Below are 57,671 nucleotides of genomic sequence, written 5' to 3'. Positions count from 1 at the left end.
TGATCCATCACCAGCTCCTGCTTAAAGCCCAGCTTCGCAAGATTATCAAACAGATAGCATCGCTGATCGGCGGGTTTATACAGATCGCTGTGCGAGGTCTGCCCGCAGCTGGCACGCAACAGGCGAATCCCTGCCGGGCCACTGTAACCGGTGGCCGAATTGTAGTTATCCAGCATGATATCGAAGTGGTGCCACAACGGATGATTCCGCAGCTGCGCCACATCCAGATCCGACCAGGACAGCGAACAAATATTCAGCACCAGAATATCGAACGGCTGCGAATCGCCGGGCAGGCTATCCGGGAAATGGGTTACGCGCTGCCGCTCGCTGTCATAAAAACGGTTAAGCCACGCGGTGAGGTTGGCACTGGTGGGTGCAGCAGATTGATCGAGCGCATCGGGCGTTTTACCGGCCACAGCCGGTTGATCATTCAACACCACTTCCGGCGTCGCAGCTTTGCCCGGCAGCAAATTAAAGGATGGCCCGGCAATGGTAACGATGTTCAGCCAAATCAACAGCAGCGACACCAGCACCGTAATGCGAATCCATTGCGCGACAAACAGATACAGCACCAACAGCACAAAGGCGGCGCCGATCATCTCCCAGTTGATAAAGCGATCGAGCAGGTCCAACAGGTAAGCGGTCGAAAACCCCGCAACCTGGTCGCCCTGACTGAGAATCGAGCTAAGGCCAGGCAGCCAGGTGTCGTGCCAGAACAGACCAAAGCCAATCGGCAGTGACACCCAGTTACGCAGCCGATGCCAGCGCTGCGAGGGTAGCGGGAACAGCAGCCAGGCAAGAAACACCAGATTGCTCAGGGCGTGAAAGTTCAGGTAGCCATACCACAGCAACCCAAACTTCAGCAGAAAATAGAAGTTCCAGCCGCCAAGGCCACGCCACCAGGAGCCGTGCAGCGACCAGCCGCTTGCCGAAGATTTTTTATCGCTCATTACGGTTTTCTATCCGTTTTCGTCGTATTCCGTTGCCAGACTCCCTCGGACTTCAGCGCACGAGCCGGAAGCAGGCGCATCAGCAGGCTATTGCTACTACGCGGCAGCCAGCGCACCAACAGGGATTTGAGAAATAGCAGAATCAGTAGCAGCAGGATGATGACCTGCACCCAATCCATTAGTGTCATCAGGACTACGCTCCATCAATATTCAGGGTAATCGGCTGAGGAAGCGGTGCCGCGCGTTCATGCGATACCGGGTCTGGCGCAGTTGCGGACAGGGTCACCGGCTCCACCGGCAGATCCTGGTGCGTCACCGGTGTCAGCTGACTGATTTTATTCACTTCCGATACGATTTGGTTGTCTTCGAACCACACCATGCGATTGCTGAACAACTCGTCATGCGGCAGCGAGAAAATGGATTTCAACGCAATGTCCAAATCGTTAAAACGGCATGAGGAGAGGAACAGGTAGAGACGATCATCCAACTGCGTCACCAGGTCACCGAAACGGCGCGGTTTACACAACGTCAGCACCTGTTCCGGCTTCAGCTGCGGCACCGGGCGCAGCGCGACCATCAAACCTTTATCGTTTTCCGGTAACAGCGTGTTTTTCATCAGCTTCTGTACCGCGCCACAAAACGCATTCAATGGCAGAAAACCGCGCTGCTGCAACGGCTGCAAAGCCTGCATCAACGCAGGCAAGTCAGCGGGCACATGACGGGTAAACTGCTGCCCCTGAATCCCTTCCAGCGTGGTAAGGAAGCGCGATAAAGTTGCCGCCGTGGGCACAATCGCATTAATGCCGCAGGCCAGCAGCAGGCGCTCATCGCTGTATCGCAAGCTGGTATTCATCTCGCGTACGACAATCTTCAGCGCGTTACCACGCGAGCGTCGCAGACTATGGACCATTTTTGCCAGGGCGTTGATATCATGGTTATTTGCCAGGCTAAAGATCACCGTCGCGGCGTTGGCCTGTTGCGCGCGCGAGTAAACCCCATCATTGTCGCTAAACAATTGCCACTGCGCGGAAAAAGGTGGAGCGCCTTCCAGCACGCCCTGCTCGGCAAGAAATTGATTCTCATCGTTCAGGCTGAGCGGAATATTTTGTTCCTCTTCGCTGGCAGCAATAAACTGATTTTCGATGTAATTCAGGCGAATCGCGCGATCCGCCAACAGTTGGTCAGCGGAATACCACCAGTTAATGCGATATTGCCAGCTATCCTGTTGATAATCTAAATGAGCGACACCATCAATCTGGCGAAAATAACGCTGGAGATAATTCCGCAGGTTAATTATTGATGTACCAGAAGTTATCATCAGCAGCGTCATGTTTTTTTCAATTAACTGACGACGCATGCGCTTCAGCCAAATCGCCAGTTCTTCCTGCGATAATTTAACCCAATGTGCGGCGTTGCTATAAAATAACACCAGTCCACTTCGCTTATTCATTACGCGCGCAAAATCCCCTTGCAACTGTTGCAAGGAAAGTTTATTGGCCGGCAACGAAAATAAAGGAATACGCGCCGGGCCACCGGGCGGATCGGGCGTCAGCAATGCCTGCGGTTTTTCGTCTGAGCTGATCAGCGTGGCTGCCTGTTGCTGGCTTATCACCTGACGCAGAAACGATCGCGCATCCTCCTGCCGCTGGCAGGTGATCCAGTAAAGTCCGGGCGTTTGCAGTGTAATTAATTCCTGTTGAACCTGTTGCAGGCCGAGCGCATAGTGATTTTTCATATTAGATTCGCGATCTGTACAATCCAGGCTAGTTTATTATAGACGGCGACGATTGGAACTGCTGAAATAAAAAAACGTTGAACTAACTCAAAACGCATTGATCTGTGCGGGTGTTTATCGTTTTCGCCAACGTTAAACTTATATCAATAAATATAATCGTAACTCTTCGATTGTCGTTTTTAGCTGGCAAAAAAGTAATGAAAACAGAAAATGCCTTTTCGCTGGTATCGCGAACCCGTGAAGAACAGGATGACATTAATACCTTAAGTGAGGCCTTTTCATTGCAGGCGTTTCACTACATTGATATTGCCCGGGAAGAGCGCCTGAATACCCTTTTGTCGCACTGGCCGCTTTTGCAGGAATTATCCGCCACTCAGGAGTCTGAACACTAATGCCGGTGATTGCTCTTCAGGGACTGCGCGGCGGCTGTGGCGCCACTGCGCTCTGCGCGGCGCTTGGCTGGGCGCTGAACGCGCTACAGGAATCGGTGCTGGTGCTCGATCTTTCTCCTGCGAATCAACTGGCTACCCACTTCAACTTGCCAGTGAATCATGACGCCGGATGGATGCCCGCTCTGCTCAATCAGCAGCCCTGGCAACAGACTGCACAGCGCTACCGCCCGGGGTTAGATTTCTTACCTTTTGGCGCAACAACCCATCAGCAGGCATTAAGTATTCGCAGCTTCGACGAAAAATTTGCTGAACCGTTGCTTAATGCTTTCGCTACGCTCAAATCTCAGTACCGCTGGTTGTTGTTGGATTTACCGGCAGACGTGTCTCCCTGGCACCTGCCGTTCCTGCACAGCGCAGACCAGGTTCTTCAGATACTCACCCCTGATGCCAACTGTCAGCTGCGTCTGCATCACCCGCGTTTTCTGCCGCACACGTTGTTTTTGATCAACCAGTTCAATGCTAACAGCAAGCTACAGCAGGATTTGCATCAACTGTGGATTAGCTCACTGCGCAACCTGATTCCGCAGGTCATTCATCGCGATGAAGCGCTGGCGGAAGCGCTGATGATGAAACAACCGCTGGCTGAATATCGCCCGCACGCGCTTGCCAGTGAAGAGGTCAACACCCTGGCAAACTGGCTGTTGCTCAATGTGGCCGGGGCAGGCAAATGAATCCGCTACGCTGGCTGCTCATTCCGCAGGCATGGCAGGCGTTGCAACAACGCGCACGCCAGGCGCGTCGCCATGGCACACCCTGGCCGACCATCATCCTGCATTTGATGTGGTGCATCCTTGCCTGGTCACTGCTGCGACTGGAGACGCCGGGTTGGCAGCGCATCCTGCAACAACGTCATCGCTACTTCCCGCAAATCTCCCTGCAACGCCCGCGTCCGCTCGATGTGCTGCGCTATGCGCTGCAAAGCCTGTGGCTGTTGCTGGTCTTGCCGCTCGACGATAGCGAACGCAGCGAGCGTAAACGCTTCAATAACGCCTTTAAGCCGCTGTTCCGTTGGCGTCAACAACTCTATCAATGGTTGGGCGCGCTGCCATTGCAGTTGAAAAAACGTGGCGTCATCCGACGCAGCGAACAGCGTCTGCAACGGTTGCCACCACGCGCACGCCAGTTGTTGTTTATCACCGTCGCCATTGCTGCCAGCCTGCTGGCGTTGCTGTGTATCTCACAACCCTTCGGCATCATGACGCAGTTTGTCTTCGTGCTACTGCTGTGGGGGCTGGCGATGCTGGTTCGCCGCGTACCGGGGCGGCTCTCTACCATCATGCTGATCGTGCTGTCGCTCACCGTCTCCTGCCGCTATTTGTGGTGGCGCTACACCGAAACCCTCAACTGGGACGATCCGATTAGCCTCGCCTTCGGCTTGCTGCTGATTGGCGCGGAAACCTATTCGTGGACGGTGCTGGTGCTGGGCTATTTCCAGACGCTGTGGCCGCTCAACCGCCATCCACTGTCGATGCCAGAGGAGATCACCGTCTGGCCGAGTGTGGATATTCTGGTGCCCACTTATAACGAACCGCTCAGCGTGGTGAAACCGACCATCTACGCCGCAATGGGTATCGACTGGCCGCGCGATAAGCTGAATATCTATATTCTCGATGACGGCACACGCGACGAGTTCCGCGAGTTTGCCGCCAGTGTCGGGGTGCAGTATGTGGTACGTCCCACGCATGAACACGCCAAAGCGGGCAATATCAACCATGCGCTGAAAACCCGTTGCCAGAGCGAATATGTGGCGATTTTCGACTGCGACCATGTGCCGACGCGTTCGTTTCTGCAAATGACGATGGGCTGGTTCCTGAAAGATAAACAGCTGGCGATGTTGCAGACGCCGCATCACTTCTTCTCGCCAGATCCCTTCGAGCGCAACCTCGGCCGCTTCCGCCAGACGCCAAATGAAGGCTCACTGTTTTACGGCCTGGTACAGGATGGCAATGACACCTGGGATGCGGCGTTTTTCTGCGGCTCCTGTGCCGTTCTGCGCCGCAATGCGCTGGATGAGATTGGCGGCATTGCGGTCGAAACCGTGACGGAAGATGCGCACACCTCATTGCGTCTGCATCGTCGCGGCTATACCTCGGCCTATATCCGCATTCCACAGGCGGCCGGTCTGGCTACTGAAAGTCTGTCGGCGCATATCGGTCAGCGCATCCGCTGGGCGCGCGGCATGGTACAGATTTTCCGACTGGATAACCCGCTGTTTGGCAAAGGCTTAAAACTGGTGCAGCGCCTGTGTTATGCCAACGCCATGCTGCATTTCCTCGCGGGGATTCCACGGCTGATTTTCCTGCTGGCACCGCTGGCATTCCTGCTGTGCCACGCCTACATCATCTATGCCCCGGCACTGGCGATCGCCATTTATGTGTTACCCCATATGCTGCACACCAGCCTGACCAACTCACGCATTCAGGGCCGCTGGCGTCACTCCTTCTGGAGTGAAGTGTATGAAACGGTGCTGGCCTGGTACATCGCCCGCCCGACTACGGTAGCGCTGTTCAATCCGCACAAAGGCAAATTCAACGTGACCGCTAAGGGTGGCCTGGTCGAGAAACGCCATCTCGACTGGGTGATCACCAAACCCTATATGTTCCTGGTGCTGCTGAATCTGGCGGGGATTGTGATGGCCTTCTGGCGCATGGCTTACGGCCCATCCAATGAAATCCTGACCATCTGGGTCAGTCTGATTTGGGTGATCTACAACATGGTCATCCTCGGTGGTGCCGTGGCGGTGTCGGTAGAGGCCCGGCAGATTCGCGAAGCGCACCGTGTCGAGATCGCCATGCCTGCCGCCATTGCACGCGAAGATGGTCATATGGTGCCCTGCACGCTGCGCGACTACTCGGACGGTGGCGTCGGTGTTGAGCTGCGCGAAGCAGATGCGTTGCAAGAGGATGAACCGGTGTGGCTGCTGCTGCGCCGTGGTCAGCAGGAGTTCAGTTTCCCCTGCCAGGTACAACGCGTCTTTGGCCGCCGCGCCGGTATCCGCCTGCATCAGCTATCCACTGAACAACACATTGAATTTATTCAGTGTACCTTTGCCCGCGCCGATACCTGGGCGCTGTGGCAGGACGGTTTCCCGGAAGACAAACCGGTACAAAGCCTCGCCGACATTATGGTACTGGGCTTTAAAGGCTACCTGCGTCTGGCGGAGTACGGCCCAACGCCGCTGCGTCGTTTATTCAGCCTGCTCACCACGCTGGTGCACTGGCTGGCCTCACTGCTGCCACAACAACCTGGCCGCGTGAAAATAGAAAACACTCATTAAGTTGATGATATGACCATGACGAAAAAACTGAGTTGGTTCACCGCCCTGCTCCTGAGCACCGCCACACTGGCTCAGGCTGCCCCGCAACCAGCTGCTCCGATTGCGCCCCAGGCGGCGGCACAAAGCCCTCTGCCAGTGGTGAGCGACCAGACACTGCCTGGTGCACCGCTGCGCGACAGCCAACTGCTGTTCAACCTGTTCGCGCCGCCACCGGGTAGCATGACGTTGCGCGGCACCGGGCCGACCGGTCAGATTGAGTTTGGCGTGCGCAGTGATGAGGTGGTGACGCGTGCGCTGCTCACTCTCAACTATCGTCCGTCACCAGCGTTAATCCCGACGCTGTCGCAACTCAAGGTGTATCTCAACGATGAACTGGTCAGCCTGATCACCATCACCGCCGATCAGCTCGGCAAAGAGAATCAGACCCAACTGGCGATTGATCCGCGCTTTATCACTGACTTCAACCGCGTGCGGCTGGAGCTGGTTGGCCATTACGCCAACGTGTGTGAAAACCCGGCCAACAGCACCATCTGGCTGGATATCGGCAAGGAGAGCAAGCTCGACCTGACGCTGCAAAAACTGCCGCTGAAAAACGATCTGTCACACTTCCCGGAGCCTTTCTTCGACAGCCGCGACAGCCGACCGCTGCAACTGCCAATGGTGTTCAGCGCCGCACCTGACCTGCAACAACAACGTGCCGCCGCGATTCTCGCCTCGTATTTTGGCAGCAAGGCGCAGTGGCGCGGCCAGACCTTCCCGGTGCTGTATAACCAACTGCCAAAAGAACAACACGCGGTGGTATTCGCCACTAACGATCAGCGTCCTGATTTCCTGAAGGAGATGCCGCCGGTGCAAAAGCCGACGGTAATGATGGTCAGCCAGCCGGAGAATCCGTATGAGAAGATGCTGCTGATTCTCGGTCGCGACGACAAAGATTTGCTGACCGCCGTCGAAGGCATTGCCCAGGGCGAGCTGCTGCTGCGCGGTGATACCTCAACGGTGGATGACGTCAAATTACTGGCTCCGCGTAAAGCCTATGACGCGCCGAACTGGGTACGCACCGACCGCCGCACCACCTTTGCCGAGCTGACTCAGTACCAAAACCAACTGCAATCCGACGGCCTGCAACCCAACCCGATCGCGCTGACGCTCAACCTGCCGCCGGATCTGTTCCTGGTACGTGCTCGCGGCATCGATATGGACCTGATTTATCGCTACACCTCGCCGATGCAGCAGGATGGATCGCGCCTGGCGGTACACCTGAATAACCAGTTTATGCAGGACTATCCGTTGATGCCGAAGGACACCGGTGGCAAGCAACTGCTGCATATCCCGCTGATTCAGGGCTTGCAGGACAGCAGCCGCCAGCTGACCATTCCGGCGCTGCGCCTCGGCGTGGTCAACCAACTGCGTTTTGACTTTGATTACGCCAACACCTTTATTGGCGGTACTGCCGATGGCCGTTGCGAAACCGTCACCGCCGTCGGCCATCATGTGGTGATTGACGATCACTCCAGCATCGATTTCTCCGGCTATCGCCACTACATCGAAATGCCATCGCTGGCCGCGTACGCCAACGCCGGTTTCCCTTATAGCCGCTACGCCGACATGGCGCAGTCGCTGGTGCTGGTACAACCAAAACCAGGCAGTAACGAAGTGACCACCTTGCTGAATGCGCTGGGCAGCATCGGTGCGCAAACTGGCTATCCGGCGTTGCGTGTGCAAATGAGCGACGACTGGAGCAAAGCCAAAAGCAGCGACGCCGATCTGCTGATGATCGGCAGCATCCCGGCCGATCTCCAGGATGACCGCAAGATCAATGCGCTGGTTGAGGCGGCCCGTAGCTGGATCAACATGCCAGCACGCCCCATCGCCGCACCTAACGTCCCGGTTTCTGCCAGCGATCGCGCTGTCGAAAGCCAGACCACCATCAGTTCACGCGGCCCGCTGGGCGTGATTGTCGGCTTCCAGTCGCCGTTCTTTGATCAACGTAGCGTGGTCGCCCTGCTGGCCGACAGCCCGCGTGGTTGGGATCTGCTCAACAACGCGATGCAGGATAGCGGCAAACGCGCGGCGATTTTCGGTTCGGCTTCGATCATCCGCGAGTCTGGTGTCTACAGCCTGCGGGTTGGCGATACCTATTTCGTCGGTCATCTGCCGTGGTGGGAGCGTCTGTGGAATATGCTGGCAACGCATCCGGTCTGGCTGGCGCTGTGCGCTGTGGTGGTAGTGCTGCTGTTTGCCCTGATGGCATGGCGTCTGATGCGTATGGTGAGCCGCCGTCGTCTGGCAGAAGAATACGACGATGAATAAATCGCGCGCGCTGCGGTTCGGGCTGCTGCTCAGCACCACGCTGGGGATGCTGGCGGGCGCGGTCGCCGCGCCCGCCGGTCCACAGGTTTCGCCGGTCGAATGGCTACTGATGCAGATCCGCACCGGCGAATCGACCAACAAGTATGACCTGGTGCAGCAATCGCTCTACCGGCTGGAAAAAATCGATCCTGACAACCCGCAGGTGCTGGCGGCGCAAATCCGCATGGCGCTGCGTCAGGGCAATCTGGCGAAGGCACAAACGTTACTGGATGAACTGAAACGTGTGGCACCGCAATCCGCCGCCGCCCATGAATCCGAAGCCGGTATGAAGCTGATGTCAGCCGAAGGCCGTCAGCAGTTGCAACAAGCCCGACTGCTGGCGGCAGCGGGTCACATAGCGGAAGCGAAAGACGCGTGGGACGCGCTGTTTCACGGCGTGTTCCCGGATGTGAACACCGAACTGGAATACTGGCAACTGGTGGCGCGTCTGCCCGGTCAGCAGCAGACGGCCTGGCGCCAATTACAGGCGCTGGAACAACGCTACCCCGGTAATATCGGCGTGGAGCTACAACTGGCGCGCATGGCCTTTGATAACAATCAGCCAGCCGCAGCGCTAACGCAACTGCGCAACCTCGCCAGGCGCGATGGTGGCCGCGATGCCGCTTCAGAACTCTGGCTACAGCAGATCCAGAATCAGCTAGTCAGCGACCAGAGTGTCGCCAGCCTGCAACAATATCTCACCGTATTTACCTCTGGCGATGCACAACAGCGTGGACAGGAGGAGCTGGCGCGGCAGCAAAAACTGCTGGCCGATCCAGCCTGGCGTCAGCGCATGCGCGGTCTGGCGCTGGTTGATGCCGGGGGCGGCGCAGGGGCGATTGCCTCCCTCAGCGCGGCGCTAAAAGCCACGCCTGATGATGCCGAACTGATGGGGGCGATGGGCCAGGCCCAGGCGCGCGCCAACAACCGTGCTGCGGCCATTATGTGGTTAGAAAAAGCCATCAAACACGGTCAGGCCAGCACCCAGGTGGGGAAATGGCAGTCGTTGCTGCAAACCAACCGTTACTGGCTGGCCATCAACAACGGTGATAACGCGCTGAAAAAAGGCGATCTCAATGGGGCGGAACGTCAGTATCGCAACGCCCAGGTGATTGATAACAGCGACAGCTGGGCGCTGATCGGACTCGGCGATGTGGCGCAGGCGCGCCATAACGAAGCCCAGGCCGAACGCTACTGGCAACTGGCGCTGCGCATTGATCGTGGTAACACCACGGCGGTGCGCCGCCTGGCAGGTTTATACCAGCAACAATCCCCGGCGCGGGCGATGGCGTTTATCAACGCCCTGCCCGCCGCCCAGCAACGCGGATTAGCCGACACGCTGCGTACTCTGCGTAGCGATAGCCTGCGCGCCGAAGCTGATGCGTTAGCGGAACAGGGGCAGTGGCATCAGGCGGTGGTGAAATATCGTCAGGCGGCCCAGGATACTCCCAACGATATCTGGCTGTCGTACCGGCTGGCCGGGGCGCTACGCAACAGTGGCGAAGCCACGCAGGGGCGCACGGTAATGGAAGCGATGGTGCACCAGCACCCGCAGGATCCGAGTGCGTTGTATGCCTGGGCGCTGTGGCTGTCTTCCGGCGATGAGGATGACGCGGCGCTGGCGGCGCTCAATCGCCTGCCGCAGGCGCGCTGGGATGACAACATGCATGAACTGGCCGATCGGCTGAATCAGCAAAAAGTCTTTGCCCGCGCCAATGCGCTACGCGATGGCGGCAATGAAGCGGCAGCGATCGCGTTGTTAAAACAACAACCCACCTCTTCACGCCGTGATATCACGCTGGCCGACTGGGCACTGGAGCGCGGCGATGCACGCACAGCGCTGGCGGGTTACCAGCAGGTGCTGCACCAGGATGCGCATAATAACGACGCCGCCCTCGGACGTATTGAAGCGTTGATTGCACTGAAACGCCCACAGGAAGCGCGTCAGGCGTTACAAAGCTTGCCGGATAGCGTGGCAGAGGAAAGTATCAACAGCGGTCGTCGGGTGGCGCTTGCCTGGCAAAACAGCGGCGACAACCTGCGGGCGCAGCGGCTATTTAACACGTTAAAAACCCGCGCCGCCCAGGAAGCGCCATCACAAAGCAAAGCGTTGGTGTATCGCGATGCCGCTCGGCTGGAAACCCAGTTACGCCAGCCCGCACTGGCGCAGCAGGATTACCGGCTGGCGATGGCTGCCAGCGGCATCAGCGCAACCGTGCCAGAGGATAACGACAGCTACACCCGGCTGACCCGTAATCAACCGCAGGATGACTGGCTGAAGCGCGGTATTCGCAGCGATGCCGCCGATCTTTATCGCCAGCAGGACACCACCGTCACGCTGGAACAGGATTACTCGCGCGACAAGGGCACCGGTGGCCGTTCAGATTTTACTGCGCACACCACCATGTTGCAGGCGGAGACGCCACTGGCCGATGGTCGTAGTTTTGTCCGCGTCGATCATGTGCTGGTGTCGGCGGGCACCTTTGCCACCGAAAACAACAATCACAACGATCGCTTCGGTAGTTGTAACGATGCCAATTCCGGCGGCTGTAGCCGTGATTTCACCCAGCGCGATGAAGGTACGGCGATTGGCGTAGGCTGGCATAACGACCGCTGGTCCGGCGATATCGGTACCACGCCGCTCGGCTTTGAAGTCACCAACTGGGTAGGCGGTCTGAGCTGGAAAACCGATGTGGACGATATTGGCGTCACCCTGACGGCCTCCCGTCGCCCGATCTCCAGCTCGCTGCTGGCCTATGCGGGCGCTCGCGACCCCGCCACTAACGGCGGCAAAACCTGGGGCGGCGTGGTCGCCACTGGCGGTTCGCTCGGGTTGAGTTATGACCAGGGTGGCGCGCATGGTGTCTGGGCAGATCTCAGCGCGCATCAACTGACCGGGGAAAATGTCGCAGACAACACCCGCGAACGTATGATGGCGGGTTACTACTACAAGTTGATCAGCGAGGACAACCGCCGCGCCACCGTTGGCCTGAACAGTATGCTGTGGCACTACCAGAAGGATTTAAGCGATTACACCTTCGGTCAGGGTGGCTACTACAGCCCGCAGCAATATCTGTCGTTCTCGGTGCCGGTGACATATCGCCAGCGTACCGAGAACTGGTCATTTGATCTCGGCGGCTCGGTATCCTGGTCGCATTCCAAAACCGATGCGCAGCAGCGTTATCCGGTCAATCCGGGGTTTGAACTGGCGTCGAATCCCTACTCAGACAGCAGTTCTGGCAGCGGCGTGGGTTATACCCTACAGGCGATTGTGGAGCGGCGCGTAACCCCGCATTGGTTTGTTGGGGTGGCGATGGATATTCAGCAGGCGAAAGATTACACCCCAAGCCACGGCTTGCTGTATCTACGCTATTCGATGGCAGGCTGGAACGGTGATATGGATATGCCGCCGCAACCGTTGATTCCGTATGCGGATTTTAAATGATGGTTCCGTCCGCCGGGCAGCAGCGGTCTGGTTCTGAGGGGATTCCGCCCGCCAGGCCAGCAGCGGTCGGGCTACGAGAAGGTTCCGCCCGCCAGGCATTAAGTAGTTTCAGCCGCAACGTGCCGGCGGACGGGCAAAGGTCCGAAGGCGCGGACCTTTGCAATCCGCCCCCTGCGGCGTCCTCGCGCAGCGCATAGCGCTGTGCCCTCGCTTATCACTCAGGCCACACGGCACGCGCGGATTCGCCATCCCTGGCTCATTCCGCTCTCTCGCCGCATGGATGCGGCGAAAGGCGGCGTTGAGCAGGAGCGAATCGACGCCGGTGCGTCGGCAGCGTGAATGAGCGAAGGGACCGCGTAGCGGCGAGGGAGGCTGGCGCGAGGCCCGGGATTGCAAAGGGTGCGGCCAGGCACCCTTTGCTCGGTCGCCGCACCGGCGAACTGAAACTGCATCAGCCTAAGGCGAACGAAACCACCTCAGAGCAAACGAAACGCCCCGCTGAATCAGCGCCTTTCCTGATATGCCATCCAGGTCAGCAACTGCAAACTGGCAGAAAAGTAGTTCTGATCCGGTGCCAGCCGGTCACTGAGATAACCCGTCTCGCTCAGCGTCAAATCCCTAATCGCCAGCAAGCCGCCGTCGAGGTTATAAGGCGCGGGCGTGTTCGCCAGCACATCAAACCACGCCGGGGTGGTTAAGCGCCCATAGGCCTGCCAGACACGCTGGTAGGGCACCAGACGCAGGCTTTGCGGATCGTACCACCAGATATTCAGTGGGATACGAATCGCGTCATAGCTAAAGCGGTTGGAATACCCGACCGCTGGCGCAACCGAGCCATCCGCATTCAGCGCCACCCAATCGAGCGGCAAACCGCTTTTGCCGAAATGCATATCGCCCAGCAGGTCCATGCCATCATCAATCAACTGATTCCAGACGCGCAAATGGCTGTGCTCAGCAAACTCACGCCATGCCGGGAACAGGAAATAGGACGGATTGAGTACGATAAAACTGGTTTTATTGAAACCCTGCACACCCGGCAGCATCACGGTATGCCCGGCATAGGTGATCACGTTGTGCTTCACAATCGCCCGCTGGATACGATCGGACGCCTGCTGGTAACTGGCAGAGGACCACTTCTGCGCCCCACGCTGCAACGCCCAGGCAATCAGGACATCACCATCCGATGCGTTATTTTTGTCAGCGACGGGATCGGTCGCACCCGGGGTATAACGCCAGTAGAACAGATCGTTTTGCGGATTGCGCAGATGGGTCTGCGTCCACTGCCACAACTTATCAAAGGTCGGGCGATCGTCATTGGCTACCGCCAGCAACATGCCGTAGCCCTGGCCTTCGGTGTGGCTGACGTTGTTATTGGCGGTATCGCTGATACGACCATCGTTGCTCATAAAGCGACTTTTAAAGGTACTCCAGCCATCTGCGGCCGCCTGGGCACTAAAAAACATCACCATGAAACAGAGTATCCATTGACGCCAGAACGGCTTAACACTCATCTCAGCTTCCTATTGATATCGGTAGTGCAGCGTACTGCCATCGAGCTTTTCAAGGGTAAGAGGAACCTTGACGCTGCCGCCCTGGTCCTGAAGCCAGCGGGCATACACCCCGGCCAGCACGGCGCTGAATGCCAACTGCCAGCGTTCGCTATTCACCCGGTTGTCTCCCGCCGGTAACGCATGGTGCTGAATCAGAATGGCGTTCTCCATTGGCTGTAATTGGGCAAAGCCCCAGCTAAAGCGCGCCAGCTGCAAATTCATTTCACGCTCCAGATCCTGAACGGTGCGCGCCTCCGCCAAAGGATAGCGCGCCGCCAGCGATTCGCCCACCTGGTTGAGGAAACCTTCGGCTTCCTCTCCGGCATTATCCAGCATGCCTTCAATCATCACGCTGACCAGATCAAACCAGCCCGGCTGATGCGGATGATTGACGCGGGCTGCCAATTGCTCACTCATTAGTTGTCTCCGAACATGTAGCGGAAGTACAGATTCGCGGTAGTCTCGTTGTAATCACCGAAGGTGTCATAGCCTAACTGACCACCCAGGGTGAGATCTTTGTTGATCTTATAGTCAGCCCCGGCATGCAGGTTATAACCAATGCCGTTTTTGCTATCGCCTTCGTAGTAGGCGCTCTTGACGTAACCTGCATCCGCCATTGCCTGCAACTGAGATTGCAATGAAGGGTCATTCGGGAAGTAAGCGCTTCTGTCCTGGCTGTAGGACTGATAACCGATCGAGCCACCGATATTCACCTTCAGGTCATCAAAGGTACGCGAGAAATCGACAGGGAACGAGATCGATGCGTAGTTCTGCGGGCTGAAATAGCCGCCCTGACCATAGCTGAAGTAGCTGAGGTTTTTCGAGAAGTCCATCCACGACAGGCTCATACCCACCTTCAGTTCGCGGTCGTCGTAATGGAACGGACGCACATAAGCACCTGCGGTGGCCTGCACGCTGTTGTTGCTGGCGACGTTCTCGCCAATATAGCTGTAGGCGCCGCCACCAACATAGAAACCGGCGTCACCGTTGTCGTAGCTCAGCAGCGCGTTGCCGCCGTTTTTCGTCACCTGGCCCCATTTCTTGCCGCTGGCGGTATCTTCTGCGCCAACATACGAAAGCAGGCTGTCCGTTACCGCACGACGCTCACCGGTCAGGATCAGCGTCAGGAAGTCAGTCAGCTTCGGCGACCACTGGATGCCACCCACCATAGTGCTGAGATCCTGGCCGAGCGGCGTACTGCCAAGGTCGATTTTGTAGCTATCGCCACGCAGCGCCATATTCAACTCAACCCCGTTGCCTTTCTGCGAATTGGTCGAAGAAGAAGGCACATCGGTGACTTCAGCATCACCCGCCGCAACCACGCCGCCCTGAATCAGCGCGTTAGTACCGAAACGACGCCAGGCATCGCCCGCGGCACTGCCCGCCGACAGAGAAATCGGCGTCATGGTAAAGTCGAAGCGCGAATCACCAAACGGCACGGTGGAGAAGGTCAGCGGTGCTTTGGCTTCGGTCAACTTACTCAGCCCCGATTCGCCATCACGTCCACGTACCTGCAACTGGCCCTGGGTCCAGGTGCCGGTTTTCTCCTGCAAATCGTCCATCATGTCGTCGATCTGCTTCAGCGTACGGCTCTGCTGCACCGCCGGGGTGTTGCTCGCCAGCGTTACGCCACTGGCGCTGCTGGTGGCATCCGGCGAGGATTGCCACGGCATCACCGTACCGTAGCTGGAAGGCGTGCGCCCTACCGGTGAGGTGCTGCGGTTGATAAACGGGTTATCCGCCAACGCCAGACCACCCACGGTCGGTACGCTGCCGGTTTGTGCACCCTGCAAGCCAATCAACTGACCGCGTGCGGTGCGCAGATAACTCATCGCCTGGCTGTGCTCACCGTTGGCTTCCGCCACTCGCGCCAGCAACAGCAGACGGTCCGGCGTTTGCTCATTACGCAGGCCACGCGTCAGGGTATTGGCTTTCTGCACATCGTTCTGTGCCAGCGCCACATTGATCGCCCCTTCACGCGCATCCTGGGTCGGGGTGTCCTGGGTCATCAGGTAGTCATACACCACGCCCGCTTCTTTGTTCATCTTGCCGGATTGGTACAGACGCGCCATCGCGAACATCAGATCGCGGTTCTGCGGATCGTGTTGCAGCGCCCCCACCAGTTTGTCATAAGCAGCGGCGTATTGTTTCTGCTCACGCAGGCGATCCACTTCGTTGATAACGTAGCCGTTGCGAATCCCGGCCAACTGCGTCGGCGTACTGCGTGCCTGCAATTCCGGGCTGCTGAGGAAGCTCTGCGCTTCGGTGGTCAAACCGGCCTGATTGAGGACCGCCACCTGCGCAGCGTAATCGCCGGCGTTGCCCTGCACGCCGCGTTGCATATTGCTACGCACCACGGACACCGCGGTGGTGAGGTCACCCGCTTTCGCCAGTTTCTGCGCCAGATTACCCGCGTCCACCGGATTCGCTGGCGGATTCGACGCCAGCGCGCGCAGCGTATTCGCTGCTGCGGCATTCGAACCCTGTGCCAGATACTGATCGGCGGTGTTCATTTGCAGGTTAAAGTTCACGCGTTGCGCCAGTTCGCGCATGTCGCTGCTTTTGCTGCTGTTGGGAATGCGCGCCAGCAGCAGGCTGGCCTGTTGCCAGGCACCGCTTTCGCTGGCATTCAACGCACCGGCGTAGAGTTCATTGGTGCTGGCACCGGTACGCATGGTCGGCTGCATAATATTCGCCGCCATCATGCTATCGCCCTGACCACGATAGATGCGCGCCAGATCGAGACGCAGCCAGCCATCGTTAGGGTTACGCGCGATGCCCTGTTGCAGGGTGGCAATCGCCGCAGCATTGTTACCTGCCGCCAGCTCACGTTTCGCCTGCTGGCGGATTGGATCGGTGCTGCCGCCGCGCGGTGCCACGCTCTGACGCACGCTGTCCGGCAGCGAGGCCAACAACGTATTGGCTTCGGCGCTACGATTCTGCTGACGCAGCACGTAAAACAACCCTTCTTTCGCGTTACGGTTATCCGGCTCGCTTTGCAGGATCGAACGGTAAGTTTGCTCCGCCTGCGGTAACTGATTGGTACGACGCAGCACATCCGCGCGGAACAATTTGGCTGAAGTGCCTTTCTCGCCTTCAGCCTGAGTCAGCGGCTCGCTCAACGCCAGCGCCTGAGCGCTGTCGCCATTCTTCAGTGCCTGCTGGGCCGTTGCCAGTTGCGCATAGAAACGGGCATCAGCCGCCTGTTTCTGACGCTGTTCGCTCTGATCCCCGCCCAACTGCGCAGCGCGCGTCAGGTAATCAGCCGCTTCAGAATAACGTCCGGCGCGCTGCGCCACGTAACCCATACCGGCCAGCGCATCGGCATCCTGCGGGTTGGCCTGCAACACTTTCTGGAAGTTGTTCTGGGCGCTGCTGACATCGCCGCTGTTCAGGGCCGTAAAGCCAGCCCCTTTCTCCGCGCCGCCGACATTTTTACGGTAATAATCCATCACCGCGTTGTCCTGCGGATGGCGTTGCTGCCAGGTCTGATACAACGACGCATCAGAAGCCTGCGGGCCAAGCCACAGCAGCGCCTGGCGCAGCGAACGGTCAGCATCTTTGTTGCCATCGGCCATCGTCGCCAGCAGATCGATACCTTCGCGACGCGTCGATTCCTGGTACGTCATTGCCTTGCCCAGCGCCAGTTTGGCCCCGGTATCCTGCGGATGTTCGGCGGAGAATTGACGCAACGCTTCGACCGCCTGTGGCAGCATCGATCGGTCACCGGCCATCGTCAGATAATATTCGGCAGCGACACTCGGCGGCGGCTCATTGCCGCTAAAGGTATTGCGCCAGGTTTGCAAAGCTGCGGCGATGTTGCCGCTGCGCGCCTGCTGACGCGCCAGTGACAGCTGTGACTGCGGGATACTTTGCAGCTGGCGGGCGTTATCCAGCTCCGTCAGATGCGCATCGTTGGGCGACACCTGGTTCAGGCGGGCGCGCCATTGCGCGGCGCCCACGTTATCACCGCTCTGCTGGGCATATAACGCCAGCAGGTACAGCGCCTGGGTGTTATTGGGTTCCACCATCAGCACTTTTTGCAGCGAGGCCTGGGCTAAATCGTCATGCGCTTTCTGGTGCCAGTAAGCCGCCTGATCGAACAGCGCTTGTAACGCAGGGTTGGTGCTCTCCGCCGCCAGCAGCGGCTGAGAGAGAGTCAGTGCCCCACCCAGAATCAGGGCATGGCGAATACCGGCGCTTAACAGATGTTTTTTCATTATTTTTATCCTTACTTCTTGCCGGGCTTGCTATCACCTTGCGGGTTAAGACGTCGCCATGCATGACGTCTCAGCATCACCCAGGCACCACTGCCCACCAGCGCTGAAACCAGCAATGCGGCCAGCGCCATCAGCACGGAGTGCTGGTTGGCATACCACACCACCATCATGTACCAGGGCATTTCACCGCTCGGGAACTGCGGCCCGACGCGGAAGCTGCGGATACCGTTTTCATCGGTGATGATGGCGGTATCGCCACGAATACCGGCGTTGATACGCGCCGAGTTCAAATCGTTGTGCAGACGCAGTAACTGGTCATCGCTGGTCGCCACCGTCATCACCACCAGGCGATCGGGGTTCCACGGCGAGCGATAGCTGACAAAACCGCGCCACGCCTCGTTGGAGGAGAAGTAGCGATCGGCATCCAGTTGTTGACGATACCAGTCGCCCATCAACCAGCCGCGCAGCTTGTCCCAGGTGGTGGGATCTTTCACGCCCAGCGTATTGCCGCTGGTTTCATACGGCGTTCCCGCCAGCATCGCCTGGTTAAAGGTGGTGTTTTGCGTGGTACTGACCGCCAGCAGGTCGCTCTGCTCCAGACGCGACAGGTTGGTACCGCCATTCGGCATCCCGAATAACACCTGGTTCTGCGCCAACGGCACGCCTGTGGCGTTACCGGCACGCGCGGCCATATCCAGTAGCGTGGAGATCTCGGCATCGCTTGGTTTTTCCGGCAGCAACAGCGCCGTCTGCGAGAAGTCAGCCAGACGTGTGAACGGGAAGGCAGCACCGACGAAGTACGACAGATTCGGCAGCATGGTGAAGTGGCGTGTATGGCTCAGGTCGATCGACGAGTCATCCTCAATGCGGCTCTTGATGTTGTTGTTCAGCAACACGCCGCAAGGGGCATCCGCTTTCGGCTTGATGTTGAAGTAGAGCGACAGTTGGTTGTCACCGTAAATCAGATAAGGATCGAGCTTGAGCGCATAGTTTTCCTGACGCGCATCGCCACCGAGACGATGCCAGGCACTCTCCAGCAGGCCGACTTTATTGACCGTCAGGTTGCGCAGGAAGGTGCCATTCAGCATCACGTTAAGGAACGAATTGTTCTCGTCAATCCAGCTTTCGGACGGGAAACGATAATGCAGGTTGACCGGAATGGTGTCGCCATCCCACATAAACAGATCCGGCGCGGCGCGGAAGTTCACGCTCAACGCATCGTGCCAGATACCGGTGGTGGTCAGGCTTTGATCTTTACGCAGCAGCTCGCTCAAACGTACCGGACGGCTGGTATTGATCCAGCGCGGGGCGTCATACGGCTTACGCAGCGCAATCGGCTGCGGCTGCACATTCAGGTTGCTGGCATCGGTGGTCAGCGGCTGGGTCGTCAGACGATTGGCCGCCTGACGCAGTTGCGTATCATCGGCGCCGCTCACCAGCAGCAGTTTGTACACCGGGTTGAGCGGGTTATCGACCATCTGCAAGGTCGGACCGTTGGCCGCCGGGAAAGTCAGGGGACCAATTTTATCGCCAGGATGGCCGAACAGAATGCCGTTGTGCTCCGGCAAATCACCGCGTACCACCGGGAAACGGATGCCACGGTAATCCGACTGAATGCCCATCCAGGACGCTACCAGCGCAGCGGCGCTGACGGTATCCGGCGTCACGTTTGAGGCAAAGCCAATGGTGACGCTGGCAGGCGTCATGCGCAGCGGATCGATAAACGGACGCGGGAAGTTACGCAGGCTGGTGCCGATGTTCAACTGCTGGCCTTCCATGCTCAGCGTGGTTTTCGGCAGGATGGTCACCTGATATTGCTGCGCGCTCTCTTTCTCGCACAACAACTTGTCAGCATCGTTGATTTTGAAGCTCAGGTTGTTGCTGGACACTACCATCGCCGCCGGGATATCGAGCTGATAATCGCTGGTATCGCTGTCGGTGGAACCCAGTGGCAACGTACCCAGTGGCTGGCCGTTCAACATCAGTTGCAGCGAGGTATTACGCGATGCCAGTGCAGCAGAAACACGCAGCGACAGGTTGAGGCGCGCATTGGTGATCACCTCATCACCCGGCAGGGTAAACACGATGCCGGACTGCAACTGACCACCGGTTAACACGATGCCCTGCTTCTGGCCCATCTGTGCCACCGAAATCACGGTGCTGACCGGCTGATTCAGCGGCGCGGCGACGACCGGCGCTGGCACCGGGGCCGCAGCAGGTGTCGGCAGAACCATCTCGGGTGCCGGAGCCGGAGACTCGCTGGCGGCGGCGGGTGCATCATTTTCTACCGCAGGCGCATTCTCGGCCGGTGCGCTGACCGCTGGCGTGGTTTCCGCCGGGGTATAAGGCGTGCTACCTGCCGCCTCTTTCAGTTGTGCATCGGCATTGTTATCAAGGCCCTGCGGTGGCGGAATTTGCCCCAGTGCAGAGCTGTCCTGCGTTACCGTGGCTGGCGTTTCCGCCCAGGCGGGCACGAGCAGCAGCGCGGTTGCCAGCGAACTCGCCAGCAACGTTTGCGTCAAATTTTTCATGCGGCGCTGTCCTCTTTGACGGCAGGCTGAGCCTCCTGCTTGCCCTTATTACGACGATCTTTCCATGTCAGCCAGAACAGCTCGAAAACGGTACGCACAATGGTGCCCAGCGACAACAACGGATTGTCCTGCTTGTACTGCGGCTGAATCCACGCATCGGCACGCGCCAGCACCACACGCACCAGTTCGCGGCGACGCGACAGCGGCATGGCTTCGAAACGCAGACGAATGGTTTCGTCATCGCCAGAGATTTTGCTCACCGGAATGGTAATGGCACCTGATTTCAGCAGCAGATCGATCTCTTCGATTTCATCGTATTCATGACGATCATCGGGCGCGTCGAGTTGTGCGCCGCCCATTGACAGGTCGCTGGTCATGGTGCGCGACGAGATACCGCTGGCGTAGTGAATAATCGCCGGGATCTGTACTTCAATACGGATGGTTTTACGCACCTGCTTGGTTTCACGCGCTACGGCAATCGCCGCCATCAGGATAATCAGGCTGAACACCGCCCAGCCGACGTTAAGGGCAATCACGTAAGGATCCACCCCGAAGTAATCATGCATGGTGGCACGCACCACACCCGCCACAATCCCTATCGTCAGCAACGCCGCCACAATCACATGCGGGCGCACGATGTGGAAATCGAAGAAGCCCTGATCCAGCACCCCGCCTTTATCGGTGACGTTGAACTTACCGTGTTTCGGCGAGAACATGGTCAAAATGGTCGGGATAACCAGGTGGAAACACATCACCGTTTCGTAAATCTCACCCCAGAAGGTGTAACGGAACCGGCCATTCATACGTGAGTTGACGTACAGCGACATCACCAGGTGCGGCAGCACGTAAGCGAAAATCAACGATGCCGACGAGTGAATGATGTTGAGGTTAAACAGCAGATACGCCAGCGGAGCCGTCAGGAACGCCACGCGCGGCAGACCAAACTGGAAGTGCAACATCGCGTTGAGGTAGCACAGGCGTTGCTGCCACTTCAGACCACGCCCGAACAGCGGGTTATCGACACGGAAAATCTGCGTCATACCACGCGCCCAGCGGGTACGCTGAATGACGTGCAGACCCAGACGTTCGGTCGCCAGTCCGGCCGCCAGTGGAATCGACAGGAAGGCAGAACCCCAGCCAAGACGCTGCATTTTCAATGCGGTGTGGGCATCTTCGGTAACGGTTTCCACCGCAAATCCGCCAATCTCCTCCAGCGCGCTACGGCGAATCACCGCACAGGAACCGCAGAAGAAAGTCGCGTTCCAGTTATCGTTGCCTTGCTGCACCGGGCCGTAGAACAGCGAACCTTCGTTCGGGATGCTGCGCGCAGCGCGCAGGTTACGTTCGAACGGATCGGGTGAGTAGAAGTAGTGCGGCGTTTGCAACAGCGCCAGCTTCGGATCTTTCAGGAACGGTCCCACCGTCGCTTGCAGGAAAGTACGGGTGGCAACGTGGTCACAGTCAAATACGCAAATCAGCTCACCTTTCGTGATTTTCATCGCATGGTTGAGGTTACCGGCTTTCGCATGGCGGTTGTCGTCACGGGTGATATAACCGACCCCGACGTCTGCCGCAAACATGGCAAATTCACTACGTTTGCCGTCATCCAGCAAATAAATTTTCAGCTTGTCGCGCGGGTAATCAATACACTGTGCCGCCAGAACGGTATCACGTACTACATCGAGGCTTTCATTATAGGAAGGCACATAGACATCGACCGTTGGCCACAGGCTGGTATCTTCCGGCAGCGGTTCAATGGTGCGTTTTAATGGCCAGGTGGTTTGCAGGAATCCCAGAATTAAGATCAGCCAGACGTACAATTCGGCAAGATATAAACCGATACCGAGAATGGCTTCAATCTCGGAATTAAAGTGCAACGTCTCCGTGGTGCGCCACCAGATATAGCGGGTCGACATCAGGGCGGAGAGGATGACCATCACCACGGTTATTTTACGGCTTTTGCTTAAGCCCATTAAAAACAGCATGCCGATACTGATTAAGCCAAAGATATATTGTTTCTGGCTATCCATCGGCGTGATGATGATTACCGCTGCGACCGGTGCAAGCACCAGCAGCAGCAGGTAAAACGCGAGTTTACTCATGATTCACCTGCGGAGCTGTGTTGTTATTATTCGCCTGACAATGCCAGGCTATTAATAATGACTGCGAATGGGTGCCTGAACTTCACCGTTGCCCACGGAGATATTCAGAATATTGGAGACACGCTTGGCAACCAGCTCAATATCAAACGCTGCCGCAGATGCAGGGCTGAAATCAAAAACAGATTGCTGTGACGCATTGGCTTCCGCGACGCTTTCATCCCGGTGCACCACACCCAATAAATTGTCACCCAGACGATGCTGCATAAAAGCGGTGACATCACGGCTTATATTGCGGCGGTTATCGCTCTGGTTGAGCACAAAATAGTGTCCACGTTTATTATTTAGTGGCTGACCAATCATGCGGTCGTTTTCAATTTGCGGCAGTAAAGACACCGAAGCGGTGTCCGCCAGCATCACCACTAAATGCATATCGGCAAGTGCCGTCATCGCCTTCAACGCCGGACCTGGCCCTGGCGGAAAATCCGCGATGATGACCAGCCCGGGATAATTAAGTACCGTATCCAGGCCGCGTTTCAGGAAATGCGGATCTTTACTCAGGTTCTCTTCAAAACGTTCGCGCTGTTGTTCCGTGACCTCGCCATATGGCATGACAAAAATATTGCCGCCGGTGGTGAGAATGGACTGACTCCAGTCGGCTTGTTCTTCGGAACGCGCCACAAAACCGCGACCATCATGCAGCGGCACACCAAAATGCAGGCGCAACGCATTTTGTACGTCAAAATCAATTGCCAAAACTTTGCTGCCTGCGCGGGCCAGACTCCAGGCCAGGTTGGCTGCCATTGTGGTCTTCCCTACTCCCCCTTTAGGCGAGCACACACAAACTAACGGCATAGCGCAATCTTCTCCAGTAACGGTTTCAGTAATGTCTCTTTCGACAGGTTCACAGGCTCAGCAGGCCGCGAACGGAATAATGCGCCAAAGCGTGACGGTGCCGCAGCGGGTTGCGCCGGTGCGACTGGGGCAGCAAAAACGGGGGTCGGTGCAACGGCCACCGGTGCCGGGACCACTGCCGGCTCCGGCACCACAGCGGGTGCCACAGGCGCTTCAACCGGTTTGGGCGGTGGCGGCGGAAACAGCGACGTTGTTGCCTGCCGCTCAACATGGGTGGCTTTCGGTGCCACAGGTGAGGCTGAAGGCGAGGGTTTAGCCGGGGCTGGCGGGAACAGTGATGACACCGCTGCCGGGGCTTCCCCCGCTGCTGGCGTCGCTGCCAGGCTATCCAGAATCGAACCCCGTACGCTACTGGCGACCGGCGCGACCTGCGGTTGTTGTGGTGGTGCATCGAATTCGTTGCCGCGAATCGGCTGTGGCTGCGGCAGATCGATACGCTGGCCGCCGCCTAACGTTTCCTGATCTTCATCAGCAGCCAGCTGACGGATAATCGCCCACTGACTCTGGTCGGCTTCCTGCGTTTGCCCGGACATATCCTTAAAAGCGATATCCAGCGTCTGCGTTTTTTCCTTAAAACGCTGCAAATCGTCGTAGTTCTTCATGACCAGGGGCCTGTAAAAGGAGGGGGGGGGAATTTTTCGCGAATATATCACATACATTAAAACACAGTGAGAGAAATCTGATTATTAAAACGCCGAATTCAATAAAAGAGTTTTATCTTTGTGATTGAAAAAAGGTAGCAAAATAACTCTCCTTCTGCTTATGACCTGAAATTAATTAATATCGGTTAACTGAAATAATCACGCAGCTCATCTTTTCGTAACTCACTGAAATATCTCTAAGCCTCTGCAAGTTACGGATTTTTCACCTGTGTGATTAATCTCACACAAATTTGACAAAATTCAGAATTTGTCTTAACGCTCGAAACAATTTTTAATGCCAGCGCATGACAGATGAAATGCGGTAATGGATTTTGTTAATGTTCAGTGAACAAGACTATTGGCGTTAATTTTTCTGAAGTATAGGCGGGAATTCGGGTGGGGATGGAAAATCGGGCAGAAAGGCTGGCCGATTGAGAATTAGAGTTGTTGCGTCTGTGCCTGAATCACGGTTTATCCGACTGGCGCAAAATATTGCCAACAGACCAGTCGCGATAAGCGGTGCGCCAAGCTGGTAGCCAAGGGTAATCCCGGTATAACGAACATTGGCGCTGAAAATTTCGGAACAGATCGTACCAGGCACCGCCGTTACCGGCGCCCAAAGCACAAGAAAAAGGCCCCGTCTGGGGCCTTTGTCACTCGCTGTCACAGGTTACGCGCCAGCGATGGGCTGGTTCTCATCCTGATCTACGGCAAAGCAGGCGATTTGCTGCTCACCGTAAGTTTTCAACTTGGGCTGCAACTGCACGCAGGTACCAAAACGGCGACGACAGCGCGCGTTGAAGGCGCAACCTGGCGGCGGGTTAAGCGGGCTGGGCAGCTCGCCGGTCAGTTTGATACGTTCACGACGTTCATCCGGATTGAGGCGTGGCGTGGCCGACAACAACGCCTGAGTGTAGGGATGGCGCGGATTGCTGAAAATCGCCTCTTTGCTCCCCTTCTCCACGCAGCGGCCAAGGTACATCACCATCACTTCATCGGCGATATGTTCCACCACCGACAAATCATGAGAGATGAACACATAGGAAAGACCGAGATCCTGTTGCAGGTCCATCATCAGGTTCAGTACCTGCGCACGCACCGAGACGTCGAGCGCCGATACCGGTTCATCGGCGATCAGCACATCCGGGTCCAGCATCAGGCCGCGGGCAATGGCGATACGCTGACGCTGACCGCCGGAAAACATATGCGGGTAGCGATCGTAATGTTCGGTTTTCAGACCAACCTTCGCCATCATCTCCAGCGTTTTTTCCCGACGTTCCGCTTTGGTCAACGTGGTGTTGATCACCAGCGGCTCTTCCAGAATCTGGCTGATTTTTTTGCGTGGATTCAGCGAACCATAGGGGTTCTGGAACACAATCTGGATTTTCTGGCGGCGCAGTTTCTGCGCCTGCGGGTCATGCTTCAGCAAATCCTGACCGTGCCAGTACAACTCGCCTTCGGTTGGGGTTTCAATCATGGTCAGCAGACGGCCCAGCGTGGATTTACCACAGCCCGACTCCCCGACCACCGCCAGCGTTTTGCCGCGTTCCAGATTGAACGATACGCCATCCAATGCTTTGACCAGACGCTCCTGGCCGAACAACCCTTTCTTCACCGGGTAGTGTTTTTTCAGGTCAATCGCCTGTAGCAGATAATCCTGCTGTGTTTTCTCATGACTCATAAGTCGGTCTCCCGGCATCATCCAGTGGGAAGTGACATTTGGACTGACGGCCCGGAATGTCGCGCAGTTCAGGCTCTTCGCTACGGCAACGATCGGTCACGTAGGGGCAGCGCGGATTCAACAGGCAGCCGGTTGGGCGGTCGTATTTACCCGGCACCACGCCCGGCAGCGAGGCCAGACGCGCTTTATCCGCCGCGAATTCCGGCAGCGCACGCAGCAGCGCCTGGGTATAAGGATGACGCGGGGCTTTGAAGATATCCGCCGCTTTGCCGCTTTCCACCACTTGTCCGGCATACATAACGATGATGTGCTGCGCCGCTTCCGCCACCAGCGCCAGGTCATGGGTGATCAGGATCAGCGCCATGTTCTCCTGCTTTTGCAGCTCCAGCAGCAGTTCAATGATCTGCGCCTGGATGGTCACATCGAGCGCGGTAGTGGGTTCATCGGCGATCAGCAGCTTAGGTTTGCAGGCGATCGCCATGGCGATCATCACACGCTGGCTCATCCCGCCCGACAGCTGATGCGGATACACATCCAGACGTGAAGCCGGATCGGGAATCCCCACCTGCTCCAGCAGATCAATCGCGCGCTGACGACGGGTGCTACGGCTACCGCCCTGATGCACCTTCAGCGCTTCCATAATCTGGAAACCCACGGTGTAACACGGGTTAAGGCTGGTCATCGGGTCCTGGAAGATCATCGCCACTTCCGCACCCACCAGCTGGCGGCGCTCTTTTTCGGAGATGCGTTGCAGGTCGCGCTGGTTGAATTCCAGCTTCTCTGCCATCACCCGACCGGGATAATCAATCAGGCCCATAATCGCCAGCGAGCTAACCGATTTACCGGAACCAGACTCACCGACAATGCCGACCACCTGGCCCTGCTCAACCTGATAGCTGATACGGTCAACCGCACGGAACGGTGTTTTTTCGTCGCCGAAATGCACCGACAGTTTTTCTACATTTAATAACGCCATCTCGGTGCCTCTTTACTGCTTGAGTTTCGGGTCGAGTGCATCACGCAAACCATCGCCCATGAGGTTGAATGCCAGAACCGTGAGCAGGATGACCACTCCGGGGAAGGTCACGACCCACCAGGCACTTTGCGCATACTGCAACACGTCGGAGAGCATGGTGCCCCACTCCGGTGTCGGCGGCTGCGCCCCCATACCGAGAAAGCCCAACGCCGCCATATCGAGGATGGCGTTGGAGAAACCTAACGACGCCTGCACAATCAACGGTGCCAGGCAGTTAGGCAGAATATTGACGAACATCTGGCGCAGCGTACCCGCACCCGCCACGCTGGAAGCGGTGACGTAATCGCGGTTCACTTCCACCAGCACCGCAGCACGCGTCAGACGGATATAGTGCGGCAATGCCACAAAGGTCAGCGCCAGCCCGGCGTTCACAATCGACGGACCAAAAATCGCCACCAGCACCAACGCCAGCAGCAGACTCGGCAGTGCCAGCATAATATCGACCAGGCGCATGATGATGGCGTCAACCACACCACCGAGGTAACCGGCCATCAGACCGAAAACCACCCCGAGGATCAACGACAGCACCACCACCAGGCAGCCCACCAGCAGCGACAGGCGTGCGCCATACATCAGACGCGACAGAATATCGCGGCCAACATCATCGGTGCCGAGGATAAACTTCCAGGTGCCGCCTTCCTGCCACACTGGCGGATGCAGCAACGCATCGCGGAACTGTTCCGCAGGGGCATGCGGCGCCAGGAATTCAGCAAAGATGGCGATCAGCAACATCAGGATGATGTACACCAGACCAATCACTGCGCCTTTATTACGTTTGAAGTAGTGCCAGAATTCCTGAATCGGGGTCATCGGCTTGGGTGCAGCGCTTACGCTTGCGGGATCAACAGCAGACATGATGCCCCCTTATTTCTTATGACGGATACGTGGGTTAACCACGCCGTACAACAGATCAACCAACAGGTTGACCAGGATGATCAGAATCGCCACCAGCAGCACGCCGCCCTGCACCACCGGATAATCGCGGCGTTGCAGCGCTTCAATCAGCCAGCGCCCAAGGCCCGGCCAGGAGAAGATGGTTTCTGTCAGGATGGCCCCGGCCAGCAGCGTACCGACCTGTAAACCGATAACCGTCACCACCGGCAGCATGGCGTTACGCAGGGCGTGCACCACGATCACCCGCATACGCGTCAGCCCTTTGGCACGCGCGGTGCGGATGTAGTCTTCGCCCAGCACTTCCAGCATGGAGGAACGAGTCATACGAACAATCACCGCCAGCGGGATAGTCCCCAGCACGATGGCAGGCAGGATCATATGCATCACCGCATCTTTGAAGTCGCCCGGCTCGCCCCAGATCAGGGTATCGATCAGCATAAAGCCGGTAAGCGGATGGCTATCATCAAGGAAGATGGTGTCACTGACACGCCCGGAGACCGGCGTCAGGTTGAGCTGCACCGACACCAGCATGATCAGCATGATGCCCCACCAGAAAATCGGCATCGAGTAGCCGGTCAGGGAGATGCCCACGGCGGTGTGATCAAAGACGGAACCGCGTTTGACCGCCGCCAGTACGCCGACCGGAATGCCGACGGCAATGGCGAAGATCATTGCGCAGATGCCCAGCTCCAGCGTGGCTTTAAAGCGCGGTACGAATTCGTCCCACACCGGAATGCGGCTTTTCAGCGAGATACCTAAATCACCGTGCAACACGCCGTTGATGTAGGTGAGATATTGTTTCCACAGGGGTTGGTCAAGACCAAACATCGCCATCAACTGAGCATGACGCTCGGGCGAAATACCACGCTCACCCGCCATGATCAGTACCGGGTCGCCGGGGATCAGGTGAACAAACGCAAAGGTCAACAGGGTAATACCGATAAACGTTGGGATGACAAGGCCCAGACGTCGGAGTATGAACTGCAGCATAAGCCGTACTCTCAGTCATTTCCCGCAGCGTTGCCGCCGGGGACTACATTGCTCAAAACATGCATCCGGCACATAGCCGAACGCGACGCCAGAAGCGCTTCAATAAAAAGAAATTAGCCGGAAAAAAAGTGCGGAGTGCGGGCGGCGAAGAAGCCGCCCGAGGGCCGACGGCGTCGGCCCTGACCGCCATAATCCGAAAGGTTATTCCTGGATATCGACGTTTTCGAAGTGATGTTTACCTAACGGGTCAACCACATAGCCGGTCACTTTCTTGCTGACTGGCTCATACACAGTCGAGTGCGCAATGATCAGCGCCGGAGCCTGATCATGCATGATCACCTGTGCCTGTTTGTAGTACTCAATACGTTTGTTGTGATCGGCTTCAGCACGGGCTGGCTGAATCTGATCTTCAAACGGCTTGTAGCACCAACGTGAGTAGTTAGAACCGTCTTTCGCCGCTGCACAGCTGAACAGGGTGGCGAAGAAGTTGTCCGGATCCCCGTTATCACCGGTCCAGCCCATCATCACGCTCTGATGTTCACCCGCTTTGGCACGCTTCAGGTACTCGCCCCACTCGTAGGTAACGATGTTGGCTTTGACACCGATTTTCGCCCAGTCAGCCTGAACCATTTCCGCCATACGACGGGCGTTCGGGTTGTACGGACGCTGTACCGGCATCGCCCACAGGTCGATGGTGAAGCCATCTGGCAGGCCCGCTTCTTTCAGCAGCGCTTTGGCTTTAGCCGGATCATACGGATAATCCTGCACCGCGTCGTTGTAACCCCACATGGTTGGCGGGATCAGGTTTTTCGCGGCCTGGCCAGCACCCTGATAAACCGCATCAATGATGGCTTTCTTGTTCACCGCCATCGTCAGTGCCTGACGCACTTTCACGTTATCCAGCGGTTTTTTCTCGGTGTTGAACGACAGGTAGCCGACGTTCAGACCCGGTTGTTCCATCAGATTGATGTTTTTGTCTTTCTTCATGCTGGCGATATCAGCCGGGTTCGGGTACGGCATCACCTGGCACTCGCCTTTCTGCAACTTGGCGTAACGCACGGAAGCATCTGGCGTGATGGAGAAGACTAAGCGATCGATCTTCGGCTTGGTGCCCCAGTAATCCGGGTTCGCTTTGTAGAGGATGCGCGAGTCTTTCTGGTATTGCAGCAGCTGGAACGGACCGGTACCTACCGGGTTCAGGTCCACTTTTTCCGGCGTACCGGCTTTCAGCATGTTATCCGCGTACTCTTTCGACAGGATAGAGGCGAAGTCCATCCCGAGGTCGGCCAGGAACGGAGATTCCGGACGAGTCAGCACGAAGCGAACGGTGTGATCGTCCACTTTCTCGATTTTGCTGATCAAGTTCGGCATGTCCATGCCTTCGAAGTACTCGTAGCTGCCGCCAGAAACGCCGTGGTACTTGTTGTTTTTATCGAGCTGACGCTCGAAGGAGAAAACCACGTCATCAGCGTTGAAGTTACGCGTCGGTTTGAAGTCTTTGGTGGTTTGCCACTTCACGCCTTGGCGCAGATGGAAGGTATAGGTTTTGCCGTCAGCGCTCACATCCCACTTTTCAGCCAGGCCCGGTTCCACTTCTGTGGTGCCGATTTTGAATTCAACCAGACGGTTGTAGATCGGTACGGAGCTGGCATCGTAGGTGGTACCAGAGGTGAACAGCTGAGGGTTAAAGCCTTCCGGCGAACCTTCTGAACAGTAAACGAGGGTTTTCGCCTGGACACCCGCGGCAACGGTCATAGCAATCAGGCTCAGACCGACCTTCAGCATCCTGGATTTAGCCAGGGAGTTGATCATGTTTTGCTCCATTGTGATGTGATGTTGTGTGCGTTGCGCCTGACCTCTGATTTTTTTATGCGGTTCAGGCAAGTCACTTTTGTGACCAAAATGCGAATCGTTGTTTTTGTTGCGCTGGCACCGTGGAATCTGCCAGACGCGTCGGACTCTGCATCTATTGACGCATCAATTTGTCAACAGTTGCAAAGAACGTCAATACAAGGTGGGGTTATTTACAGAGAGTGTGAGTAACCGCAAGCAACGATAAAAAACACCCTTCAACCGGTAAGCCAATATTTAAAAAGGTGATAAAGCGCGCTATGCCGAGTGATTATCTGGGAAAACCACCAAATGACAGTGATTATCACCGCTAAAAAACATACAAATATTACCGGTAAATGTTGAATATATGAACGATTCCCCGTGCGTTATGACGTTCAGGCAGAGAAATATGCTGTACTAATGGCATAAGAAATCAGCAAAAAGCAAAAAGCGGTCATAAGAAGAATGTGTCGCGAATTAAGCGGCAGGCTGAGAAGTGGCAAGGGATTGATAGCCGCGAGCAGGAATAATGACGACTAATGGACGATCGACGGACGTAAGGGGTGAAAGATTAACTTTAAATCTTTAATCATTCGCCACACCAGGCCGTAACGGCGCGATTTATCGCGCAATTTTGTGTACGACGCCGGAAAAAACCGCGCGATAAATCGCGCCGCTACGGATGATACAGACGAAAAAAAACCTGCTTTTACAAGCAGGTTTCTTAAATTTGGTCGGTGAGAGAGGATTCGAACCTCCGACCCCTTCGTCCCGAACGAAGTGCGCTACCAGGCTGCGCCACTCACCGATGGGGGCGCATCTTACTGCGCCACTCCGGGAGCGTCAATCCCTTTTTGTGCAATTCCATGCGATCGCCTGAAAAGCAGGCAGCGGAGAAAAAGCCCCCGCTGCTCAATAAGTTCAGGCAAAATTACAGCGGTTTGGCCTCAGAGGTAACCGCCGGTGCCTGACACCAGTTGTTCGCCGCTTTAATACCGCCGTCCGGTGAGGTATAGCCCAGACAGCCGAGAATGGTATCAAACAACTCGACGTGACGATGCGTCTTGCCAACACGCTGCTGCGCCTGTAAACGCTCAAAATTGCTGCGATTGTTGGGGTCGGCCAAATACTTATCCGAGGCCCAGACGATCATCGGTACCCGGAACTGCTCCGGTGGTGCCATCTCACGCGGTGTACCGTGCAGATGCATATTCTCGCTGATCGACTCACCGTGGTCGGCGGCATAAAACACAATCGCCTTCTTATCACGCAGCTGATCAAACACGCTATCGAGCATCGTATCGACGTATAAAATCGAGTTGTCATAAGCGTTAATCAACTGCGCTTTGCTACAGGTTTCATCCACCCCCATACACTCCGGTTGGTAGCGGGCGAAACTGCGCGGATAACGCTGCGAATACAGGTAATGTGAACCTTTGGTATGCAGCACCACCAGATGCTTACCTTGTGGATAACGTTCCAGCGATGCCTGCAATTCCGGCACCAGCAGCATATCATCCACCGGTTTTCCCTGATTACGCTTCTCAGAACCAATTTGTTCGCGGAAAGAGAAGTTATTCACATCGGCGTTATCGTAAAACCACACTTCACTTTGCATGGCGAACAACTCGGAGGTGAAACCCAGTTCTTTCAGTACCGCGAAAATGTTCTGCTCTTTCAGGGTACGACCGGGATTATCCATCGTGCCACCTTCGCGTACGAACATGCAGCGCAGCGACAGCTTAGTGGCGGTATCACAAGACTCGCCGCGGAACGCCACCAGGTTTTTCTCTTTCGAGAGCTTCGGCGTGGTATCGCGCTGATAGCCCAACAACCCCATATGGTCCCAGCGCGTGGTTTCACCAATCACAAACACCACGTAGGTATCATCAATTCCTGCCGGGGCCACGTAAGTAAACTTTTTCGCCGGGTCCAGCAGCTCCTGACTGTCCACCTCTTCATCCAGTTTGGTCCAGGCAAACAGCCCCAGCGCGGCAATCCAGTTTGAAGGCAGATAGGAGTGCGCCACCACACCGCCGTAGCTGGGCAGATCGATATTGGTGATCTCTTCGTTGGCTTTTTGCAGCTTGTCAAAATAGCGAATCGGCAGCCACACCAGCGCCACGCTCAGCAACAGAATCAGGGTTGGTTTGATGCGCTGGCCTGGGGTTTTCAGCTGCTCAATCAGCGTCTTACTCAGGTTATTGCGCCAAATCATCAGCAGCGGCAGGGCACTCACCAGCACCATCCACAGCACGAAATGCAGGCCGATAACTTCTTTTGACAGATCCACATCGGTGGTCATTACCGAGGCGACAATGCCATAGCCAATCACCACGTTAAAAAACGCCATGTAATAGGCGGCAGCAACCGAAATCACCACCAGCAGGCTGGCAAGCACGCGGTAAGCCCATTTACCGCCGAGCGATAAGAGTCGCATCAGGAAGAAGGTCAACAGCACGGCGGCGACCACTTCAACCAGCGCCGAAGCCCAATTTGTCAGTGAGGATTTCGTCAGAAAGCCGTCAAATCGGCGATAAAAAATCGGCAAATTCAACAGAATGCCGATATAAAGCGCGAGCATCAATGACAGCTTCTGCTGCGTTAAGGTCTTAATATAATTCATGAATTTATTTATTCCCGGCTGATGTCGGAGCGGTAACCCTAAAGTGGGACTATGTAAAGGCAATAGAGTTCGCTTTTACCGCAGAAAAGCGTGATGCAAGGAACTGTTCGGGAGGAATCTGAACCGAGGGCATAGCAATTTTGCGAAGTGGCTCAGTAAAACATGCGTTAAGAGGTGTGACCAGACAAATCTTGTTATCGCTCCAGGTTGAGCATTTTTTGCACACTTCAAAAAGTGACGTATCTCGTAGCGACGCGATTTACCGCGCTGTTTTTAAAAGCGCGCGATAAATCGCGCCGCTACGTATCAACACGTTCTGCCTTAGTTGATGATATTCAGCGTCACATCGATATTGCCACGGGTGGCATTAGAGTAAGGGCAGACGATATGCGCAGCATCGACCAGTTTCTGCGCTTCAGCGGCATCCATCCCCGGCAGATGAATATTCAGTTTGGCTTCAATACCAAAACCGTTGGGGATCGGGCCGATACCAACTTCACCTTCAATCCACGCATCTTTCGCAATGGCGAATTTATCGCGCGCCGCGACAAACTTCATCGCACCGAGGAAACAGGCAGAATAACCAGCAGCAAACAGTTGCTCCGGGTTAGTCACTTCACCGCCTGCACCGCCCATCTCTTTTGGCACGCCCAGTTTCACATCCAGCACGCCATCAGAAGAGGTAGCGCGGCCATCACGACCACCGGTGGCTTTGGCTTTTGCGGTATAAACAACTTTTTCTAAAGACATGATAACCTCACTAATTCGCTATTTTATCGCGCGCTACTTACATAGCGCAGCCTGATATGACACGGGCGCAGCGCACCCGCACTGAATTACTTCGCGCGATTCAGATTGTCGCGCAGATCATCCAACTGGTTTTTCAGCGCCAGCAGCGTCTCATCATCACAAGCCGCAGCGCATTTGATCGCTTCCGGAATGGATTCCGCTTTCTGGCGTAATGCCCTTCCCTCGTCGGTCAGGGTCACAACAACCTGACGTTCATCCTGACGCGAGCGCGCGCGGCGCAACAGCCCGGCGCTTTCCAGCCGTTTCAACAACGGCGTCAACGTGGCGGAGTCGAGAAACAGCTGCTCGCCGATCTCCGATACCGTCACATCATCCTGCGTCCACAGCACCAGCATCACCAGATATTGCGGATAGGTGATTTCCAGCTGTCCCAGCAGCTGACGATAGACCTTGTGCATCGCCAGGTTCGCCGAATAGAGGGCGAAACAGAGATGCTGATCCAGCTTGAGTGGCGTCTGCGACACTTTTTTGTCATCTTGATTACTGTTCATGCGATTTAATATAGATAGCGCGCTAGACAATTGCAAGCTACTTTTTACGGAGCAGACAATGATGCGGGATTCACTGGAAGATCAGGCGCGTCACTATGCCACCCAGGCTCATGCCGAAGCCGGACAGCGGCGCAAATATACCGATGAACCCTATATCGTCCATCCGGCGGCGGTGGTCGAGCTGGTGCGTAGCGTGACCGATGACGAAGCAATGTTGGCAGCGGCCTGGCTGCACGACACGGTGGAAGACACCGCCAGCACTTTGGCAGACATCGCCCGCCTCTTCGGCCCACGCGTGGCTGAACTGGTGGATATGCTCACCGACAGCGCACAGCCACAGGCGAAAAACCGCGCGGCACGCAAGCTGGTCCACTTTCGCCATACCGCGCAGGCGTCACCCGAGGCGCAAACCATCAAACTGGCTGACATCATCGATAACACCCGTGCCATTGTGCAATTCGATGCCGACTTCGCCCGGGTTTATCTGGTGGAAAAACAGATACAAATTCAGCTGTTAAATGAAGGGGATAAACATCTCTGGCAGCAGGCGGATAACATTATTCGCCAGGGGCTAACCCAGTTGGCGCAACCGCCGCACAGCGTGCCGGAGAGTTGGTTTGTGAAGCAGGCGGCCAAATATGGGGTGATGCTGTCCAACCCTGACACATAAATCGCGCCGCTACGACTGCCGGTGCTCATGACAAACGAAAAAAAACCCGCCATCAAGGCGGGTCAGAACCGAATAGTCGGTGTTTACTCAAGTAGTTGTCGACCCAGATAGGGATTAGCCTGCAACAGCTTCATCAATTTACGCGCCGTAGCGGAAGGGCGCGTACGTTGCGCCTCCCAGCTTTTCACTGAAGAGACGCTCACCCCCATCACGCGGGCAAATTCATCAACCTGCATGCCGGTCATCTCTCGTAAACGCTGTGGCTCGGGAACTGACGCCTTTTGAAGGGCGATTTCAGATACTGAAGGCTGTGCATCACGTGTCAAAACAATCTGCTCAAGACTACTAAGTAACTCGACCATTGGATCTTTTATTTCCATAGAGAACTCCTTAAAACTCACTATGAATCACGTGAAAGTAGAGAGGTAAAGCGTCCGCAAACGCTGAAACCGACCGGTTCAGGCTGCATCCCGCAACGGTTTAAGAAGATTTATTATGAAACCGTTACGGGACACAGCCTGTTGCACACTGCGATAAAGATGCCAGAACAATGCAACAATTGGCCGGGTTTTAAGTATGGGTCAGATCCCCGGCTTTGCTGCTTTTTTAATGATGATTTATTGATCTAAATTATGCTCAGACCGGATCGATCACCATAAGTAACTGACCCGCCTGTACTTGCTGCCCGACCTGTCGTTGCAGGCTATGGATTTTTCCGCTAACCGGCGCGACGATCGGGATTTCCATCTTCATTGACTCGAGAATACCAACGGTAGCCCCCGCTTCAATGTCACTGCCTGGTGCCACCAGCCACTGCCAGACACTGCCTGCCACCTGACTCTCCACGCCACAACAATCGGCGGGAATACGGGTCTCTTCATCGGCCGACTCCGGCAACTGGCTATCAAAGGTAAACTGCCCGTCAGCGCGCCAGCGCGCCAGCTCGCTGTCGAACGCCTGCTGACGCTGCTGCTGAAAGCGGTCAATGTCCATCGCCTGCTGTGCCAGCAACGCCTGATAATCGTCGAGGCGGAATTCTCCCTCCTCCATCCGCAGTGGATAATCCCCCCACGGAAAACGCTCACGAATCTCCAGCAGCTCGTCAGCGCTCACTGGATAGAAACGGATCTGGTCGAAGAAGCGGAGCAGCCAGGGTTGGCTAAACGCTGACGTTTGGCGGTCACGGTTCCACATCTGCAAGGTGCGCCCGACAAACTGATAACCCCCTGGTCCTTCCATGCCGTATACGCACAGATAGGCACCACCGATACCCACCGAGTTCTCCGCCGTCCAGGTGCGCGCCGGATTGTATTTGGTGGTCACTAAGCGATGACGCGGATCAAGCGGAGTCGCTACCGGTGCGCCGAGATACACATCGCCCAGCCCCATCACCAGATACGCGGCGCTGAACAGAATCTCTTTCACCGCCTCAACGCTCTCCAGACCGTTGATACGACGGATAAATTCGATGTTGCTCGGACACCAGGGCGCATTGGGTCGGACAGACTGGCTATAGCGTTGGATCGCGATACGGCAGGCTTCATCATCCCAGCTGAGCGGCAGCCACACGGTGCGCGAAGGCACGGCGGCATCAGCTAAGGTTCCCAGTACATTATCTGCGTGCAAGATGTGCGCCAGAAGCTCACTTCTTGAACAAAGCTGCGCGTCGTAATGAACCTGTAAGGAACGGATGCCTGGCGTCAATTCCAGCTGACCCGGCAGCGGATGGGCCTCCAGCCACTGCATCAACGCATGGACACGAAAACGCAGCGCGATATCTAACAGAAGATCGCCATACTCCACCAACAGAAAACGGTCACCGGCGGCGCGTACACAAAGCGATGGCAGCGCACCGGTTGCTGCATGTTGGTGCAGCACTGGATCAATCAGGGGCAGCGCTGCGCTTACCGTTAACGGTTGAGGTTGCAGGCTGGCGATCTCCTCACGCTGCGCTTGCGCCAGTTGATCGGCACTTGCCAGATCGATCGGCAGAAACTGCACCCGATCCCCGGCTTTCAACTGACCGAGCTTCCACAGATCGGCCTCAACCACCGTGGCCGGACACACGAACCCGCCGAGTGACGGGCCATCCGGGCCGAGGATCACCGGCATATCGCCGGTAAAATCGACGGTGCCGAAAGCATAGGCATTGTCGTGGATATTGGAGGGATGCATCCCCGCTTCGCCACCATCGCTACGCGCCCAGGTGGGTTTCGGCCCGATAAGACGGATGCCGGTGCGGCTGGAGTTGTAGTGCACCTGCCACTCAGCGGCGAAAAATTCACGGATATCGTCGTCGGTAAAGAAAGTCGGTGCGCCATGCGGCCCATAAATCACCCGCAACTGCCAGTGGCCGCTCAGCTCAGGCAACAACGCCTGCGGCAGTTGCGACTCGGGCAATTCAGCCGGTGCCGCCAGATGCAGTACATCCCCCGCCCGTAGCGCGCGCCCGGCATGACCACCAAATTTGCCCAGCGTAAAGGTGCTGCGGCTGCCCAGATAGCGCGGTGTATCCAACCCACCGGCCAGCAGCAGATAACTGCGGCTACCGTCACGCACGTCGCCCAGCGTCAGAGTTTGTCCGGCCTGCGCGCAGATAATCTGGTTCATTGCCAGCGAGTGTTGATCGAGCTGCGCCGCCAGGGGGGCACCAGTCAGGACAAAACTACAGCGTTGGTTGAAACGTAAGGTTGGTCCACGCAGGGTGATTTCCAGCCCGGCAGCTTGGGGCTCATTGCCCAACAAGCGGTTACCCAACTGAAAGGCACGGCTGTCAAACGGGCCGGAGGGCGGGACGCCAACATGCCAGTAGCCGACACGGCCCGGCGCATCCTGTACCGTGGTCAGAGTACCGCCGCTGATAATATCCAGCGTCGGCGGCTGCCACTGCACAGCGCCGAGGGTGGCAGTAATGATGCGTCCCTGCTGCACCTCCGCGAGAGTCAGCAGATGGCGCAGCCATAACAGGTTGGTTTCGATGCCATACAGTTCCGTCGCGTTCAGCGCCTGCGCCAGTCCGGTCAACGCCTGATCGCGATCTGCACCCTGCACAATCACCTTTGCCAGCATCGGATCGTAGAACGGTGAAACCTCCATGCCACCCTCAACGCTGCTGTCGACGCGCAATGTGACGTTTTCCACCTCAGCAGGAAACGCCACATGGCTCAGCAGACCGGCGCTGGGCTGGAACTGCTTCGCCGGGTCTTCGGCGTACAACCGCACCTGAATGGCGTGGCCGTTTGCCACTGGCTGCAAACTGGCGAGCGGCGCTAGCGTCTGCTGTGCCAACTCAACCATCCAGCGCACCAAATCCACGCCGTACACCATCTCAGTGACGCCATGTTCCACCTGTAAACGGGTGTTCACTTCCAGGAACCAGAACTGCTGGCTGCCCTCGTCATAAACATATTCCACCGTCCCGGCGCTGCGGTAGTTCACCGCACGTCCCAGCCGGACTGCGGTAGCCTGTAACTCCGCACGTACCGCGTCACTCAGGCCCGGAGCCGGGGTTTCTTCCATCACTTTCTGATTACGGCGTTGTGCCGAGCAATCACGCTCGCCCAGCGCAATCACCTCGCCTGCGCCGTCGCCAAAGATCTGCACTTCGATATGACGCGCACGGGCGATAAATTTCTCTAAAAATACGCCATCGTCGGCGAAATTGTTGCCTGCCAGACGTTTTACGCGGGTAAAGGCATCAGCCAGTTGCTGCGCATCATCGCAACGCTGCATACCAATGCCGCCACCACCCGCGGTGCTTTTCAGCATCACCGGATAGCCGATTTCCGTTGCGGCAGCCTGTGCCTGCTCCAGCGAGGTCAGCAGTCCACTGCCCGACAGCAACGGCACATTATTTTCTTGCGCCAGTGCGCGGGCGCGATGCTTCAGACCAAAGGCCGCCATCTGCTGCGCGTTCGGTCCGAGAAAATGCAGGCCCGCGGCCTCGCAGCGGTTAACAAATTCGGGGTTTTCACTCAGGAAACCGTAACCAGGGTGCAGCGCCTGCGCGCCGCTCTCGGCGGCAATCGCCAGCAGCTTGTCCTGGTTCAGATAGGTATCGCGCACCTGGCCTGCGCCCAGCGACCAGGCTTCATCGGCCAGCCGCACATGGCGCGCATGACGATCGGCTTCGGCATACACCGCAATCGCCTTAATGTTCATCGCTTGTAAGGTGCGGATAATGCGCACCGCAATCGCGCCACGGTTGGCAATCAATACACGCTCAATCATGACTTCTACTCTCTTTCCGGCAGGTCGTCCTGCGCTGGCATTGACGGCAGATAACGGGTCGTCCCGTTGCGTCAGATGATCACCACACGCTGACTAAAATCGGCGTGGGGTTGTAACCGTTGCAGGGGTTGTTGAGCTGCGGGCAGTTGGAGATCAGCACCAGGATATTCATCTGCGCCACCAACTCGACATATTTACCCGGCGCGGAGATACCGTCAGCAAAGGTCAGCCCACCTTCGTGCGTCACCGGCACGTTCATGAAAAAGTTGATGTTGTGGGTGATATCGCGGCGCGTCAGGCCGTACTCCGGGTGCTCCGCTACCGCCAGCATCCAACTGTCGCGGCAGGCGTGCATATGACGCTTTTCGAGGTCATAACGCACCGTGTTGCTTTCCGTGGCACAGGCACCGCCAAGGGTGTCGTGGCGGCCACAGGTATCGGCGACGATGGTCAACATCGGGCGATCGTCATTGGAACGCAGCACGCTGCCTGCGGTAAGGAACACGTTGTGCTGGCCGCGCAGCGTGTCGCTCATGCTGTAGCGCTCGGCAGTATCGTCGGCATTGAAAAACAGCGTATCCGCCGCCTGATTGCCTTCCAGATCGGTAATACGCAACGTCTGACCTTTCTCGATGCGATGCAGCCAGTAATCCCCGGCACCAATCTGCTGCTGAACATGCGCCTCAGCCGGATTAAGTAAACTTTCTTTGATCATCACAACTCTCCCTGCAATTGATAAAGCGCGTTATTGCGCAGACCGCGCTGGTTTTCCGCGCGTTGCAGGCAAATCTCCGGCAGCGGCGCGCGCTGCGCGTCAATCTGCAATCCCAGCGGCGCGCGCGGATAGTCACCGGCTGGCGTCAGTGGATGCGGGCAGGTATGCAGCAGCACCAGCGTATCCATCGCGAAACGCAGTCGTACTTCGGCACCCTGCGCGCCCTGCTGCTCACGTTGCAACGTACCGTTGTCGTCGGCGCGTACCTGGGCGAAAAAGTTGATGCAGGCCGCCATATCCCGCTTGCCAAGACCATATTTCGCCAGCTCGACGAGAAAACTGTCGTAGCCGTTCTGATGACGTTGGTTACGCGCCTGCTGATAATCGCTGGAACCAAATAACGCGGCGGTCTGCTGCGCATTCAGCGTGCCGCACACGCTCTCGTGCCAGCCAAAGCTGTCGGCTTCAATGCCACAGAAGATGCGCCCCATGTCGGAGTAGAGGCAGTGCCCGGCGGTCAGGCGAAAGGTGTGCTGGCACTTGAGGGTGTCCGGCGCGTTGTAACGCTCCAGCAAGTTTTCCGGGTTGTAAAACAACATGCCAACATTGGCTCCGCCTGCCACATCGGTGAGGGTCAGCGCGCTGCCGCTGCGCATCACAAATGACCAGTGCGAGCCAGCCGGTAATTGGGTTTGATACGACGTCGTCATCATTCTCTCCTTCAGGCGACCTGCGATTCCGGCAGCGCTGCATCGGCAGGTCGCTGCCGATCGAGCGGCAGGTCGTAGGTAATGGTTGCGCCCCAGGCTTCCGGCGCGTGCGGATCGTGGCGCAGTTTGTCGAACACCAGCAGACGCGAGGCGAGGCTGAAACCCTCTTTCAGATCGTGGGTGATCATAAAGATGGTCAGGCCATGCTGTTGCCACAGTTGAGTGATCAACTGATGCATCTCACTACGGATGCCCGGATCGAGCGCGCCAAAGGGTTCATCCAGCAGCAAAATACGCGGCTGCTTCATCAATGCCTGCGCCAGCGCCAGACGCTGCTGCATCCCGCCGGACAGTTGGTGCGGATACTTACTTTGCGCATGTTCAAGACCCACCTGCGCCAGCATCGCCTGCGCACGCTGACGGATCGCCTGGCGCTTACGTCCCCAGACGCGCCCCAGCCAACGGGCGGTGCTGAACTCTTCCGCCAGCATCACGTTGCCCAGCACCGTCAGATGCGGGAACACCGAATAGCGTTGAAACACCACGCCGCGATGGGCATCGGGTTCATCGGGGATCGGTTCGCCATCCAGCAGCAATTGGCCTTTAGTGGGGGCTTCGGTGCCGAGCAGCATATTAAGGAAGGTGGTTTTGCCGCAGCCGGACGCCCCGACAATCGCCACAAACTCCCCCTCTTCCACGCTGATGTTCAGACGTTCCAGCACCACTTGCTGACCATAGTGCTTCTCAAGATTTTTCAGTTGCAGTAAGGGCATGTTGCGCTCCTTATTTGGCGTAGTACCACGGCCAGCAGCGACGACTAATCAGCCGCAGCAACAGGTCGAGGGCAAAGGCCAGCAGGGTGATCCAGGCGACGTAAGGCAAAATCACGTCCATCGCCAGATAGCGACGCATCAGGAAGATGCGATAACCGAGTCCTTCGGTGGCAACAATCGCTTCTGCGGCGATCAGGAACAGCCACGCCGAACTGAGCGACAGACGCACCGCATCGAACAGGCGCGGCATCAGTTGTGGCAGGATCACCCGCCACAAAATCTGTGCGCTGTGGCCGCCCAGCGTCTGTGCTTTCACCAGTTGCTCGCGCGGGATTTTCTCCACCTGGAGTTGCAAATCGCGCGCAATCAGCGGGGTGATGCCAATCACAATCAGCACCACTTTCGACACTTCGCCAAGGCCAAAGCAGATAAACAGAATCGGCAGAATCGCCAGCGGTGGCACCAGCGCGAACAGCGTCACCAGCGGGGCCAGCACCGCGCGTACCACCGGCAGCGCGCCGGTGAACAGGCCAATCGCCAGCGCCAGCATCGCGCTGATCAGTACGCCACTCAGCAAACGCATCAGGCTGGCGGCGGTGTCGGTCCACAGCAGATATTCACCGGTGCGCGGGCTGGGCTGAAACGCCATCCGGTTGATGGCGTCGCCCATCGCGTTAAAACCCGGCAGCAGCTTATCCGCCGCATTCAGGCTTAAACGCGCATCCGACGCGAACAGATAGACCAGCAGCACCGCCAGCAGCGGCAGCACCCCGAGCAACAGGCGGCCCATCGGCAGCGGTTGGTAGTTGATCAGTTTACGCATCGGATTTGCCTCCGCTTACAACTGGCCTGCGGCCGCCAGTTTGGTGAACTCATCGGTGAAACGCAGTTTGATGTTACCTGCGTTGCCCCAGTTACCGGCCGGTGTCTCCACGCCAACCACATCTGCGCTCGGCGCCGCCTCACCCAACAAACCGTGTTTGAAGGAGAACTCGGCGACCAACTGCATCGTGGCTTTCAACTGTGGGCTTTCGACGAAATCGAGGGTGGTTTTGGCATCGCTGAACAGATGCGTTGCCGCCAGTTGCTGGTCAAAACCCGCAAGATCGGTGCCTGACTCCTGCGCCATAAAGGTGCGAGCTTTTTTCGCCGTCGCCCCTTCACCTGCCATCGTTTGCAGGGTTTCATACCAGGCACCGGTCAGCGCTTTGCCCAGCTGAGGGTATTTCTTCAGGGTGTTGGTGTTGACCACCAGCAGGTCAAGAATTTCGCCCGGGATCTGCGCCGAGGAGAAAACCAGATGGCTGTTCGGCACCTTCTTCGCTTCCGCCAGCAGCGGGTTCCAGGTGACGATGGAGCTGACGTCCGGCGTGCCAAACGCCGCCACCAGATCGGCATCGGCGGTGTTCACTACCTTGACGTCTTTCTCGCTCATACCGGATTTCTCCAGTGCGCGAGCCAGCAGGTAATGTGATACCGACAATTGCACCAGGTTGATCGGTTTGCCCTTCAGCGCCGCCACGCTATCCGCGCCTTTCAGCAGGATACCGTCGTTACCGTTGGAGTAGTCGCCGACGATCAGCGCGGTGCTATCAACGCCGCCGGTGGCCGGAATGGTCAGGGCATCCATGTTGGTCATGGTGCAGCCATCAAAGCCGCCTGCGGTATATTGGTTGACCGACTCGATATAGTCGTTGACCTGTACAAACTGGATGTCGATGCCGTATTTATCGGCCCATTTTTTCACGATGCCGTTCTGTTGGGCGTAATCCCACGGCATCCAGCCTGCATAGATGGACCAGCAAATCTTGAAGGAAGGTTTCGCGGCGGCCAGCGTGTTAACGCTGAACAGCGCGATGGTGCAAAGCAACAGCAAACGAAGGCAGGCTTTGATCATGGTGGTTCCTCTGACGTTAGCGGACGAATAAAGCAGGAGGCGGCGAGTAACGATCTCGCTTTCCTCCCGGGCTTTTATCCCGCCGTGTAACCGTCAGAGGACGGTCGGTCACTCTCGGACCAGCATCTCGCGATCGGAACCCTAGTGACCCATTGCAAATTGTCTGGCGACATCGGTTACCCGCTATCGCTCCTGCATCTGCTAATAGTCAGGCAAAAAAAGTGCCAATATTATATGAAATTGAAATATATGGATTATTTATAAAAAACCGCGCCAGGACGGCCTAAAGATGCACAGCGATGCAGCAACCACGCACCAGGATGTTGCAGGCAAACAGGCTGGAAGTTGACGCCCTTCTCACTTTTCATCTGGCACGAAAAAACTTTTTCTTAACGATCATAGGGTTATTTATTCATTACCGAACCAATTAAAAATTGGTTCACTTCTTGCCTAAGCTGATAACAGCCCCCCTCCCGTAGCGGCGCGATTTATCGCGCAGGTCTAAGCAGCCGTGAAACAGCTTAAGCGCGCGATAAATCGCGCCGCTACCATCAGGGCAGCATGACGCGTTTAATCGCATCGCAACATCTTTGATGAATAACCAGGCGAACCAATTATGAATGACACGCCAAAACCTGCCATCAACTCCAGTTCCGCACTGGAGCAATTGCGCCAGCTGATTCAACAGCAGGAGCACACGCCCGATCGCGCACTGCCGACCGAACGTGAACTGGCCGAACGCTTTGGCGTGGGTCGTCGTGAAATCCGTCGCGCGCTGGATGTGCTGGAAGAAGAAGGCCGCATCTGGCGTAAACAGGGCAAAGGCACCTTCGTTGGCCCGGCCGCACCGGTGCAGCCACTGGCGCTGCATGATTTGCCGCAGCAGTCGAACCTGCTGGAAGTGATGGAAGCGCGGCTACAACTGGAACCCGGTTTGGCGCGTCTTGCTGCGCTGCGCGCCAGTAAAGAACAGATCGCCCTGATGAAGCGCCTGATTGAACGCATGCAGGGCATTGTCGCGCCGGAAGATGGCGACCAGCACGAGCTGTGGGACAGCGCCTTTCACCGCGCCATTGCCGAAGCCGCCGGTAACCGCCTGATGCTGGGACTGTTCGATGCCATCGATGCGGTGCGCCGCGATCCTGGCTGGCAGCATCTGCGGGTGCAGGCGCGTACCCCGGCGCGCCTTGATAACTACGACAACCACCATCAGCGCCTGCTGAACCATATCGCCAACCGCCAACCCCATGAGGCGGCCGCAGCGATGCGTGAACACCTGCTGGCGCTGCAACAGGCGCTGATGGAAACCCTGTACACCGGCCATGAGGAGACGCCATGAGCGCCCAACCTGTGTTATCGGTCAACAACCTGCGCGTGCAGTTTCGCGGCTCGCCGGTCACGGTGCTGGACGACATCTCCCTGACGCTGCACGCCGGGGAAACGCTGGCGCTGGTCGGCGAATCCGGCTGCGGCAAAAGCATCACCTCGCTGACGCTTATGGGCCTGCAACCGGGCAGCGCACAAATTTTACAGGGTGAGATGCGCTTTGATGGCCGCGACCTGCGTGCACTCAGCAGCAGCGACTACGCCAGTCTGCGCGGCAATCAGTTGGCGATGATTTTTCAGGAGCCGATGACCTCGCTGAACCCGGCCTTTACGCTGGGCGACCAACTGAGCGAAGCGGTGATACGCCACCGTAACGTTGATCGTCGTACCGCGATGGCAACCGCGTTATCGATTCTGCAAAAGGTGCAGATTCCGGCGGCAGAAATGCGTCTCAAGGCTTATCCACATCAGCTTTCCGGTGGGATGCGCCAGCGCGTAATGATTGCGATGGCATTGATCAATCAGCCGAAATTGCTGATCGCCGATGAACCGACCACCGCGCTCGACGTCACCATTCAGGCGCAAATCCTCGACTTGCTCAACACCCTGAAACAGGAAACCGGCACGGCGGTGCTGATGATCACCCACGACCTCGGCGTCGTGGCGGAAGTGGCGCAGCGCGTGGCGGTGATGTATGCCGGTCAGGTGGTGGAGAGCGGCACGGTGGAAGCGATTTTCAACGATCCGCAACATCCCTACACCATCGGGCTGATGGGATCGATCCCCAGCCTCAGCGCGCGCAGTGGCGCGCTGGCGACCATTCCCGGCGCCGTACCGCTACCGGAGAACATGCCCGCAGGCTGCCGTTTCGCTACCCGCTGTCCGTTTGCAGAGCAGCGCTGCCATCACAACCGTCCGACGTTGCGCGCGCTGGCAGCCGATCATCAGGTGGCCTGTTTTCGCGCCCCGCTGGAACAGCACGTTACGCTGGGAGAGATCGCATGAAACCGATTTTAGAATGTCGCGACTTAAGCAAAACCTTCGCCGGACCGCATCGTCTGTTTAAACGCAATCACGGCGTCACCGCCGTGGATCGCGTGTCATTACAGGTGATGCCAGGCGAAACCCTGGCGATTGTCGGTGAGTCCGGCTCCGGTAAATCGACGCTGGGACGTCTGCTGCTGCGCCTGCTCGGTGCCAGTAGCGGCGAGGTGATGTACGAGGGCGAGAGCATCACCCACGCCAGCGGGGCGCGCCTTAACCAACTGCGTCGCGAATTACAGATTATCTTCCAGGACCCGTTCGCCTCGCTCAATCCCCGCATGACGGTACAAGAGATTGTCGGTGAGCCGTTATGGTTGCACGACAAACTGAACCGTGAGGCGCGCCATGCGCGCGTGGCGGAGCTGTTGCGCACCGTCGGTCTGCCCGCAGCCTGGGCGGAGCGTTATCCGCACGAGTTTTCCGGCGGGCAGCGCCAGCGCATCGGCATTGCGCGCGCCCTCGCCTCGCGGCCGAAATTATTACTGGGCGATGAGCCGGTATCGGCGCTGGATGTCTCAGTGCAGGCCCAGGTGGTGAACCTGCTGGAGAGCCTGAAGCAGCAATTTGGACTGACGATGATCATCGTGGCGCACGGTCTGGCGGTGATTCGTCATATGAGCGACCGCGTGGCGGTGATGTACCTCGGCCAGATTGTCGAGCTGGCAACCGTCGATGAAATTTTCGATGCGCCGCTCCATCCCTATACCCAGGCGTTAATCGCCTCTGCGCCGCAGATGCAGCCCGGAGCCAGCCGTTCCATCCCGATGTTGCAGGGCGATCTGCCGAATCCGGCCAATCCCCCCACCGGATGCCGTTTCCATACCCGCTGCCCGTGGGCCACCGCCGAATGCCGCCAGTTTGAACCGATCAACCAGGTACTGAGTGGTGGGCGACAGATCGCCTGCCACCGCTGGCAGGAGATTAACCGTGACCGCAGCGCGATTGTGATTGCGCCACCCTCCGCCGCCTTTTTACGTCGCCGTGCGCTGTTCGAGCAGGCGGTCAATCAGCAAGCCTAACCCTCTGGAGATAAGCCGTGAAGAAAGCGTTATTAACTGCCCTTAGTGGTCTGATGTTGCTGGGTGCCAGTGCGCACAGCCATGCTGAAAGCGTGATTCGTATCGGGTTGGGTGCTGACCCGGACATGCTCGATCCGCATCTGGCGCGTACCTACTATGGGCGTTTTGTGTTTGCGGCCATGTGCGACCGTCTGGTCGATGTCGATGAGAACCTGAAAGTGATTCCTGGCCTCGCCACCGATTGGGCGTGGAGCGACGACGGCAAAACCCTGACCATGAACCTGCGCGACGGTGTGACCTTCCACGATGGTGAGAAATTCGATGCCAACGCGGTGAAATTCAACATCGAACGTGCGCTGACCCTGCCGGGTTCACTGCGTAAAAGCGAAATCTCCTCGATTCAGAGCGTCGAAGTGACCGGGCCGTTGCAGGTGAAATTCCACCTGAAAACCCCGGATGCCGCGCTGCTCAGCCAGTTGACCGACCGTGCCGGTGCAATGTTAGCGCCAGAAGCCGCGAAGAAACCCGACTTCGCCACCCATCCGGTCTGCTCCGGTCCGTACCAGTTTGAAAGCCGCGTGCAGCAGGACCGCATCGTGCTGAAACGCTTTGATCATTACTGGAACAAAGGCGCGTACCACTTCGATAAAGTGATTTTCCTGCCGATTCCTGATGCCTCCGTGCGCCTCGCCAACCTGCGCGCGGGCGATCTCGACCTGACCGAAGGCGTGGCGGCCAGCGATGTGAAAACTGTCGAAGGCGACAGCAAGCTGGCGCTGGCGAAAGTTACCGGTCTTGGCTATCAGGGCATCACCTTCAACATTAACAACGGCAAAGTCGATGCCAACAGCCCGCTGAAAGATCCGCGCGTGCGTGAAGCCTTCTCGCTGGCGATTGACCGCGATGCGCTGAATCAGGTGGCATTCGAAGGTTTGTACACCCCGGCTAATCAGGCGTTTTCCCCGGTCAGCCCGTATCACGTCAACCTTCCAACTCCAGCGCGTGATGTGGAGAAAGCCAAAGCGCTGCTGAAGGCGGCGGGCGTCACCACCCCACTGAATCTGACGTTGCTGGTCACCAACAACCCGACCGCGCAGCAAGTCGGTCAGGTGCTTCAGGCGATGGTGAGCGAAGCAGGTTTCAACCTCAATCTGCAAATGAGCGAGTTCGCGACCCTGCTGGATCGTCAGCAGCGCGGTGATTATCAGCTCAGCCTGTCCGGCTGGTCTGGCCGTCCTGATCCCGATGGCAGCATTTATTCGTTTATTAACAGCAAAGGCACCCTCAACGATGGTCGCTACAGCAACCCGCAGGTGGATGAATGGCTGAACGCGGCGCGTTTAACCAACGATCAGGCACAACGCCAGGCGCTTTACACCAAGGTAGTGAACCAACTGCAAACCGATATGCCGATTGCTTACCTCTACTTTGAGCCACGTATTTTTGGCATGACGAAAAAATTGCAGGGCTTTAAAGCCTGGCCGGACGGGCTGGTGCGCCTGGCAGGCGTGAGCATGGCGCAGTAAGCCGCTAAGGAGCGATGATGCTGGAACTGATTGTTAAACGGCTGCTGCTGGCCATCCCGACCCTGCTGTTGGTGAGCATGATGGTGTTCGCGCTGCAAAAGCTGCTGCCGGGCGACCCGGTGCTGGCGATGGCCGGTGAGGAGCGCGATCCGGCGGTCATCGCTCAGCTACGCGCCGAATACCATCTCGATGACCCGATTCCCACGCAATATTTCGCGTGGATCGGCAATGCGCTGAAGGGCGACCTCGGTATGTCACTGCGCACCAAAGAGCCGGTGACCGCATTGATTGCCAGCAAGCTGCCGGTGACGCTGGAGCTGTCGCTACTGGCGATGCTGATTGCGCTGCTGATCGGCATCAGCATGGGGATTATCGCGGCGGTACGTAAAGACAGTTGGGTGGATCACACCACCAATTTTGTCGCGCTCTCGGGCATCTCGGTGCCGCACTTCTGGCTGGGGATTCTGCTGATCCTGTTGTTCTCGGTGCATCTGCAATGGCTGCCGGCGTCCGGTTTTGTGCCGGTGAGCGAAGACATGGCACAGAACCTGAAAACCCTGCTGCTACCCGCGCTGGTGCTCGGCACCGGCCTTGCCGCCACCCTGATGCGCCATACCCGCGCCTCCATGATTGCGGTGCTGAAAGCCGACTATATCCGTACCGCGCGCGCCAAAGGCCTGCTGGCACCGAAAGTGGTGCTGAAGCACGCCTTTCGCAACGCGTTGATGCCGATCGTCACCCTCACCACCCTGCTGTTTGGCGAGTTGTTGGGTGGCGCGGTGCTGACCGAGCAGGTTTTTACCCTGCCCGGCTTCGGCAAGATGATTGTCGATGCGGTGTTTAACCGCGATTACGCCGTGGTGCAGGGCGTGGTGTTGGTGGTTGCCATCGGCTTTCTGCTGCTCAACCTGCTGGCCGATGTGCTGTATCTGTTAATTAACCCGAAAATGCGAGGCTAACCATGAGCGAGGTCTTAACCGCTGGCGCTGTGCCTGCCGTAGCAAAGCCGAATCGCCGGGTGCTGAAGAAGTTTCTGCGTAATAAAAGCGCGCTGATCGGCGCGGTGATTGTGGTGCTGTTTGTCGCGGTGGCGTTGCTGGCCCCCTGGCTGGCCCCCGCCGATCCGATCAAAGCCAACTTTCTCGCGGTGCGCAAAGCGCCCTCGGTGCTGCACTGGTTCGGCACCGACGAACTGGGACGCGATATTTTGTCGCGGCTGATTTGGGGCGCACGTACTTCGCTGCTGGCGGGCTGCATCTCGGTGCTGATCGCCATTCTGATTGGCGTCCCGCTTGGACTGATCGCCGGATACTGGCAGGGCTGGTGTGACGGCATTATCTCGCGCTTTATCGAAGCGCTGCTCGCCTGCCCGTTTCTGATTCTGGCGATTGCGCTCGGCGCGTTCCTCGGTCCGAGCCTGTCCAACGCGATGATCGCGATTGGCCTGTCGGCGATGCCGATTTTCGCCCGCCTGACGCGCGGCCAGGTGATTGCCATTCGCCATGAAGAGTATATCGACGGCGCACGCGCCATCGGCCTGCCGGATCGCTGGATCATCCTGCGCTACGTGCTGCCGAATGTGCTGTCGCCGATTCTGGTGCAGGCCACGCTGGCGATTGCTTCGGCAATTATCACCGAAGCCAGCCTGTCGTTTCTCGGTCTGGGCCAGCAACCGCCATCGCCCTCGTGGGGCGCGATGCTGAACACCGCCAAAGGCTATCTGGAACAGGCTCCGTGGATGTCGATCTTCCCCGGTCTGGCCATTTTTCTCACCGTGCAGGGCTTCAACTTGCTGGGTGACGGACTGCGCGACGCGCTCGATCCGCGCAATGACTCACATTAAGGAAAGGTTATGAGTGAACTGGATTTTAACGTTAGCTACGCCTCACACCGTGCTCCGATGATGGGACGCAATGCGGTCGCCACCTCGCAGCCGCTGGCGGCGCAGGCCGGTATCCGTATGTTGCAATTGGGCGGTAACGCCGTAGATGCCGCGGTTGCTACCGCTATGGCGCTGACGGTGCTGGAACCTACCGGTAACGGCATTGGCAGCGATGCCTTTGCCATTATCTGGGACGGCAAAGCGCTGCACGGCCTGAATGCCTCTGGTCGCGCCCCGGCGGCCTGGAACCCGGAACGCTTCGCCGGGCAAAAAACTATGCCGGAAATTGGCTGGGAAGCCGTCACCGTTCCGGGCGCAGTTTCGGCCTGGGTCGCGCTGGCGGAACGCTTCGGCACCCTGCCACTCACCACCCTCGCTCAACCGGCGATTGAATACGCGCGCGATGGCTTTCCGGTTTCGCCGCTGATTGGTCAACTGTGGCAGCGCGGCTACAACAAACTGAAAGGTCAACCCGGCTTCAGCGCCTGCTTTGCGCCGGATGGCCGCCCGCCGCGTGCCGGAGAAGTGTTCCGCAATCCGGCACAGGCTGCCACCCTGCAAAAAATTGCTGAAACCCAGGGTGAAGCCTTCTATCGCGGGGAGCTGGCGCAGCAAATGGCCGCCTTCGCTGCCGAGCATGGCGCGGCGCTGACGCTGGAAGACCTCAACCAACATCGTGCAGATTGGGTGACGCTGCTGTCGCAGCCCTTCGCCGGGGGATCGGTGCAGGAACTGCCGCCCAACGGCCAGGGCATCGCCACGCTGATCGCCCTCGGCATTCTGGAGCATTGTGATATTGGTCGTTACACGCCGGACAGCGTGCCGTGGCTGCATCTGTCAATTGAAGCGATGAAGCTGGCGCTGGCTGACCTCGAACGTTACGTCGCCGATGAGGACCATCTGGAGTTCCCGGCGGAGTTGTTGCTGAGCGACGACTACCTGAAGCAGCGTGCCGCCTTGATTGACCCGGAGCGCGCCTCTGATTTTACCTACGGCTCACCACAGCAGAGCGGCACGGTGTATCTCTCCACCGCCGATGCCAGCGGCATGATGGTGTCCTTTATTCAGTCTAACTTTATGGGCTTCGGTTCTGGCGTTGTGGTCCCCGGCACCGGCATCAGCCTGCAAAACCGTGGCGCAGGCTTCTCGCTCGATCCAGATCACCCCAATGTGGTGGCCGGCGGCAAACGTCCGTTCCATACCATCATTCCGGCATTTGCGCTGGACGGTGACGGCCAGCCGCTGATGTCGTTTGGCGTGATGGGCGGTCCGATGCAGGCGCAGGGCCATTTGCAAATGGCGCTACGCATCATGCTGCATAAACAGAACCCACAGGCGGCAATTGATGCCCCGCGTTGGCGCGTGGTACAGGGGCGCGAAGTGGTGGTTGAAGCCGGGATGGATCGTAATGCGATTGCGGCGCTACGTGGCATGGGTCATCAGATTGTGGTGGAGGACCCGCTTCAGGGCTACAACTTCGGCGGTGCCCAGGCGATTGTGCGCGACCCGCAAGGGTTCTATATCGCTGCCACCGAAAGCCGCAAAGATGGACAAGCATTGGTGTATTGACGCCAGCCAGTGATTCCCCGCGCAATAAATTGCGCCGCGACGTGCACTGAAGCGTCGCGGCGCGATTTATCGCGCAGTTTTTACCTCACCCCGCCGTTGTGCGCACCAGGCCATTGTTCTATCCTTTAGGACCTTTCCCATCGAATTGAAATCTGCCATTAGGTGACTTACAGGAGTTGAATATGGCGTCAGGAATTTCCCGCATCTGGATGCGTAGCGGCATGCTGGTCGTCACGCTGCTCGCAGTGCTGCAACTTACCGCCTGTGGCGACAAAGAGGGCGATCAGCGTAAAGCCTTTACTGATTTTCTCCAGAACACGGTCATGCGCAGCGGCGAGCATCTGCCCAGCCTGAGCGAAAACCAGAAGCAAACGTTCGGCAACTACGCGAGTGATTACGCCATTCTTTATGGTTTCTCGCAGCAGGTGAATCAGGCGGTTGAACAGGGCATGCGTCCGGTGGTCGATGAGCTGGCGGCCATTCGCGTACCGCAGGATTACCTGACGCGTCGTGACACCCTGCGCCAGGCCAGCGGCAATCTGAGCGTGCTGACACAGCAAATTCAGAGCGCCAAAATGCAGGCCGACAGCAGCCATGCTGCGCTGAAACAGCCAGATGACCTGAAAAAAGTGTATGACAGCGTCTATACCAAAGTGGTCACCCAACCGGCCAGCACCCTGATCCCGTTGCTGCCACAGTTGCAGGCGCTGAGCCAGGCGGCGGTACAGACCGGTGATTACCTGCAATCGCAGGGTACACGCGTGACTTTCAATGATGGCGGCGTGCAATTCCCGACCCAGGATCAGGCCACCCAATACAACACGCTGATGAGCACCCTCTCCAGCAATGCCCAGGCTCTGACCCAGGCGCAGAATACTGTTCAAAGCGGTTTTCAGTAATTCTTCAGGCGGGTAATCATGGATTACCCGCTTTTCAGACTTTTGTCACTTCCTTACATCCCGCTTTTCTGATTCTCCCTGCTGCGGCAGAGTGTGATCTGGCGCATTTTCGACCAAAGATTGTTTGTGATCTTCATCACATTTATGAAACAAACCCCATAAGTAAAAAAGTGATAAATGTCACATTTAGCCCACTGATTTGTCTAAATATTCAGCATCGTACTTTTCTTACACGACATTTTTGTGATCAATGTCACCTAATAGCACCCTGCTCACCCCAATTTAGCGTGATCTGAATCACACTTTACCCACGCTCTACGCAGCGTCATAAACTAGTGCTAGAGTCCGCCTGCATACAGTAATGCCACGGCCCCCGCCGTAACGTCTTAACAAAAACAAACGCGCTCTCTTATTGCAGCGCGTCTCAATAAGGGGTGGGTTTATGTCCTCATCAGTGAAGGTCAAAGTTCAGAGCTTTGGTCGCTTTCTGAGTAACATGGTGATGCCTAACATCGGTGCGTTTATCGCCTGGGGTATCATCACTGCACTGTTCATTCCAACCGGATGGATTCCAAACGCGACGCTGGCGAAACTCGTTGGCCCGATGATTACCTACCTGCTGCCGCTGTTGATCGGTTTCACCGGTGGTCGTCTGGTGGGTGGCGATCGTGGTGGCGTGGTCGGCGCAATCACCACTATGGGTGTGATTGTCGGTGCGGATATGCCGATGTTCCTCGGCTCCATGATTGCCGGTCCGCTGGGCGGCTGGGCGATCAAACACTTTGACCGTGCCGTTGATGGCAAGATCAAAAGCGGCTTCGAGATGCTGGTGAACAACTTCTCCGCCGGTATCATCGGTATGCTGCTGGCGCTGCTGGCGTTTATCGGTATCGGTCCGTTGGTGGAAGGTCTGTCCCATATTCTCGCCGCAGGCGTAAACCTGATGGTGCAGAATAACCTGCTGCCGTTGACCTCCATCTTTGTTGAACCGGCGAAAATCCTGTTCCTCAACAACGCCATCAACCACGGTATCTTCTCTCCGCTGGGTATCCAGCAGGCGAGCGAAGTGGGCAAATCGATCTTCTTCCTGATCGAAGCCAACCCAGGTCCGGGTATGGGCGTACTGGTGGCGTATATGATTTTTGGTCGCGGTAGCGCCAAACAATCAGCCGGTGGTGCTGCCATCATCCACTTCCTGGGTGGTATCCACGAAATTTATTTCCCGTACGTCCTGATGGCACCGCGTCTGCTGCTGGCGGTAATCCTCGGTGGTATGACTGGCGTGTTCACCCTGACCGTACTGCACGGCGGCCTGGTTTCTCCGGCTTCTCCGGGTTCCATCCTGGCAGTGCTGGCGATGACGCCAAAAGGCACTTACTTTGCTAACGTGACCGCGATTATCGCTGCGTTCGCCGTCTCCTTTGTCATCTCGTCTATCCTGCTGAAAACCAGCAAAGTAAAAGATGAAGACGACATCGAAGCCGCCACCAAACGTATGCAGGACATGAAAGCCCAGTCTAAAGGCCAGAGCGTTGCAGGTGCGCCGGTTGCCGGTGATGCGATGAGCGTTGACCTGAACCACGTACGTAAAATCATCGTGGCTTGTGATGCCGGTATGGGTTCCAGTGCAATGGGTGCAGGCGTACTGCGTAAGAAAGTGCAGGATGCCGGTCTGAGCAACATTTCGGTGACCAACAGCGCCATTAACGCCCTGCCGGGTGACGTGGACCTGGTGATCACCCACCGCGATCTGACCGAGCGTGCGATGCGTCAGGCACCGCAGGCCCAGCATATTTCGCTGAACAACTTCCTCGACAGTGCCTTGTACACCAATTTGACCGAGCGTCTGGTGGCGGCCAATCGTAGCGAAGCCCATCGCGAAACCGTGCAGACCACACTGGCTGACAGCTTCGATGCCGGTAACGCGCATCTGTTCAAACTGGGTGCAAACAACGTGTTCCTTGGCCTGAGCGCCAGCAACAAAGAGCAGGCGATTCGCTTTGCCGGTGAGCAACTGGTAAAAGGCGGCTACGTGCAGCCGGAATACGTGGATGCGATGCTGGAGCGTGAAAAGCTGACCCCGACTTACCTCGGTGAGTCGATTGCCGTACCGCACGGCACGGTGGAAGCTAAAGATCGCGTGTTGAAAACTGGCGTGGTGTTCTGCCAGTATCCGGCGGGCGTGCAGTTCGGTGAAGAGTCTGACGAAGTGGCTCGCCTGGTGATCGGTATTGCTGCGCGCAATAACGAACACATCCAGGTCATCACCAGCCTGACTAACGCGCTGGACGACGAAAGCGTGATTGAGAAGCTGGCGAACACCACCAACGTGCAAGACGTGCTGGATTTGCTGTCTGGTAGCAAAACCACCGCCTGAACAAATCGTTAAATCCCTGGGGCGGGTATGCCCGTCCCCACTTTCCGGGGCGGACATGCCCGCCCCATCGTCATTTGATATGGGTCAAATTATGAAAGCGTTACATTTTGGAGCAGGTAACATCGGCCGTGGTTTTATCGGTAAGCTGCTGGCTGATGCCGGTATCGAACTGGTATTTGCGGATGTGAATCAGGTGGTTCTTGATGCCCTTAACGCCCGTCATGAGTATCCGGTTCATGTGGTTGGCGAGCAGGCGAAAGTTGAGATTGTTAAAGGCGTCAGCGCGGTGAACAGCACCAGCGACGCTATTGTCACGCTGATTGCTGAGGTTGATATCGTTACCACGGCGGTTGGCCCGCAGATTCTGGAGCGCATCGCCGGTGGCGTTGCCAAAGGTCTGGCCAACCGCCGCGATAACGGTAATGTCCGTCCACTGAACATTATTGCCTGTGAAAACATGGTGCGTGGCACCAGCCAGCTCAAACAACACGTCCTGAAAGCGCTGCCAGAGCAATATCACGCCTGGGTTGAAGCGCACGTCGGCTTTGTTGATTCCGCAGTGGACCGTATCGTGCCGCCGTCAGAAGCAGGCAGCAGCGACCCGCTGGAAGTCACCGTTGAAACCTTTAGCGAGTGGATCGTCGATAAAACCCAGTTCAAAGGCGAGTTGCCGAACATCCCAGGCATGGAACTGACCGATAACCTGATGGCGTTTGTCGAGCGTAAGCTGTTTACCCTCAACACCGGCCACGCCATCACCGCCTATCTCGGCCAACTGGCCGGTCACGCCACCATTCGCGATGCCATTCTTGACCAGAGAATCCGTACCGTGGTGCAGGGTGCGATGGAAGAGAGCGGCGCAGTGCTGATCAAACGTTACGGTTTCGAGGCAGATAAACACGCCGCCTATATTCAGAAAATCCTCAGCCGTTTTGAGAACCCATATCTGAAAGATGACGTGGAGCGCGTGGGTCGTCAGCCGCTGCGTAAGCTGAGCGCGGGCGATCGCCTGATCAAACCGACGCTGGGCACGCTGGAATATCAGTTGCCACACGCCAACCTGGTGCAGGGCATTGCCGCCGCGATGCATTATCGCAGCGCGCAGGACCCGCAAGCGCAGGAGCTGGAAGCCCTGTTGGCGGAAAAAGGCCCACAGGCCACGCTGGCGCAGATCTCCGGGCTGGATGCCAACAGCGAAGTAGTCACCTCAGTGGTGAGCGCTTACAACGCTATGGCATAATGCGCGCCACTTAGACTCATCACGCCAGACGGCGGTAGCTGAACGATGCAGGCAATAATGGAAGAGAAGCAAGCTTTTGAAAACCGGGTGCTTGAGCGCCTGAACGCCGGTCGTTCGGTGAGAAGCTTCCTGATCGCCGCCGTTGAGCTGTTGACCGAAGCGGTTAACCTGCTGGTTTTGCAGGTTTTCCGTAAGGATGATTACGCCGTCAAATACGCCGTGGAGCCGTTGCTGCTGGGCAACGGCCCGCTCGGCGAGATGTCGGTTCGGCTGAAACTGATCTACGGTCTTGGCGTGATCAATCGCCATGAATATGAAGATTGTGAGCTGTTGCTGGCACTGCGTGAAGAGTTGAACCACGACACCTTTGAATACCGGTTCACCGACGATGAGATTCTCGGCCCTTTTAGCGAGTTGCACTGCGTCGCCGCCTGGCCGCCAAAACCCGACTTTACCCGTGACGACGACGAACTGCGCGCTATGCAACAACAGCGCTATTTGCAGATGGTACGTTCGACGATGGTACTGTCGCTCACTGAACTGATTTCCCGCATTTCTCACAAGCAGGCATTTAAAAAGCCCGCCGTCTGAGCCAAAACCTTGCGCGATAAATCGCGCCGCTACATCAAACCTGTATTACGCAGCCCGTAACAGCGCGATTTATCGCACCGCCACACCAAACCCGTATTACGCAACCGGTAGCGGCGCGATTTATCGCGCACAGTCAGCGCGGTGCACAGCCGTGCTGATTTGGTGTATCCTTTCCCTGTTTTCCTTAACGAGTTTCCCCGATGAAAGAACAAGAAAAAGCTGAGATCAAACGCCTGAGCGATCAGCTGGATGCCCTGAACCGTAAAGAACCCCAGCTGCTGGAAGCCGGTGATGCCGAAAAACTCGGCGTACTGCTGAAAGAGAAAGAGGCACTGGTGGTGGAGATTGAACGTCTGCGCAATGTGCGTGACGAGAAGCTGAGTAAAGAGGCGCAACAGCTGCAAAAGCTGCCGTTCAGCCGTGAGATCACCAAAAAAGAGCAGGCGAATATGGGTGCGCTGAAGAAAAGCGTGCGCGGCCTGGTGGTGGTACACCCAATGACCGCGCTGGGACGTGAAATGGGTCTGACGGTGATGACCGGCTACGCGAAGCAGCCGTTCTGATTCCTTACGCGGCGTGCGATACGTCGCGTACCTCTGTCACACCCGCCGCCTGTAACACCTGCTGCGCCAGATTATCCAGCAATTCATAACGACGGCGATACTCCGCACGCTT

General features: G+C 57.2%; 44 protein-coding genes, 1 tRNA gene, 1 pseudogene and 1 riboswitch (2 of these 47 cut by a window edge). Of the genes and pseudogenes, 18 read left to right on the top strand and 28 right to left on the bottom strand.

The features are described from left to right. The 3 genes in view from bcsG to bcsE are tightly spaced (at most 5 nt apart) and all read right to left on the bottom strand, a layout consistent with a single transcriptional unit that may run on beyond the window. A protein-coding gene (gene bcsG / locus AC6I8R_RS00775) for a cellulose biosynthesis protein BcsG (RefSeq protein WP_497831799.1) crosses the window boundary here: on the bottom strand, positions 1 to 950 show its 5' portion. Its footprint begins 706 nt before the window's first position; the window shows 950 of its 1,656 coding nt (coding positions 1-950); its start codon is at positions 948 to 950; the stop codon falls past the left edge of the window. Continuing rightward, entirely contained in the window at positions 950 to 1,138 is a 189-nt protein-coding gene (bcsF, locus tag AC6I8R_RS00770; RefSeq protein ID WP_021183763.1) for a cellulose biosynthesis protein BcsF, read from the bottom strand. Before bcsF ends, bcsG begins: the two co-directional genes overlap by 1 nt. Positions 1,139 to 1,143: 5 nt before the next feature. Next, positions 1,144 to 2,685, bottom strand: coding sequence for a cellulose biosynthesis protein BcsE (gene bcsE, locus AC6I8R_RS00765; RefSeq protein WP_497831798.1), 1,542 nt, complete (start codon positions 2,683 to 2,685; stop codon positions 1,144 to 1,146). Positions 2,686 to 2,882: 197 nt separating this feature from the next. Between bcsE and bcsR the strand changes: the two genes are divergently transcribed. From bcsR to bcsC, 5 genes are read left to right on the top strand one after another with little or no spacing between them, the layout of a single operon-like run. After that, positions 2,883 to 3,077: a cellulose biosynthesis protein BcsR gene (gene bcsR, locus AC6I8R_RS00760; protein WP_021183761.1), complete on the top strand. Its 195-nt coding sequence runs from the start codon at positions 2,883 to 2,885 to the stop codon at positions 3,075 to 3,077. Further along, positions 3,077 to 3,808, top strand: coding sequence for a cellulose biosynthesis protein BcsQ (gene bcsQ, locus AC6I8R_RS00755; RefSeq protein ID WP_497831797.1), 732 nt, complete (start codon positions 3,077 to 3,079; stop codon positions 3,806 to 3,808). Before bcsR ends, bcsQ (AC6I8R_RS00755) begins: the two co-directional genes overlap by 1 nt. Next, positions 3,805 to 6,414, top strand: a complete 2,610-nt coding sequence (gene bcsA, locus AC6I8R_RS00750) for a UDP-forming cellulose synthase catalytic subunit (protein WP_497831796.1) — start codon at positions 3,805 to 3,807, stop codon at positions 6,412 to 6,414. Before bcsQ (AC6I8R_RS00755) ends, bcsA (AC6I8R_RS00750) begins: the two co-directional genes overlap by 4 nt. 15 nt (positions 6,415 to 6,429) lie before the next feature. Beyond that, positions 6,430 to 8,727, top strand: a complete 2,298-nt coding sequence (gene bcsB / locus AC6I8R_RS00745; protein WP_497831795.1) for a cellulose biosynthesis cyclic di-GMP-binding regulatory protein BcsB — start codon at positions 6,430 to 6,432, stop codon at positions 8,725 to 8,727. Beyond that, a complete protein-coding gene (gene bcsC / locus AC6I8R_RS00740; RefSeq protein WP_497831794.1) occupies positions 8,720 to 12,211 on the top strand; it encodes a cellulose synthase complex outer membrane protein BcsC in 3,492 nt (1,163 codons plus the stop codon). The genes bcsB (AC6I8R_RS00745) and bcsC overlap by 8 nt, the downstream gene beginning before the upstream one ends. Positions 12,212 to 12,714: 503 nt before the next feature. Here bcsC and AC6I8R_RS00735 read toward each other — a convergent pair. The 17 genes and pseudogenes from AC6I8R_RS00735 to AC6I8R_RS00655 form a co-directional block, all read right to left on the bottom strand. Further along, a complete protein-coding gene (locus AC6I8R_RS00735) occupies positions 12,715 to 13,722 on the bottom strand; it encodes a family 8 glycosyl hydrolase (protein ID WP_036625810.1) in 1,008 nt (335 codons plus the stop codon). Positions 13,723 to 13,731: 9 nt separating this feature from the next. Continuing rightward, a complete protein-coding gene (gene bcsD / locus AC6I8R_RS00730; protein ID WP_021183755.1) occupies positions 13,732 to 14,178 on the bottom strand; it encodes a cellulose biosynthesis protein BcsD in 447 nt (148 codons plus the stop codon). After that, positions 14,178 to 17,981 (bottom strand): cellulose biosynthesis protein BcsC, encoded by a 3,804-nt coding sequence (locus tag AC6I8R_RS00725; RefSeq protein ID WP_497831793.1) that lies wholly within the window; start codon positions 17,979 to 17,981, stop codon positions 14,178 to 14,180. Before AC6I8R_RS00725 ends, bcsD begins: the two co-directional genes overlap by 1 nt. Before the next feature lie 11 nt (positions 17,982 to 17,992). After that, positions 17,993 to 20,512 (bottom strand): cellulose biosynthesis cyclic di-GMP-binding regulatory protein BcsB, encoded by a 2,520-nt coding sequence (gene bcsB, locus AC6I8R_RS00720; RefSeq protein ID WP_208724517.1) that lies wholly within the window; start codon positions 20,510 to 20,512, stop codon positions 17,993 to 17,995. Next, positions 20,509 to 22,614, bottom strand: coding sequence for a UDP-forming cellulose synthase catalytic subunit (gene bcsA, locus AC6I8R_RS00715; protein WP_021183752.1), 2,106 nt, complete (start codon positions 22,612 to 22,614; stop codon positions 20,509 to 20,511). The genes bcsB (AC6I8R_RS00720) and bcsA (AC6I8R_RS00715) overlap by 4 nt, the downstream gene beginning before the upstream one ends. Positions 22,615 to 22,665: 51 nt before the next feature. After that, positions 22,666 to 23,466, bottom strand: a complete 801-nt coding sequence (gene bcsQ / locus AC6I8R_RS00710) for a cellulose biosynthesis protein BcsQ (RefSeq protein ID WP_036625806.1) — start codon at positions 23,464 to 23,466, stop codon at positions 22,666 to 22,668. After that, complete coding sequence (gene bcsO, locus AC6I8R_RS00705) at positions 23,457 to 24,128, bottom strand: cellulose biosynthesis protein BcsO (RefSeq protein ID WP_497831792.1); 672 nt, start codon at positions 24,126 to 24,128, stop codon at positions 23,457 to 23,459. The genes bcsQ (AC6I8R_RS00710) and bcsO overlap by 10 nt, the downstream gene beginning before the upstream one ends. Positions 24,129 to 24,531: 403 nt before the next feature. Beyond that, a pseudogene (locus AC6I8R_RS00700) lies at positions 24,532 to 24,798 on the bottom strand (hypothetical protein); the annotation flags it as partial. 39 nt (positions 24,799 to 24,837) lie between these two features. Beyond that, complete coding sequence (dppF, locus tag AC6I8R_RS00695) at positions 24,838 to 25,848, bottom strand: dipeptide ABC transporter ATP-binding subunit DppF (protein ID WP_021183748.1); 1,011 nt, start codon at positions 25,846 to 25,848, stop codon at positions 24,838 to 24,840. Next, the gene (gene dppD, locus AC6I8R_RS00690; protein ID WP_021183747.1) at positions 25,838 to 26,824 is read right to left on the bottom strand and encodes a dipeptide ABC transporter ATP-binding protein; all 987 of its coding nucleotides are present in this window, start codon (positions 26,822 to 26,824) and stop codon (positions 25,838 to 25,840) included. Before dppD ends, dppF begins: the two co-directional genes overlap by 11 nt. A gap of 12 nt (positions 26,825 to 26,836) precedes the next feature. Continuing rightward, entirely contained in the window at positions 26,837 to 27,739 is a 903-nt protein-coding gene (gene dppC, locus AC6I8R_RS00685) for a dipeptide ABC transporter permease DppC (RefSeq protein ID WP_415175060.1), read from the bottom strand. A gap of 9 nt (positions 27,740 to 27,748) precedes the next feature. Further along, positions 27,749 to 28,768, bottom strand: a complete 1,020-nt coding sequence (dppB, locus tag AC6I8R_RS00680; protein WP_021183745.1) for a dipeptide ABC transporter permease DppB — start codon at positions 28,766 to 28,768, stop codon at positions 27,749 to 27,751. A gap of 201 nt (positions 28,769 to 28,969) precedes the next feature. Further along, positions 28,970 to 30,580 carry a dipeptide ABC transporter periplasmic-binding protein DppA gene (gene dppA / locus AC6I8R_RS00675; protein ID WP_415175059.1) on the bottom strand — a complete coding sequence of 537 codons (1,611 nt, stop codon included), beginning with the start codon at positions 30,578 to 30,580 and terminating at the stop codon, positions 28,970 to 28,972. 752 nt (positions 30,581 to 31,332) lie between these two features. Further along, positions 31,333 to 31,409: transfer RNA gene (locus AC6I8R_RS00670), tRNA-Pro, on the bottom strand. A 123-nt stretch (positions 31,410 to 31,532) separates the two neighbouring features. Then, on the bottom strand, positions 31,533 to 33,227 hold the full coding sequence (gene eptB, locus AC6I8R_RS00665; protein WP_021183743.1) for a kdo(2)-lipid A phosphoethanolamine 7''-transferase: 1,695 nt from the start codon (positions 33,225 to 33,227) through the stop codon (positions 31,533 to 31,535). A 321-nt stretch (positions 33,228 to 33,548) separates the two neighbouring features. Further along, entirely contained in the window at positions 33,549 to 33,977 is a 429-nt protein-coding gene (locus AC6I8R_RS00660; protein WP_013507301.1) for an organic hydroperoxide resistance protein, read from the bottom strand. Between the two features lie 86 nt (positions 33,978 to 34,063). Then, positions 34,064 to 34,528, bottom strand: a complete 465-nt coding sequence (locus AC6I8R_RS00655; RefSeq protein ID WP_013507300.1) for a MarR family winged helix-turn-helix transcriptional regulator — start codon at positions 34,526 to 34,528, stop codon at positions 34,064 to 34,066. Positions 34,529 to 34,589: 61 nt separating this feature from the next. Here AC6I8R_RS00655 and AC6I8R_RS00650 point away from each other — a divergent pair, with 61 nt between their 5' ends. Then, positions 34,590 to 35,198, top strand: a complete 609-nt coding sequence (locus AC6I8R_RS00650) for an HD domain-containing protein (protein WP_415175071.1) — start codon at positions 34,590 to 34,592, stop codon at positions 35,196 to 35,198. An 83-nt stretch (positions 35,199 to 35,281) separates the two neighbouring features. Here the strand turns inward: AC6I8R_RS00650 and AC6I8R_RS00645 are convergent, their stop codons facing one another. The 7 genes from AC6I8R_RS00645 to AC6I8R_RS00615 all read right to left on the bottom strand — a co-directional run bounded on the left by AC6I8R_RS00645 (position 35,282) and on the right by AC6I8R_RS00615 (position 43,523). Beyond that, entirely contained in the window at positions 35,282 to 35,578 is a 297-nt protein-coding gene (locus AC6I8R_RS00645) for an HTH-type transcriptional regulator (RefSeq protein WP_021183741.1), read from the bottom strand. 256 nt (positions 35,579 to 35,834) lie between these two features. Further along, complete coding sequence (gene uca / locus AC6I8R_RS00640; protein ID WP_497831791.1) at positions 35,835 to 39,428, bottom strand: urea carboxylase; 3,594 nt, start codon at positions 39,426 to 39,428, stop codon at positions 35,835 to 35,837. A gap of 79 nt (positions 39,429 to 39,507) precedes the next feature. Beyond that, entirely contained in the window at positions 39,508 to 40,143 is a 636-nt protein-coding gene (locus AC6I8R_RS00635) for an urea amidolyase associated protein UAAP2 (RefSeq protein ID WP_208724511.1), read from the bottom strand. Then, positions 40,143 to 40,853 (bottom strand): urea amidolyase associated protein UAAP1, encoded by a 711-nt coding sequence (locus AC6I8R_RS00630; protein ID WP_021183738.1) that lies wholly within the window; start codon positions 40,851 to 40,853, stop codon positions 40,143 to 40,145. The genes AC6I8R_RS00635 and AC6I8R_RS00630 overlap by 1 nt, the downstream gene beginning before the upstream one ends. Positions 40,854 to 40,864: 11 nt before the next feature. Continuing rightward, a complete protein-coding gene (locus AC6I8R_RS00625; protein ID WP_021183737.1) occupies positions 40,865 to 41,626 on the bottom strand; it encodes an ABC transporter ATP-binding protein in 762 nt (253 codons plus the stop codon). A gap of 10 nt (positions 41,627 to 41,636) precedes the next feature. Then, entirely contained in the window at positions 41,637 to 42,449 is an 813-nt protein-coding gene (locus tag AC6I8R_RS00620) for an ABC transporter permease (RefSeq protein WP_021183736.1), read from the bottom strand. A 15-nt stretch (positions 42,450 to 42,464) separates the two neighbouring features. Continuing rightward, positions 42,465 to 43,523, bottom strand: a complete 1,059-nt coding sequence (locus AC6I8R_RS00615; RefSeq protein ID WP_415175057.1) for a putative urea ABC transporter substrate-binding protein — start codon at positions 43,521 to 43,523, stop codon at positions 42,465 to 42,467. Between the two features lie 61 nt (positions 43,524 to 43,584). Continuing rightward, positions 43,585 to 43,679: riboswitch (guanidine-I (ykkC/yxkD leader) on the bottom strand. A gap of 460 nt (positions 43,680 to 44,139) precedes the next feature. On the opposite strand from AC6I8R_RS00615, the gene AC6I8R_RS00610 reads away from it, so the two are divergent. From AC6I8R_RS00610 to AC6I8R_RS00555, 12 genes are all read left to right on the top strand, one after another. Continuing rightward, complete coding sequence (locus AC6I8R_RS00610; protein WP_021183733.1) at positions 44,140 to 44,862, top strand: FadR/GntR family transcriptional regulator; 723 nt, start codon at positions 44,140 to 44,142, stop codon at positions 44,860 to 44,862. Further along, a complete protein-coding gene (locus AC6I8R_RS00605) occupies positions 44,859 to 45,854 on the top strand; it encodes an ABC transporter ATP-binding protein (RefSeq protein WP_497831790.1) in 996 nt (331 codons plus the stop codon). Before AC6I8R_RS00610 ends, AC6I8R_RS00605 begins: the two co-directional genes overlap by 4 nt. Next, a complete protein-coding gene (locus AC6I8R_RS00600; protein WP_021183731.1) occupies positions 45,851 to 46,912 on the top strand; it encodes an ABC transporter ATP-binding protein in 1,062 nt (353 codons plus the stop codon). The genes AC6I8R_RS00605 and AC6I8R_RS00600 overlap by 4 nt, the downstream gene beginning before the upstream one ends. A 53-nt stretch (positions 46,913 to 46,965) precedes the next feature. Further along, the gene (locus tag AC6I8R_RS00595) at positions 46,966 to 48,438 is read left to right on the top strand and encodes an ABC transporter substrate-binding protein (RefSeq protein WP_036625909.1); all 1,473 of its coding nucleotides are present in this window, start codon (positions 46,966 to 46,968) and stop codon (positions 48,436 to 48,438) included. 17 nt (positions 48,439 to 48,455) lie between these two features. After that, on the top strand, positions 48,456 to 49,397 hold the full coding sequence (locus AC6I8R_RS00590; RefSeq protein WP_208725478.1) for an ABC transporter permease: 942 nt from the start codon (positions 48,456 to 48,458) through the stop codon (positions 49,395 to 49,397). A 2-nt stretch (positions 49,398 to 49,399) separates the two neighbouring features. Next, a complete protein-coding gene (locus AC6I8R_RS00585) occupies positions 49,400 to 50,281 on the top strand; it encodes an ABC transporter permease (RefSeq protein ID WP_021183728.1) in 882 nt (293 codons plus the stop codon). 9 nt (positions 50,282 to 50,290) lie between these two features. Then, on the top strand, positions 50,291 to 51,889 hold the full coding sequence (locus AC6I8R_RS00580; RefSeq protein ID WP_415175055.1) for a gamma-glutamyltransferase family protein: 1,599 nt from the start codon (positions 50,291 to 50,293) through the stop codon (positions 51,887 to 51,889). A gap of 182 nt (positions 51,890 to 52,071) precedes the next feature. Then, positions 52,072 to 52,788, top strand: coding sequence for a DUF3053 domain-containing protein (locus tag AC6I8R_RS00575; protein ID WP_021183726.1), 717 nt, complete (start codon positions 52,072 to 52,074; stop codon positions 52,786 to 52,788). 442 nt (positions 52,789 to 53,230) lie between these two features. Next, positions 53,231 to 55,165 carry a PTS mannitol transporter subunit IICBA gene (locus AC6I8R_RS00570; protein ID WP_021183725.1) on the top strand — a complete coding sequence of 645 codons (1,935 nt, stop codon included), beginning with the start codon at positions 53,231 to 53,233 and terminating at the stop codon, positions 55,163 to 55,165. Positions 55,166 to 55,256: 91 nt separating this feature from the next. Then, positions 55,257 to 56,405 (top strand): mannitol-1-phosphate 5-dehydrogenase, encoded by a 1,149-nt coding sequence (gene mtlD / locus AC6I8R_RS00565; RefSeq protein ID WP_497831789.1) that lies wholly within the window; start codon positions 55,257 to 55,259, stop codon positions 56,403 to 56,405. Between the two features lie 45 nt (positions 56,406 to 56,450). Then, the gene (mtlR, locus tag AC6I8R_RS00560; protein WP_021183723.1) at positions 56,451 to 56,996 is read left to right on the top strand and encodes a mannitol operon repressor MtlR; all 546 of its coding nucleotides are present in this window, start codon (positions 56,451 to 56,453) and stop codon (positions 56,994 to 56,996) included. A 200-nt stretch (positions 56,997 to 57,196) separates the two neighbouring features. After that, positions 57,197 to 57,559: a YibL family ribosome-associated protein gene (locus AC6I8R_RS00555; protein WP_021183722.1), complete on the top strand. Its 363-nt coding sequence runs from the start codon at positions 57,197 to 57,199 to the stop codon at positions 57,557 to 57,559. A 4-nt stretch (positions 57,560 to 57,563) separates the two neighbouring features. Here the strand turns inward: AC6I8R_RS00555 and AC6I8R_RS00550 are convergent, their stop codons facing one another. Further along, positions 57,564 to 57,671, bottom strand: partial view of a VirK/YbjX family protein gene (locus AC6I8R_RS00550; protein ID WP_021183721.1) — the 3' end only. It continues 861 nt past the right edge of the window; 108 of the gene's 969 nt are visible here — the last part of the coding sequence; the start codon falls outside the window, past its right edge; its stop codon occupies positions 57,564 to 57,566.

Source organism: Pantoea sp. X-Soil-OKNW-713, from assembly GCF_059730685.1.
Note: the sequence above shows the minus strand (reverse complement) of the source record. Positions and strands in the feature narration are given on the sequence as shown.

Bases quoted from the DNA above. Each gene is read 5' to 3' on its own strand.
- bcsB (WP_208724517.1), bottom strand. From the start codon at position 20,512: ATGAAAAATTTGACGCAAACGTTGCTGGCGAGTTCGCTGGCAACCGCG.
- bcsC (WP_497831794.1), top strand. From the start codon at position 8,720: ATGAATAAATCGCGCGCGCTGCGGTTCGGGCTGCTGCTCAGCACCACG.
- AC6I8R_RS00635 (WP_208724511.1), bottom strand. From the start codon at position 40,143: ATGATCAAAGAAAGTTTACTTAATCCGGCTGAGGCGCATGTTCAGCAG.
- AC6I8R_RS00650 (WP_415175071.1), top strand. From the start codon at position 34,590: ATGCGGGATTCACTGGAAGATCAGGCGCGTCACTATGCCACCCAGGCT.
- AC6I8R_RS00620 (WP_021183736.1), bottom strand. From the start codon at position 42,449: ATGCGTAAACTGATCAACTACCAACCGCTGCCGATGGGCCGCCTGTTG.
- AC6I8R_RS00580 (WP_415175055.1), top strand. From the start codon at position 50,291: ATGAGTGAACTGGATTTTAACGTTAGCTACGCCTCACACCGTGCTCCG.
- bcsR (WP_021183761.1), top strand. From the start codon at position 2,883: ATGAAAACAGAAAATGCCTTTTCGCTGGTATCGCGAACCCGTGAAGAA.
- AC6I8R_RS00600 (WP_021183731.1), top strand. From the start codon at position 45,851: ATGAAACCGATTTTAGAATGTCGCGACTTAAGCAAAACCTTCGCCGGA.
- dppB (WP_021183745.1), bottom strand. From the start codon at position 28,768: ATGCTGCAGTTCATACTCCGACGTCTGGGCCTTGTCATCCCAACGTTT.
- bcsB (WP_497831795.1), top strand. From the start codon at position 6,430: ATGACGAAAAAACTGAGTTGGTTCACCGCCCTGCTCCTGAGCACCGCC.
- bcsF (WP_021183763.1), bottom strand. From the start codon at position 1,138: ATGACACTAATGGATTGGGTGCAGGTCATCATCCTGCTGCTACTGATT.
- bcsA (WP_021183752.1), bottom strand. From the start codon at position 22,614: ATGAGTAAACTCGCGTTTTACCTGCTGCTGCTGGTGCTTGCACCGGTC.
- AC6I8R_RS00610 (WP_021183733.1), top strand. From the start codon at position 44,140: ATGAATGACACGCCAAAACCTGCCATCAACTCCAGTTCCGCACTGGAG.
- AC6I8R_RS00630 (WP_021183738.1), bottom strand. From the start codon at position 40,853: ATGACGACGTCGTATCAAACCCAATTACCGGCTGGCTCGCACTGGTCA.
- bcsQ (WP_497831797.1), top strand. From the start codon at position 3,077: ATGCCGGTGATTGCTCTTCAGGGACTGCGCGGCGGCTGTGGCGCCACT.
- mtlD (WP_497831789.1), top strand. From the start codon at position 55,257: ATGAAAGCGTTACATTTTGGAGCAGGTAACATCGGCCGTGGTTTTATC.
- bcsD (WP_021183755.1), bottom strand. From the start codon at position 14,178: ATGAGTGAGCAATTGGCAGCCCGCGTCAATCATCCGCATCAGCCGGGC.
- AC6I8R_RS00555 (WP_021183722.1), top strand. From the start codon at position 57,197: ATGAAAGAACAAGAAAAAGCTGAGATCAAACGCCTGAGCGATCAGCTG.
- AC6I8R_RS00570 (WP_021183725.1), top strand. From the start codon at position 53,231: ATGTCCTCATCAGTGAAGGTCAAAGTTCAGAGCTTTGGTCGCTTTCTG.
- AC6I8R_RS00590 (WP_208725478.1), top strand. From the start codon at position 48,456: ATGCTGGAACTGATTGTTAAACGGCTGCTGCTGGCCATCCCGACCCTG.
- AC6I8R_RS00735 (WP_036625810.1), bottom strand. From the start codon at position 13,722: ATGAGTGTTAAGCCGTTCTGGCGTCAATGGATACTCTGTTTCATGGTG.
- uca (WP_497831791.1), bottom strand. From the start codon at position 39,428: ATGATTGAGCGTGTATTGATTGCCAACCGTGGCGCGATTGCGGTGCGC.
- AC6I8R_RS00660 (WP_013507301.1), bottom strand. From the start codon at position 33,977: ATGTCTTTAGAAAAAGTTGTTTATACCGCAAAAGCCAAAGCCACCGGT.
- AC6I8R_RS00595 (WP_036625909.1), top strand. From the start codon at position 46,966: ATGTTGCTGGGTGCCAGTGCGCACAGCCATGCTGAAAGCGTGATTCGT.
- AC6I8R_RS00625 (WP_021183737.1), bottom strand. From the start codon at position 41,626: ATGCCCTTACTGCAACTGAAAAATCTTGAGAAGCACTATGGTCAGCAA.
- bcsQ (WP_036625806.1), bottom strand. From the start codon at position 23,466: ATGCCGTTAGTTTGTGTGTGCTCGCCTAAAGGGGGAGTAGGGAAGACC.
- AC6I8R_RS00645 (WP_021183741.1), bottom strand. From the start codon at position 35,578: ATGGAAATAAAAGATCCAATGGTCGAGTTACTTAGTAGTCTTGAGCAG.
- AC6I8R_RS00725 (WP_497831793.1), bottom strand. From the start codon at position 17,981: ATGAAAAAACATCTGTTAAGCGCCGGTATTCGCCATGCCCTGATTCTG.
- bcsO (WP_497831792.1), bottom strand. From the start codon at position 24,128: ATGAAGAACTACGACGATTTGCAGCGTTTTAAGGAAAAAACGCAGACG.
- dppA (WP_415175059.1), bottom strand. From the start codon at position 30,580: ATGATCAACTCCCTGGCTAAATCCAGGATGCTGAAGGTCGGTCTGAGC.
- AC6I8R_RS00655 (WP_013507300.1), bottom strand. From the start codon at position 34,528: ATGAACAGTAATCAAGATGACAAAAAAGTGTCGCAGACGCCACTCAAG.
- AC6I8R_RS00575 (WP_021183726.1), top strand. From the start codon at position 52,072: ATGGCGTCAGGAATTTCCCGCATCTGGATGCGTAGCGGCATGCTGGTC.
- AC6I8R_RS00605 (WP_497831790.1), top strand. From the start codon at position 44,859: ATGAGCGCCCAACCTGTGTTATCGGTCAACAACCTGCGCGTGCAGTTT.
- dppC (WP_415175060.1), bottom strand. From the start codon at position 27,739: ATGTCTGCTGTTGATCCCGCAAGCGTAAGCGCTGCACCCAAGCCGATG.
- mtlR (WP_021183723.1), top strand. From the start codon at position 56,451: ATGCAGGCAATAATGGAAGAGAAGCAAGCTTTTGAAAACCGGGTGCTT.
- AC6I8R_RS00585 (WP_021183728.1), top strand. From the start codon at position 49,400: ATGAGCGAGGTCTTAACCGCTGGCGCTGTGCCTGCCGTAGCAAAGCCG.
- eptB (WP_021183743.1), bottom strand. From the start codon at position 33,227: ATGAATTATATTAAGACCTTAACGCAGCAGAAGCTGTCATTGATGCTC.
- dppF (WP_021183748.1), bottom strand. From the start codon at position 25,848: ATGAGTCATGAGAAAACACAGCAGGATTATCTGCTACAGGCGATTGAC.
- bcsA (WP_497831796.1), top strand. From the start codon at position 3,805: ATGAATCCGCTACGCTGGCTGCTCATTCCGCAGGCATGGCAGGCGTTG.
- dppD (WP_021183747.1), bottom strand. From the start codon at position 26,824: ATGGCGTTATTAAATGTAGAAAAACTGTCGGTGCATTTCGGCGACGAA.
- AC6I8R_RS00615 (WP_415175057.1), bottom strand. From the start codon at position 43,523: ATGATCAAAGCCTGCCTTCGTTTGCTGTTGCTTTGCACCATCGCGCTG.
- bcsE (WP_497831798.1), bottom strand. From the start codon at position 2,685: ATGAAAAATCACTATGCGCTCGGCCTGCAACAGGTTCAACAGGAATTA.